Origin of the sequence: Kribbella sp. NPDC058245, assembly GCF_042882005.1 — a bacterium.
Classification (GTDB): Bacteria; Actinomycetota; Actinomycetes; order Propionibacteriales; family Kribbellaceae; genus Kribbella.
Genome location: NZ_JBHVWY010000012.1, coordinates 1 through 54,865, shown reverse-complemented (window position 1 = coordinate 54,865; position 54,865 = coordinate 1). Strand labels below are relative to the sequence as shown.

Sequence of the window (54,865 nt, the reverse complement as noted above, 5' to 3'; positions counted from 1 at the left end):
TCCGTCCAGGTGTACTTCTCCAGCCCGCTCGGTTCGTGCCCGTTCATGCCGTCAGTATGCGGCGAACTGTCCTACCTGGCTGGGAATATCTGGGGATGGAGCGGATGGTGGATGTCGGCGAGGTTCAACTCTTCGTGCGGGAGCTGGGAGAACGGAGCGACGAGCCTTCGTTGGTGGTGATCCACGGCGGACCGGATGTGGGGCACGGGTATTTGGTGCCGGGGTTCGCCGACGTCGACCGGCATGTGGTGCTGTTCGACTTCCGCGGCTGCGGGCGGAGCACACGCGGTCTGCCTCCGGAGCGGCTCCAACCCGAGTACGTCGTGGAGGACACTCGTCGGTTGATCGAGGAGCTCGGGCTCGGACAGGTGGATCTGCTCGGGTTCTCGACCGGTGGGCGGGCCGCGATGCAGTTCGTGGACAAACACCCCGAGCTGGTACGGCGGTTGGTGCTGGCGTCGACGACCGCGTACGACGGTCGTGCGGCGGAAGAGTATTTGGCCGGCTGGGACGAGTACCAGCGGCGCGAACGTGCTGCGAAACCCGAGGAACGGAACTCGACGATCTTCGTGTGGGACCTCGCGAAGGCCCCGGCGTACCTGGAACTTCTGGAGAGCCTCGGCGACGAAGGCGACTGGAGCTGGGAGCGCGCGATGGCCGGCCTCTACCACCCCTGGTGCCCGGGCGACCCCGAAACGATCCTGCGCGACTTCGCGAAACCGATCCTGATCCTGCACGGGGAGAAGGACATGGGCTTCCCCGTCCAACTCTCCGAGCGCCTACACGCCGCCGTACCGAACACTCAACTAGCCGTCATCCCCGACACCGCCCACATGTGCCACTTCGAGCGCCCCGACCTCTGGTCCGCGCAGCTCAACACCTTCCTCGGCTGAGATCCGGACCGCCGGCTCGACCGTGTTGGTGATGGTGCGGAGGAATATCTTCGACACCGGAGGCGCTGCGGCAAGCGACGCTACCGATGGAGGCGAACGTGATGGAGTTCCTCGTCGAGATGACGACGCAGGTCCCGGCCGGCACGACCGAGGCGGCGGTGGACGACATCCGCACCCGCGAAGCCGCCCGCGCCCGCGAACTGATTGCTGACGGCAACCTTCTCCGGCTCTGGCGCCCGCCACTGGTTCCTGGCGAGTGGCGCACCTTCGGCCTCTTCGCCGCCCCGGACGAGGCGGCGCTTCAGGAAGCATTGACCTCAATGCCGCTCCACATCTGGCGTACCGACAAGGTCACCCCGCTGGGCCCGCACGTGAACAACCCAGCCGCTCACGGCTGAGCTCACTCCACCCCGAGGGCGGCCCGCCCCTCCGCGAGTTGCCGCTCCGCATCCGCCAGCGCCTGCCGTTTCCGGCGGTACCGCACCTTGCGGATAAGTTCCCCCTCGTCACCGGCCTCGCGGACCCATAAGGTCCATCCGCCCCAGAACACCACCAGGTGCACCACCAAGTTCACCGACCACGCCACCGATAGGAGAGCCAGGTCGATCAACCCATCGCCACCGCCGAAGTTGCTCCAGTCGACAAGCCCAGTACGCCGTAGGTCGACCTCTACCAGGTCGTCGCGCGCGATCGGGTTCTCCACCAGACCATCATCCGCGACACTGAGGGCCATGGACATCAAGCACCGCATGATCGTCTTCGACGCCGCCGACCTCGACGCCGAAAGCACCTTCTGGGCGTCCTTCCTCGACGGCACCGTCGAGAAGTGGGGCGACACCTGGCACGCCATCTGGGTCGACGGCGGCTGGGCCCTCGGCGTCCAGCACTCCCCCAACCACCAGCCACCCACCTGGCCGGACAGCACCCAGCCCCAGCAGATCCACCTAGACCTCTACTTCGAAGGCCAAACCGCCCACACCGAGGCCCACACCAAAGCCCTCACCCTGGGCGCCCGCCTCCTCAAGTCCGGCGACCTCACCGCACCCCGCGGTACCAACGTCTACGCCGACCCCGCCGGCCACCCCTTCTGCCTCTGCTGGGTTCCCCAACCCACCCCCTGAGGCGCCCGAATGCGTACCGAAGAACGGGTAGTACTCCGCAAAACGAGCATCCGCCCCGCGTAACGCCCCTCCGAAAACGCCCTCACCAGCGACGACTACCCGTTCGTCGGTACGCCTTAGGAGACGTCTGGGCGGGTCATCAGTGGTGATCGGAGGAGGCGTTCGAGGTTGGGGCCGGTCATGGGTACGCCGTTCCAGGTGGCGACCGCGGTTCCGGTGCCGGCGTCGAGGTGCAGGCGGACGTGGTGTGGGGTGGGGATGACGTAGAGCTTGGCGACGAAGGTTTTGTCTTGCCAGGCGCCACTTGCGACGACGGGGCGGCCCAGCGGCGCGCTTTCCCGCCAATCGCCGTGGCCGACCTCGAACGCCGGCCACGCGCCAAGCTCCAGCAGCCAGCCACCGTCGACGGCTTCCACGACTACCGCCGTACCGTCAGGCAGCGCCGAGTCCTCGGCGGAGGCGTCGATTGTTGCCATGGCGGAGCGCCCGTGAGCACCTGACACCGGCACGATCGAGAGTTGCCGCAACCGCGCAGCGAGGAGCTCGTCGTACTCGGGTGTTGCCTCGTCCAGGCCGGGCAGAAGGCAGTCCCAGAAGATGCCGGGGATCGGCTGGCGCTCGTCGAGGGCGGAGGTGACGGCGATGACCAGCTCGTGCTCCGGTACGACGATGCATTGCTGGCCGAAGGCGCCGTTCCCGAAGTAGCCGTGCCGCGACCGCCAGAACTGGTAGCCGTACCCGCAGAGAAAGTCAGCGGTGGCCCACGCGTCCTCGACCGGCAGCGTCTCGATGTGCCGGCTGGTCGCGAGCTCAACCCAGTCCCGCGGGACGAGCCGGCGGTCGCCCCATCGGCCGCCGCGCAGCAGCAGTTCGCCGAAAGCTGCGACAGCCTCCGTCGTGAGGTGCAGACCGTGGAACCCGAACGCGAGTCCGCTCGCCACCCGGTCCCATTCGGCGTGCTCGATACCCATCGGCCGGAACAACCGCTCGTCGAGAAACTCCGGCAGCCCGCGGCCGGTGACGCGCTCCACCATCCGCGCCAGGATGAACGTGGTCGCGTTGTCGTAGATATGCCGACTGCCCTCGGGCTCGGCGAACGGCACACGCAGGAAGCCCTTCACGAGGTCGTCCGGCTCCAGCTCCCACGCCGGACCGAGGCTGTCCTCGGCATGCCCAACCGTCATCGACAGCAGGTGATGGACCGTGATGCGGCGACCCTGCTCCGAGACATCGTCCGGGACGTGGTCGGGCAGCACGTCCACGACGCGATCATCCAGCGAGAGCACCCCGTCGTCGATCGCGAGCCCCACAGCGATCGACGTGAACGACTTGGTCAGCGAATACAGCAGGTGCGGGCGCTCAGCCGAGTACGGCGCCCACCAGCCTTCCGCGACGACATGTCCGTGGCGCACGACCATGAGCGAGTGCAGCTCGACCGACTCCGCCTCCAGTTGGTCCAGCAGTGCGATGATCGAGCGGGAAGACATCCCCACAGCGGACGGCGTCGATCGCGGCAGCAGGGCGGGCATCCCAGGACCGTAACCGCTCCTACGCCTTCACGCACACCAAATTAACGCCACTGAACGACATGACCTCGAAGCCCGCGTCGGTCAGTTCCGCGCGGAGGGCCGACGGCGTGAGATGGCGGCGATACGGCAGTTCGCCGCGATAGCAGATCCCCGTGACCGCGTCGTACCGGAACTCCTCGCCGTACCCGCGACCCACGTCGTACAGGGCCGTCGAGATCAAGTACCGCCCACCCGGGGCCAGCCGATCCCGCACCCCGCGGTACACCGCCGCGCGATCCTCGTCCAGCACGATGTTCTGCAAGCAGTAGCTGTCGACAACAACGTCGTACCGAACCGCAGCCTCCGGCCACCGACAAACATCCTGTACGGCGAAGTTGACCGCGACACCGAGCTCCCCCGCGAACCGCTTCGCGAGCGCAATAGCCTCCGCGCTCACATCAACCGCATCAACCCGAAACCCCCGACCCGCGAGAAAACAAGCCGCCGGCCCGGTCCCACACCCATACTCCAAAACCGCCCCGCCCACCGGCAGCTCCGGCACCATCCCCTCCAGGAACCCCTTGTTAGGAAAGTCCCCAAACCCCTTCCCTACCTCAAAAACATCGTTCCACTGCGTTTTCCCCTCCCCCACCACCCGCCGATAAACCTCCCGCGGCTCCACCTCGTAATAACGCATTTTCCCAGCGTAGACACGATTCCTGTGACAGGCTTGCGAATATGAGTGGAACCAGGCTCGACCACGTCCGCGCCAACGTCGCCGATCTCGAGGCCGCCGTCCAGTGGTACACCACGGTGCTGGGCTTCGAGGTCGAGTCCTACTGGCCGCCCGAGGCACCTAACTACGCTCACTTTCGCACGCAGTCGGGTGCGACCTTCGCGGTCATGGAAGCCGAAGGCCGAGGCGGCCGCTTCAACTTCACCGTCGACGACCCCGACGCTCTCTGGGCCGACCTCAAGGACCAGGCCACGATCGTCGAGCCCCTCTTCGACACCCCCTACGGCGCCCGCAAGTTCACCATCGCCGACCCCGACGGCAACGAACTCGGCTTCGTCCGCAACGGCTGACCGTGCGCATCGACATCACGGCCGCCGATCCGGCGCGGTTCGAGGCGGCGGTCGCCAAGTTCATGGGCAGCAAGCTCGACCCCGGCTATCTGAGCGCACCAGGCACCCTGGCCTTCGTCGCCGGCGCCGAACCCCTCGGCTGGTGCTGGGGCTATCACCTCCCCCGCCCCGACGGCACCTCCATGCTCTACCTCCACCAACTGGCAGTAGACGAGAACCACCGGCGCCAAGGCATCGGCAAGGCCCTCCTCCAAGCCTTCATGACCGCAGGCGTCCACGCCGGTGCCACCAAAATGTTCCTCACCACCGCCGCCGACAATCACCCCGCGCGCACCCTCTACGACGCCCTCGGCGGAGGCCTCGCCTCCCAAGGCCCCACCGTCAACTACTGGTTCCTCCTCGACCGGGTGAGCTCATGAGATACGTCCGGGTGGAGTTCAATCGGGGCGGCACCTACTCCGATCCCGGTGCCTACCTGGAGCGGTTGCCGTCGATCGCCGCCGCTCTCCCCGTCGGTGCGCGCGCCTTCGCCACCGATCCGGAGCACTACAACTTCAGGGGCCGACGCTGCATCAAGGACCTCAAACCCCAATACCTCCAACCGGTCGCCGGCGGCCTCGAGCTACAGCTCAAGCACAACTGCTGGAAGCACGAAGAAGATCTGACCATCCGGTACGCCGGTATCCAGAGCGTGACGCTGAATCCACCGAATGACGGCGACGTCGCCCGCCTGTACGACGTCATGCTCGACGAGATCCTGCCGACGGACCACGGATGCACGCACGAGTTCACCTGCTTGTCCGGCTCACTCGTCATCGCCTGCGAAGACCTGACAGCAACCTGGGCGGACTCAAACTGCCCGGAGTTAGGTGCATCGCCAGATCACTGAGGCGTCGTTAGTTGGTAGGAATTGGGTGCTAGGTGACGATTTCTTACCAAATAGCGAGGCGAACTGTGTTCAACCACGAACCCCCGGACTACGCGTGCCCGTTGTGTCTGGTTGTCGGTGGTGGTGAGGACGATCTGACCAGCCAGGAGGACGTCGTACTGCGGACTGAGCGGGCGACGGCGTTCGTGTCGTCTCGGTGGTGGCCGAACAACGTCGGCCACGTGCTCGTCGTACCGAATGCTCATCACGAAAACCTGTACGACCTCCCGCCGGCCGACGGTCATGCGGTGCACGATGCCGTGCGCGAGATCGCCATCGCGATCCGTACCACCTACGGCTGTGAAGGCGTCTCCACCCGCCAGCACAACGAGCCGGCCGGCTACCAGGACGCCTGGCACCACCACGTGCACGTCTTCCCGCGCTACCCCGGCGACAACCTCTACAACACCCGCCACCTCACCACCCCCGCCCCCCAATCCGCCCGCCACCCCTACGCCCAAAGACTCCGCTCCTACTTCGAGGAGCGTGGCTCCTGTTAGCAAACACAGCGCTGCCATACTCACCAGGTGAGTACGAGGTTGTGCTGTGATGCGGTTCGTTGGGTGAGCGACGAGCCGATCCCCGGCTGGGTCGAGGTGACCTTCACTGATGCGGACGGTCACGTGTGGTCGGTCTTCGACAAGCCGCCTGTATTCGCCAACATGGATGACCTGACGCGCGATTCACCGTTCCCAGTGGCAGTCGAGCTGGACTGCGAGATCCTGAGCGTCGACCGTCGTCCCGATCAGACTCTGGTCACCATCTCGACGATCACCCCTTGGGGAGTATCAGCCGACGACGGCCGTTCGACGTTCACAGTGCTCGCCGAGCAGTTGAGGTACGGCGATCAGCCAGGCTGAGGACTGTTCAGGCTTGGTGGGCGCGAACGGTTTCACGGTCTGGGCTGGTTGCTGACGGGGTGGTGCGGGGCCAGGTCCAGGCGTAGCGGAGGATGAGGGCGAGAAGGATCAGTTCCAGGGCGATGCCGAGGCCGTAGAAGAACAGCCAGGATTCGCCCAGGGCGTTGAATGCCGTGACGGGGACGTAGAGCGCGGCCACGATGAGGTTCGCGATGCGGTTCGGCCGGGCGGGCAGCGTCGTCGACAGGACGATCATGAGGATCGGGATGGCCATCAGGGTCAGTGCCGTGGTCGAGAAGGTCTGGGAGAGGTCGAACTCGAAGACCTTGCCGTTGAGGATGTCTTGGATGGCGCCGGGCGTGAAGAAGTTGAGAATGTCCACGTAGGCGTACAGGAGCATGAAGCTTGTCCACGCGGCGGCGAGCTTGACTCGCACCGGGACCGGCTGGTCGTCCAGTGTGGCGGGTTGGCGTGTACTCATCCTGGGCTCCGTTGTCGTGGTGCGGATCGGTAGGTCCACGATCGCTGAGCACGGCGGCGGGCACCTCGGCCCAGAAGCCGGAGTTCGCCTGGCCGATGGCATGGTTTGTGTCTCGTGCTTTCGGCTGAGGAGACCACCCTGACGATGACGACCCCGGTGCCGGCACTTGCTAGCAAAAGCGTTGGCAGAACCGGCCGGACATGACAGAACCCCTAGGTCAGAAGCGCTCTGACCTGGGGGTTCTTGTGGCTCCCCCACCAGGTTTCGATCCTGGTCTTCGAGATTCAAAGTCTCGCGGGCTGCCGATTACCCCACGGGGGATCGTGGTGTCGCCGAAACAGTGTGCCATGCGTGGGGTCGGCCACGAGCTGAGGGGTTCCTTACCTACGGGTCCGTAGGTTACGGTTGCGTAGGTAAGCAGACCTCCGACCGAGGGAATACACCGATGACTCCACCCGCCGTTGCCGCGCCGGAGGCGCCGAGCCGCACTGTCCAGGATGACGCTCTCGATGTCGACACTGGCACGCTCGGGGGTGAGCAGAAGCAGGTGTGGGAGCAGGTCGCGCTGGCGCTGTTCATCGGGATTCCGTTCCTGGCGGTGCTGGCCGCGGTTCCGATTGCGTGGGGCGGGTTCCTGGGGTGGCACGACATCGTGATCGCGGCGGTGTTCTACACGGTCGCCGGTCACGGGATCTCGATCGGTTTCCACCGGTTGTTCACGCACAAGTCGTTCAAGCCGAACCGGCCGATGAAGTACGCACTGGCGATCGCCGGTTCGCTTGCCATCGAGGGTCCGGTGATCCGGTGGGTGGCCGATCACCGCAAGCACCACAAGTTCTCCGACCGTGATGGTGACCCGCACAGCCCGTGGAAGTACGGGAACTCGATCGGTGCGCTGACCAAGGGTTTCTTCCACGCCCACGTGGGCTGGTTGTTCGACACCGAGCAGACTCCGCAGCGGCAGTACGCGCCGGATCTGCTGAAGGACAAGGACATCATCCGGGTGTCGCGGATGTTCCCGCTGCTGGTGACGATCTCGTTGCTGCTGCCGGCCGTGATCGGTGGCCTGTGGTCGATGTCGTGGCAGGGCGCGTTCACCGCGTTCTTCTGGGCCAGCCTGGTCCGGATCGCGCTGCTGCACCACGTGACCTGGTCGATCAACTCGATCTGTCACACGATCGGCGACCGGCCGTTCAAGAGCCGGGACAAGTCCGGCAACGTGTGGTGGCTGGCGATCCTGAGCCAGGGCGAGTCGTGGCACAACCTGCACCACTCGGACCCGACCTGCGCGCGGCACGGGGTGCTCAAGGGACAGCTCGACACCTCCGCCCGGACCATCTGGTTCTTCGAGAAGATGGGCTGGGTCAGCGACGTGCGCTGGCCGGTCAAGGAACGTCTGGAAGCCCGCCGCGTGGACGACGCACGCCGTACCTTGAAAGCGGCCTGACCGTAAAACTCCCACGGGCAACACCCGAAGTACGGCATGATGCTGACGTGATCTCGACGTGACGGAACCCAAACCGCGGCGGTCCGGCCGGATCCGGATGACCAGTGCCGAGCGTCGCGAGCAGCTCATCACGGTCGCCCGCGGCCTGTTCGCCCAGCGCGGCTACGAGGCGACCTCGGTGGAGGAGATCGCGGCACGCTCCGAGGTCTCCAAGCCGGTCGTGTACGAACACTTCGGCGGCAAGGAAGGCCTGTACGCCGTGGTCGTGGACCGCGAGGTCCGCGCCTTGCTCGACGGTGTCACCGGCGCGCTGACCGCGGGCCGCGCGCACGAGCTGGTCGAGCAGGCGGCGCTGGCGTTGCTGGACTACATCGAGCACAACGCCGACGGCTTCCGGATCCTGGTCCGCGACTCGCCGGTCGGGTCGTCCACGGGGTCGTTCATCTCGATCCTGAGCGACGTCGGGACCCGGGTCGAGCACATCCTCGCCGAGAACTTCAAGCGGCACGGTCTCGACCCGAAGAACGCCCCGATGTACGCCCAGATGCTGGTCGGCATGGTCGCGCTCACCGGCCAGTGGTGGCTCGACGCCCGCCGCCCGCGCAAGCAGGACGTCGCCGCGCACCTGGTCAACCTGGCCTGGAACGGCCTTGCGGGACTCGAGGCCAAGCCGGTCCTGTCGACCCGCCCGCACAAGTAGCGGACCGCCCCCACTCACCAACCCTGGGAAAAGGGCCCCGGTCAGCCCACGCTGAGCGTGCGCCAGCTCCCTCCGGAGAAGTTGGTGAGTGTCTGAGGTCCGCCGACCACGGTCGTACGGCGACATCCGACCGCAGGTTGACCCCTGGGCAGACGCTGCGCCGTACGCTGGCCCGCATGACGGGGTTTCTGACCGCGCGGCCGCTGCCTGCGCGCAGCAAGGCGTTCGACCTGATGTTCGCGGGCGCCCTGTTCGTGTCGGCCGGTTTCCTGGGTCTCGCGCAGGCCAAGCTCGGCGGCATCATCGGGCTGGCGATGATCGGCCCGCTGATCTGGCGCCGCACCCACCCCGAGGCGGTCTTCTTCGCCGTCTCCGGCCTCGCCGTTCTGCAGTGGCTGGCCGCAGTAGAGCTCCAGCCCGGCAACATCGGCCTGCTCGTCGCTCTCTACGCGATCTCCGTGTACGGCGACGTCCGCCTCAGCCGGATCGCGCTCGGCATCGGCGGTCTCGGCGTACTGATGGCGACCTCCCGCTACTGGGCGAATGACGACTGGCGCCAGCAGGTGACCATGATGGTCGCCCTCGGCGCGCTCGTCTTCGGCGTCTGGGCCCTCGGCGAGCGCCGCCGGACCAGAGGCCTGTACGTCGCTCAACTCGAGGAACGTGCTGTCCAGGCCGAGCGTGATCGCGACCGCGAGTCCAAGCTCGCCGTCTCGGCCGAGCGGACCCGGATCGCCCGCGAGATCCACGACGTCGTCGCCCACGGTCTGTCGATCATGATCGTCCAGGCCGACGGAGGCCTGTACGCCGCCGACCAGTCCCCCGAGGCGGCCAAGAAGGCGCTCGCCACGATCGGCGATACAGGCCGCGCGAGCCTGACCGAGATGCGCAAGATGCTCGGCCTGCTCAAAGCCGACGAGCAGCACGAACTCGACCCGAACCAGCCGCGCCCCCAGCCCGGCGTCTCCAGCCTGCCCGAGCTGATCGAGAACGTCCGCGAGGCCGGCCTGTCGGTCGCGTACCAGGTCACCGGCACTCCCCGCGATCTCCCCGCGCTGCTCGGACTGACGGCGTACCGGATCGTGCAGGAGGGCCTGACCAACACGCTGAAACACGCCGGGCCGGGTGCGAGCACCTCCGTCAGCCTGGACTTCGGGCGCGACGTACTGACCGTGGTGGTCACCGACGACGGCCGCGGTGGCGGCGTTGCCCCGAGCACCGAACCGGGCCACGGTCTGGTGGGGATGCGTCAACGCGCCTCGGTCTCGGGCGGTACGGTGAGCGCGGGACCGAAGGCGGGCGGCGGTTACGAGGTGATCGCCAAGCTCCCGTACCACCTGCCCAACGGAGGAGTGGCGTGAACGAGGTCAACGAAGATGTGATCCGGGTGTTCCTGGTGGACGACCAGGAGCTGGTCCGGGCCGGCTTCACGATGCTCGTGGATTCCCAGCCCGACATGCGGGTGGTCGGGCAGGCGGGTGACGGCGGCGAGGCGGTCGAGAAGATCTCGGTGACCGCGTGCGACGTCGTGCTGATGGACGTCCGGATGCCCCGCCTGGACGGCGTACAGGCCACCAACCAGCTGCAGTCGTTGCCGAAGGCACCGAAGGTGATCGTGCTGACCACCTTCGACCTGGACGAGTACGCCTTCGCCGCGATCAAGGCGGGCGCCGCAGGCTTCCTGCTCAAGAACACCCCACCGGCCGATCTGCTGTCCGCGATCCGCCAGGTGCACTCCGGTGACGCCGTCGTCTCCCCCAGTACGACGCGGCGGTTGCTCGAGCATTTCGCCGGATCCCTGCCTGATCAAGGAGTTGAGCGGCCCGACCTGGCCGCCCTGACCGCTCGCGAACGCGAGGTACTGGTCGAGGTCGCCCGCGGTCTGTCGAACACCGAGATCGCCAAGCTGTTCACGCTGTCCGAGGCCACGGTGAAGACGCACATCGGCCGCATCCTGGCCAAGACCGGCCTGCGGGACCGGGTCGCGCTCGTCGTTCTCGGGTACGAGACGGGACTCGTTCGCGCGACCAAGTAATACCCAGGTACTACACGGAATACGTTCCGTGGGACGACGTACCGGACAGCGGTTCTCACTAACTTGGTGAGCATGACAGGGCGGGCCTGTCGTGGAACCAGGGAGTGACATGATTTTGCAGACCGGTGAGCTTGCGGCAGGGCGGCTGCCGCAGGACGGGATGCCCCGGACGGCGATCCGCGCACACGAACTGCGCAAGGTGTACGGCCAGGGCGACACCGCCGTGGCCGCGCTGGACGGTGTGTCGGTCGACTTCGCGGTCGGCAACTTCACCGCGATCATGGGCCCGTCCGGCTCCGGCAAGTCGACGCTGATGCACTGCCTGGCCGGCCTGGACACGCCGACCGGCGGTCAGGTCCTGCTCGGCGAGACCGAGCTGACCCAGCTGCCCGACTCGGAGCTGACCAAGATCCGCCGGGACCGGATCGGCTTCGTCTTCCAGTCCTTCAACCTGCTGCCGATGCTGTCCGCCAAGGACAACATCCTGCTCCCGCTCGAGCTCGGCAGCCGCAAGCCCGATCAGCAGTGGCTGGCCACGCTGGTCGACGTACTGGGGCTGCAGGACCGTCTCACCCACCGCCCGTCGGAGCTGTCCGGTGGTCAGCAGCAGCGCGTCGCCGTGGCGCGCGCGCTGGTCGGGCGGCCTGAGGTCGTGTTCGCCGACGAGCCGACCGGCAACCTGGACTCGCGTTCCGGCGCCGAGGTCCTCGGCTTCCTGCGCCGCAGTGTCCGCGAGTTCGGTCAGACCGTGGTGATGGTGACCCACGATCCGCTGGCCGCGTCGTACGCCGACCGCGTCGTGATGCTTGCCGATGGCAAGCTTGCCGGCGAACTGTATGACCCGAAGCCGGAGACCGTTCTCGACGCGCTGCGCCAGCTGGGGGCCTGACGTGCGACGTTCTCTGCTCTCCTCGTTGCGCGCCCATCTGGGCCGCCTGGTCGCCGCGTGTCTGGCGATCGTGCTGGGGGTCGGCTTCGGCACCCTGGCGATGACCGCGCACTCGTCGGCGTCCCATGGCATCGACGAGACGATCGGCGCGCAGTACAAGGGCGTCGACGCCTACGCCAGCCCGCAGAACGGCGAACTCACCCCGGCCGCGCTGGCCAAGGTGAAGGCGCTTCCGCAGGTCGCTGAGGCCGTGCCGACATCGATCGCCTACTTGGACACCACCTTCCCAGGCCTCGTCCGGCCGGTGTCGCTGCCGATCGAGGCCCTGCACAACACCACGCAGATCGCCGGCCCCAGTACGACGGCCGGTCGGTTGCCGACCGCAACCAACGAGATCGCGCTGCCGAACAAGCTGGCCGACAAGAACAAAGTGACCGTCGGCCAGTCGCTGCGGATCACGTCGTACGAGAAGAAGTCCTGGACCGTGAAGGTCGTCGGCCTGATCGACGACAAGAGCGCGTTCGGCCAGGGGGCGGCGATCGCCACCGCGGCGGCGGTGAAGATCTACGAGCCGAACGGCTTCATCCAGGCCTTCGAGGTCGCGGGCAAGAGCGGTACCAGCCAGCAGGCGGTGGCTGATGCCGTGCGGTCCGTGGTCGGCGCCGGCATCGAGGTCTACACCGGCAAGGCGTGGATCGAGCACGAGATCGAGGGCTACACCAACGGCATCGACGTTCTTGGCGGCGTGTTCGGCATGTTCGCCGTCATCGCGCTCTTCGTCGCCTGTCTGGTGATCGGCAACACCTTCACGATCGTGATCGCCCAGCGGACCCGCGAGATGGCGCTGCTGCGCTGCGTCGGCGCATCCAAGCGCCAGGTGTTCTCTTCAGTGCTCGCCGAGGCGACCGTGGTCGGTGTGATCGCCTCTGCGATCGGCGTCGTCTTCGGTGTTGCCCTCTCGGCGCTGGCCCTCGCGCTGTCCCGAGAGTTCGACTGGGGAATCCCGCCGGTCCCGCTGCACCTGGGGATGGCCTCGATCTTCCTGCCGTTGCTGCTCGGGAGCATCGCGACGATCGCGGCGGCCGTCGTACCGGCTCGTCGGGCGACCAAGGTCGCGCCGTTGGCTGCGCTGCGGCCCGAGGCCGCGCCGGTCGCCGCCTCCAAGCGTGGCATCGTCCGGATCATCTTCGGCTTCCTGCTCCTCGCCGGTGGCGGTGCGATGCTCGCCGGAGCGGCGAGCGGTCACGACGTGATCCTCGGCGTCGGTGGTGGCGTGGTCTCGTTCCTCGGGGTGCTGGCGCTCGGGACGCTGCTGATCCCGGCGCTGATCCGGGTACTCGGCGCGCTGCCGGCGCGGACCGGCGTACCGTCGCGGATCGCCGTCGCGAACGCGGTCCGGAACCCGAAGCGTACGGCGGCCACGACCGCGGCCCTGCTCATCGGCGTGACGCTGATCAGCCTGACTTGTGTCGGCATCGCGTCGGTGCGCAAGACCTTCGACGTGTCGATGGACGGGCAGTACCCGGTCGACCTGATGGTCTCGACATACAACCAGAAGATGCCCGCCGGGGCGGCCGACCAGCTCAAGTCGATCAAGGGCATCACGCAGGTCGTTCCGGTCAAGCAGGTCACGATCAAGTCCAAGGGCGAGGAGTTCCAGGTCACCGGGATCGACCAGGCGACCGCCGGGACCGTCATCCACAACCCGGCGCTGGTGAACGACCTCCAGCCCGGTACGGCGCTCGTCGACTACGGCACGCTGTCCCGGCTGAACCTCGAAGAGGGCGCGAAGGTCGCGATCGTCTCCGGCAAGAACACGCTCACCGTCACACTCAAGCGTGGGCTCGGCCTGGAGCCGTTCAACCTGACCGCGACCGACCTCGCCAAGCTGGCACCGAATGCACCCGTCACCAGCTTCTGGCTGGCGTCGGATCCGAAAGCGGACGGCGCCAAGATCATCGACTCGGTGAGCCAGTCGCTGCCGTCGGTGAAGGAGCTCGGGGTCAGCGGCGGGCTGGCGAAGCGGACGGCATACACGAAGATCTTCGATGTCCTGCTGGCCGTCGGACTCGGGCTGCTCGGCGTCTCGGTCCTGATCGCGCTGGTCGGCGTCGGGAACACGCTCAGCCTGTCGGTCCTGGAACGAACCCGGGAGAACGCGTTGCTGCGGGCAATGGGTCTGACCCGGCGCCAGCTGCGCAGCATGCTCGCGATCGAATCGTTGCTGATGGCACTGGTTGCCGCCGGCCTCGGGATCGTGCTCGGGCTGATCTACGGCTGGACCGGTACCAGCGCCCTGATGGGTGGTCAGACGATCGACGGGAAGGTCCAGTACGCCGTACCGGTCGGACTCCTGGTCGCGGTCGCGGCGATCGCCGCCGTGGCTGGTCTGCTCGCCTCGGTCCTGCCCGCTCGCCGGGCCGCCAAGGTCGCACCGGCCGGAGCGCTCGCGACGGAGTAATGAGCTAGCGGCTCGCCCGGCTTGAGGGGGCTGGGCGAGCCGCTGTTATCAGACGAATTCGATCCGGTTCCCGTGGCCGTCGGCGGTGTGAAAACGCCTTCGGCCCGGGATCGTTTCGTTGTCCCAGGCAACTGGATAACCGCTCGCCTCGAGTTGCGCGGCCAGGCCGTCCAGGTCGTCGACTTGCAGTGCTGGATGGGCTTTCCGCGCCGGCCGGAAGTCCTGCTCGACGCCGATGTGGATCTCGGCGTCACCTTGGCGGAACCAGCAACCGCCGCGAGCTTTGAGGAGCTCGGGCTTCTCGACGTCGGTCATCCCGAGGGCGTCGCGGTAGAACGCGCGGGCGACATCCTCGCCGCCGGGCGGGCAGGAGACCTGCACGTGGTCGAGCTTCATGACTTGCGCGCTACTGCGAAGATCCGGCGGAACGGGAGCAGCGTGCCGTAGTCGCGCTGCGGATAGGCCTCGGCCAGGCGAGCGCCGTACTCGGCCTCGAAGTCCTTGCGCAGCTCGTCGGGCAGCGACTGCAGCACCGGCCGCGCGCCCGTGCCCTTCACCCACTCCAGTACGGCGTTGTCGCCTTGCAGCAGGTGGAAGTAGGTCGTCTCCCATGCATCCACGGCACAACCCTCAGCACTCAGTACGTCGACATAGTCGGCCGGGCCAGGAACGTCGGGGCGCAACGAACGATCGCGCGCGAACTCGGCGTACGGGTCCTTGGCGGCGATCTCCCGAAGGATCGCGTGCGAAGGCGCGTTACCGTTGCCGGGGATCTGGATCGCGAGCCAGCCACCGGGGCGGAGCGCCTTGACGAAGCCGGGCAGCAGGTCGAGCTGCTCGGGAACCCACTGCAGGGTCGCGTTGGTGACGATCACGTCGAGGCTGCCCTCGGGTGCCGCCCACTCCCGTACGTCGGCCAACTCGAAGCTGAGGTGGTCATCGGCGTACTGCTCAGCGGCCTCGAGCATCTGCGGCGAGCTGTCCAGCCCGACAATGGTTGCCGACGGCCACGTTTCGCGCAGGGTCGCGGTGAGCGCGCCCGGGCCGCAGCCGAGGTCGACCACGCTCTTCACATCGTCGGCCCGGACACGGCGGACGAGGTCGGCGAAGGGGCGGCCGCGCTCGTCGGCGTACGTGCCGTACTGCTCGGGGCTCCAGACGGGGGACGTGCGCATCCTTGGCACCTTCTCTGCTCTGCGGGGATTTATCTTGACGTCGAGATATCTTAGGCATCGGAGGTCTCTTGATGTCAAGAGTCTTGATGGCGTACGCTCACAGGCATGGAAGACGAGGTCGACCGGCTGCTCGAAGCCTGGCGCCGGGAGCGTCCGGACCTCGACGTGACCCCGATGGAGGTCCTGTCGCGGGTGAGCCGGCTCGCGCGGCACCTGGACCGGGCGCGCAGTCAGGCGTTCGAGACCCACGGACTCGAGTCGTGGGAGTTCGACGTACTGGCGGCGTTGCGGCGCGCGGGTTCGCCGTACCAGCTGTCTCCCGGGAAGCTCCTGAAGGAGACGCTCGTGACGTCGGGGACGATGACGAACCGGGTCGATCGGCTCACCGCTCGCGGTCTGGTCGAGCGCCTTCCGGATCCGGCCGACCGGCGCGGCGTGCTGGTCCAGCTGACCGACGCCGGACGGGACGCGGTAGATGCGGCCATGGCCGATTTACTGGCGCACGAGCGGACGTTGCTCGGCGCGATCAGCGTCCGCGACCAGGCGCGGATCGCCCAGTTGTTGCGCGAACTCGTCCGGCCGTTCGATCTGGAAAAGCACTGACGGTGTTTGGCTACACATTCTGAAGAATTCCGCCGCAATTCTGCGAAACCACAGACCGTCACTTCGCATCTCCCGAATCGTTGCTAGTTGCAACGAGATCGAGAGACTGCTGTAGCGGACCGCTATCGACACTGAGTGACCGAGGCCACTAGGGTCCTTACTGTCGGTGGTGAATCGACTACAAAACGTTAACGACACGGTGACTTCGGCGGCTAGAGGTGGCTCGCCGAAAGCGATCGCGTGGTGTCCGGGGCTCGGGGCCCGGACAACGCCGGTCGGCACGGGGCCCGCTCACCCAAGGTGGCGCGCCCTCCGAATCACAGGGGATCGGAGGGCGCGCCGCCTCATTTCCGAGGTTTGATCAGCACAGTGGATTTGATCAGATCGGAATTGTTTATTCGGCCCGTTCGGCAGCGTCGAACCACTGCGTTTCAAGTTCGGCGCGCTCGTCGCCGAGTTTGCGGAGATCGGCATCCAGCTCGGCCAGCCGCTCGTAGTTGCTCGCGTTCGCGGCGATCTGGTCGTGCAGCTTCGCCTCGGACTCGGTGAGCTTCGCGATCTGCCGCTCGATCCGGTTCAGCTCCTTCTTCGCCGCCCGCACCACCGCCGCGTCGACCGGCTGCTCTGCTGGTGTGTTGTCGACGGCCTCGACCGGCTTGCCCTCGGTACGGCGAGTGGCCCCGCCCGCATCGAGGTCCTCGATGTACTGGTCGACGCCACGCGGCAGATGCCGGACCCGGCCGTCGCCCATGATCGCGTAGACCATGTCGCTGACCCGCTCCAGGAAGTACCGGTCGTGAGTGACCGTGACGACGACGCCCGGCCAGCTGTCGAGGAAGTCCTCCAGCACGGTCAGCGTCTCGACGTCCAGATCGTTGGTCGGCTCGTCGAGGATCAGCACGTTCGGCTCGTCCAGCAGGATCCGCAGCAGCTGCAACCGCCGCCGCTCACCACCGCTCAGATCCGAGATCCGCGTGGTCAGCCGATCCCCGGTGAACCCGAACCGCTCCAGCAACTGCGAGCTCGTCATCTCACCGCCGTGACCGGCGAGCGCCGCCGTGTTCTTGATGGCGCTGATGTGATCGAGGACCGTCACCGACCCGTCGATCTCTTCGAGATGCTGCGACAGGTTGGCCACCCGGACCGTCTTGCCCTGCTTGACCACGCCGTGGTCCAGCGGCAGCAAGCCGGTCAGCACCTTGAGGAACGTCGTCTTGCCGGCACCGTTCGGCCCCAGCAGCCCGATCCGGTCCGCCGGGCCGAGCCGGAACGTCACGTGATCGAGCATGACGCGATCGCCGAACTTCAGGCTCACGTCCTCCGCGTCGAACACGTCCTTGCCCAGGCGCGCGGTCGCCAGCTTCGACAACGCCAGCTTGTCGCGAGGCTCAGGCTCGTTCGCGATCAACTCGTTCGCGGCGTCGATCCGGAACTTCGGCTTGCTGGTCCGCGCGGGTGCACCGCGCCGCAGCCAGGCCAGCTCCTTCTTCAGGAGGTTCTGCCGCTTGACCTCACTGACCTGAGCGCTCCGCGTCCGCTCCGCCTTCGCCAGCACATAAGCGGCGTACCCGCCCTCGTACGACGAGATGTCGCCGCCCTGCACCTCCCACGTGTTGGTACACACCGCGTCGAGGAACCACCGGTCGTGTGTCACCACGACGAGCGCGCCGGCCCGGTCCACCACATGCTGAGCCAGCCAGTTGACCGCCTCGATGTCCAGGTGGTTCGTCGGCTCGTCCAGCACCAGCAGGTCGACCTCGATCATCAGCAGCTTCGCCAACGAAGTCCGCCGCCGCTCCCCACCGCTGAGCGTGCCCACCTTGGCCTCAAGGTCGACCTCACCCAGCAAGTGCTCCATCACCGAGCGTGCCCGCGGATCAGCCGCCCACGTATAGGTCTCGACATCCCCGAGCACCGCGTGCAGCACCGTCTCGTCCGGGTCCAGCTCATCCGTCTGCCCCAGAAACCCCAACCGCAGATCGCGGTTGTGCGTGATCCGCCCACTGTCAGGCTCCTCACGCCGCGCCAGCACCTGCAGCAACGTCGACTTCCCGTCCCCGTTGCGCCCCACCACGCCAATCCGGTCGCCCCGTCCCACCCCCAGGCTGACGGCATCCAGCAATACACGAGTCCCGAAGCCCTTGGACACAGCTTCCAGGTTGACCAAATTAGCGGCAGCCATAACCGCCCCACCTTATCCGACCCCCACACCCCGCCGTACCGAAGCACGGGTAGTGGTCCCCCACCCAGCCCACCCCCGCCGTACGAAGCACGTGTAGTGGTCCCCCACCGAGCCCACCCCGCCGTACCGAAGCACGGGTAGTGGTCCCCCACCGAGCCCACCCCGCCGCCTACCGCCCCACCCGATCCCCCACCACTACCCGTCCGCCGGTACGCCTCGATCAGCCGAACCACGTCCCGCAAGCCCACCCTGTACGCCCGCGACCTCCACGCATCTGCTGGGTTAACCCATGAGGTTGTGGGTTCTGGACCCTCATGCGAGTACGGAACCCACAACCTGATGGGGGAACCCATCAGCTGGCGGTGGACTCCCCTGCAGCCAACCCCCTGAGCACCCCTCAACGCGCCATGAACTTTGAGCACCCACCGATCACTTTGAGCCCACGGACCCGGTTGGTAGGTGCACAAGGCACCCGGCCCCCACTCGCCTCGCCTTCCCGTACCGCTCCGCCAGCCTCGACCGATGCCACACCACCGGCAGAGCTCACCGAATCTCCCCATCAGGTTGCCCTGGGCATCCATCGGTACGACGGACGCGCCGTACCGGCTGAACTTTGTGATCTGGCTGTGATCCAACCAAACGCGAGATGGCGGCGTCTATCTGTGCGGCGGGCTCACTGGGAGCCCTTGCATACGAGGGGAAATCACTATCATGCGCGTTCGTTCTCAGTTGGTTCGCCGGGTCGCTGCCACCGCCGCGGGCCTCGGCCTCGCCGCCGGCGCGGTTGTCGGGATCGTGGGCGCCACGTCCGCCAGCGCCGACGTCAAGACCACCACCGTCGCCGCCTCCACCGCCGCGGTCAAGAAGACCGTCACCATCGACGGCACCGACTGGATCGTCCCCGCCGGCTCCAAGGTCCGCTACTTCGGCAAGACCACCGGCATCGCCAAGAACACCAAGGTCCAGGTCCAGCGCCTCGACGGCAAGAAGTGGGTCAACTTCCCCGCGACCACCAAGGTCACCTCGAAGGGCACCTACTCGGTCTATGTCCAGACCTCCCGCGTCGGCAAGAACTACTTCCGCGTCGCCGTCGCCGGCCTCGTCACCAAGCAGCAGTACCTCGAGATCACCAAGAAGTGATCCCACCCGCAGCGCCCGCCGTCCCCCACAGACGCCGGGCGCTGCTTGCGTTCACGGGACAACCGTCTCGTGATCCCAGGTATCCGCCAGAACCCTGGCCAGCAATGGATCTGGCGATTCAGTCAGGTACGGCGTCTGGTCCGGGTCACGCACTGTCGCAGTCACCGGTACGCCGAACAGCCCCGTAGCCAGCCCCGATGCGAATCCACGGTGACAGCTTCCTGAAGTGCACGCTAATTGGTGATTTTTAGGGACCCAGTGACGAAAATCCACCAACTAACGGCCTGGCGGCATCAGGATTCCGACGAATCGGGGCAGCTACTCACGGTGTCCACCGAAGCGGGAGGGACGGTCCAGCTTCATCTGGCTCCGTTCAGGTGGGTTAGGTATTCGTTCTCGTTCAGGGGGTTGCCGTCGGTGCGGGGGCGTACTGGGTGGGGCGTTGGAGTGGGGGCGTGAGTGGTGGAGGTGGTGGTCAGGAGGGCTTCGCCGTGGGTTTGGGTGGGGAGGTGGGACTCGAAGGTGTGGGTGGTGGCGGCGGGGAGGGTGCCTTGGAGGTGGGCTGAGGTGGGGGTGAGGGCGGTGGAGGTGAGGGTGCCGTGGTTTTCGGCGAGGAGGGCCAGGACTCGGGAGAGGGAGTCGGGTGGGATGTCCAGGTCGAAGTGGTTGATGGGTTCTAGGACTGTGGTGCCGGCCGCGGCGATCGCCTGGAGGAGCAGGGGTGGGGTTAGGCGGCGGAAGTCGGCGGCTGTGGTGACGGGGCTGAAGTAGGCGGTGTGGGTGAGGTCTACGCGGATGTTGGGGATCTCCCAGCCGTAGAGGCCCTGGGCGAGGGTTTGGCGGACTGTTTCCTCGATGGCGGTGTGGAAGGCGCGTGGGAGGCCGCCGAGTTCGACGGCCAGGCGGTAGTCGACGCCTTCGTCGTGAGGTGCGACGCGGAAGCCGAGGCCTGCGGCCCAGTGGTTGCCGGGGGCACTGATGTCGCGGTGGGAGGTGCCGGTGCCGTTGAGGCGTTCGATGTAGATGGGGCTGGTCTGGCTGAAGGTCACGTCGAGGTCGTACTCGGTCTCCAGCAGCGACGCGATGACCTCCTTCTGGACCTCGCCGTACAGGCGGACGGTGATGTCCGCGGCCTGGTGGCCCTGGATGAGCGGGTCCTGCTCGGCGAGTTGAGTGAGGGCCTGGAAGAGTTTGACGCGGTCGCGGGCGGTGACGACGGTCTCCAGAGTGGGGCGGGCAAAGAGGTTGCCCACAGCATCAGCCGGTACGCCGAGTTGGTCGCCGATCCGGATGTCCTTCAGACCGCGCAGCGCCACGATCTGGCCAGCTTCCGCTGACGAGACGGTACGACGGGAGCCATCGTCGTACAGGTCGATCGCGCTCGGACGGACCTGGTACGGCGGCCCGTCGGCGGGGTGGACGTCGACAGACGAACGGGCGGTGAGGGTGCCGCCGAAGATGCGGGCCGAGGCAAGCTTCTGGCCGGCGGGACCGCGTTCGACCTTGAAAACCTTGGCCTGCAAGGGTTTCACGGGTGAGTCAGTTGCTACGGGCAACCAGGATTGAATACCCGAGACGAGTTCCGGCATACCGATGCCGGTCATCGCGGAACCGAAGTAGACCGGGTGGGCGCAGCCCAACGCGACCTGGCGACGGAGTTCGTGCGAGTAGTCGGTGGACTGAAGATCGTCCTCCAGATAGCGCCGCAGAAAGATGTCGTTGCGCTCAGCAAGGAATTCGCCGAGGTCGGAGGGGAGAGCGTCAACAGCGGCGGCCCTGGTGCCCAGGTCGCGAATCGTGCTCATCGGTAGGGCGTTCGGGGTGAGTAGTCGGTGGATGTCAGCGAGGAGGGAGTCGTAGCGGGCGCCGACACGGTCGACCTTATTCACGAACAGTAGCGTCGGGATGCGCAGGCGCGTCAACGTGCGCATCAGTAGGCGGGTCTGGGCCTGGACGCCCTCGACCGCGGACAGCACCAGTACGGCGCCGTCCAGCACGGAGAGCGCCCGTTCGACCTCGGCGATGAAGTCGGAGTGGCCGGGGGTGTCGATCAGGTTGACCGGGAGGTCGCCCAGGGTGAACGAGACCACGGCGGAGCGGATCGTGATGCCGCGGCGGCGTTCCAGGTCCATGGAGTCGGTCTGGGTGTTGCCGTCGTCGACCCGGCCGACGTGGTCGATGATGCCGGCGGCATACAGGAGCCGCTCGGTCAGGCTGGTCTTACCGGCGTCGACATGCGCCACGATACCCATCGTCAAAGAGTTCAACGGTCCTCGCGAATGCTTCGAAGTGAACTGTCCTGGTCAGGCAGATCACTGAGCACCGCATGCCGTTCCCCTTCTCCATCCGATAGGTCCTTCGGAACGTAACACCACGGCCGACTCGAGAGCGACCGATTTTCCAGTCAGGCCTTCAGCACCGGTACGTCGTATTGCTGGATGAAGCCGTCGCGCGTCACCAGCGTCAGCCGCTCGGTCAGCGCTTGCGCGATCAGCATCCTGTCGAATGGATCCCGGTGGATCGCCGGCAGCCGACCGGCGAGCTCCGCATGCCCCATGCTGATCGGCAGGTCACTCAAGCCGCCACGCGCGATCCAGTCCCGCAGATCGTCGGGCAGCGTCAGCTTGCCGGAGGCCGATTTGATCGACAGCTCCCACATCGTTGCCGCACTGACGTAGACCTCGAGTTCGGTGTCGATGCGATCCATCAGCTCATCAGACAGTTCGGGGCTGTCCTCGAGCCACCACAGCAGGACATGGGTATCCAGCAAGAGTCTCGTTTGGTTCACGACAGCATGCCGAAGTCGTCGGCAATCTCGTCGTTCGTCTCAGGCGAGTCCCAGTCGGCGGAGCGAGGCATCCGGCCGGCCAACGATCCACGTCCTGAACGCCGATGTACCCTCGGCAAGGGAACCACCTGGGCCACCGGATGACCGGCGCGGCTGATGATGACGGTTTCGCCATGCTCGACTCGGTCAATGATTCGCGACAGCTGAGTCTTCGCCTCGTGAATGTTGAACTGCGTTGCAGGTTCACCCATCTCCAACACCTCCTTAGCTAGGTTAGCTAAGTGTACTACCGGGAGACGGAGGCGGGGAGGATTCGGGCGCCGGGGACGGGGGCTTCGGCTTGGCGGACCATGCGGCAGAGGCCGGACTCGGAGAGTTCGACGGCCAGGTCGACGGCGGAGCGGGAGTCGGCGGCGAGGAAGAGGCAGGTGGGGCCGGAGCCGGAGATCATGGCGGCCAGCGCGCCTTGGTCGAGGCCGAACTGGAGGGTTTCCCCCAGCTCGGGACGCAGCGAGAGGGCCGCTGCCTGCAGGTCGTTGCTGAGGGCAATGGCTAGCGCCTCGGGACGGCCGGAGAGCAGGGCGGACATCAGCTCGGGGCGGACCTGCGGGGGTTCGACTCGGCGGAGCGGGCGAAGGCGGTCGAGCTCCTGATAGACCGCAGGCGTTGAGAGGCCGCCGTCGGCGATCGCGAAGACCCAGTGGAAGACGCCGCGCGACATGACCTCGGTGACCTGCTCGCCGCGGCCGCGGCCGAGGGCGGTGTGGCCGACGAGGCAGAACGGTACGTCGCTGCCCAGCTCAGCGGCGTGTCCCTGCAACTCGGTCTGGGAGAGCTGCAGCCCCCACAGGCGGTTGCACGCGACCAGCGTTGCCGCAGCGTCGGTCGAGCCGCCGGCCATCCCACCGGCGACCGGGATGGTCTTCCGGATGGTGAGGTCGACGCCTTCTTCGACGTCGTACTCGGCCTGCAGCAGGCGGGCCGCCCGGACCGCGAGGTTGGTGTCGTCGGTCGGGACCTCGGCCGCGAAGTCACCGACGACCTCGACCGAGATCGCGGAGTCGTCGTCCCGCAGTACGGCGGTCACGTCGTCGTACAGGGCGACGGCCTGGTAGACCGTGGCCACCGGGTGGAAGCCGTCCGGCAACGGCGGACCGACCGACAGACCCAGGTTGATCTTGGCCGGCGCCCGCACCGTCACCTCAGCAGAAGGAGACACGGGCACAGGCTAGTGCCTTAGGTAGGTGATACGGAGTGAGCTGCGCCAGCCAGGGCGGCGAACTCGGCGATTCCCAGCATCTCGCCACGCAGTCCCGGGTCGATGCCTGTGATGCGGAACACCTCGTCGAGCTGAGCGCGGTCCGGCATCCAGCGGGCGAGCGCCGAGCGGACAGTCTTGCGGCGCTGCGAGAACGCTCCCTCGATGACGGCGAACACCTCTTCCCGTGATGCCTCCGTGGCCGGAGGCTCGTGCCGGGAGAAGGCGACGAGCCCGGAGTCGACGTTCGGAGCCGGCCAGAACACGTTCCGCCCGACCGGTCCGGCGCGTCGGACATCGGCGTACCAGGCGGCTTTGGCGGACGGTACGCCGTACGTACGCGAACCGGGCCCGGCCGCCAGCCGGTCGGCGACCTCGGACTGGACCATCACCAGCCCGTGCTGCAGCGACGGCGAGACGCGCAGGAGGTGCAGCAGGACCGGTACGGCGACGTTGTACGGAAGGTTCGCCACACAAGCCGTCGGCTCGCCGATCTGGTCGGCAGTGACCGTCATCGCGTCCGCCTCGACCACCGTGAACGCGGCCGCCTGATCAGGCGCGTACGTCGCGATCGTGTCCGGGAGCGCGGTCGCCAGCACGTGGTCGATCTCGACCGCGGTGACTCGGTGGCCCTCGGCAAGCAGTGCCAGCGTCAGCGACCCGAGCCCCGGGCCGACCTCCAGCACTGTCTCGCCGTCGGCGGCCAGCTCCGCCGTCCGAACGATCCGGCGGACAGTGTTCGGGTCGATCACGAAGTTCTGGCCGCGCTGCTTGGTCGGGCGGACGCCGAGCGCGGCGGCCAGTGAACGCACTTCAGCCGGACCGAGCAGTCTCGGTCCGGCTGAGGTGGATGAATCAGACGAGGTCACCTCGTCAGTCTTGCAGACAACAACCGTCAGGCCTTCTTGCCACAGACCGGCCAGTCACCGTAGCTACCGCCGCGCGCTGCGCGGACCTTCTCGGCGATCGCGATCTGCTGGGCCTTGCTCGCCTGGTGGGCGTTCTCGGCATACGCCGTGCCACCGAAGGCGGCCCAGGTGCCGTGGCTGAACTGCAGGCCACCGTAGTACCCGTTGCCGGTGTTCGACTGCCAGTTGCCACCGGACTCACAGGCGGCGATCCGGTCCCAGGCGCCGGCGTTACCGCTCGCGGGCGGCGCCGGGGCCTCAGGCTTCGGCTTGGTGCCGACAGTGACCGCTTCGTCGACAGCCTCGGTGAGCACCTTGCTGGTCACGACCTTGGTGGCGCTGAGCTTGCCGTCCAGGTACGTGTACAGGTAGGTGACGCTCTTGGAACCGCTCTTGCCCGGGGCGGTGACCTTCTTGGTGCCCTCGAGCATCGTCGCCGACTCGGTCTTGTCGCTGCCGAAGGCAACCTTCTCCGTGCGGGTGACCTGCTTGAGGTCGACCTTGACGAAGCCGATCGTGTTCACGGCGCCCTGCTTCAGCACGGTGGCCGGAGCCGGGGTGATCTTGTCGTCCTTGTCCCACGCGATCTTCGCGGCGGTCAGGGCCTCACCGACGGTCGAGACCATCAGCTTGGAGGTGACGGCCTTGCCCTGCCGGACGATCGAGACGGTCTTCGGGGTCTTCACGACCAGGTCCAGCCCCTCGCGCCCGAGCGGCGCGCTGCGGCTGGTGGAGAAGAAGGCCGAGCTGTCGTAGCGCAGACCCAGATCGGCGAGTGCCTCGGAGACGGTGTCGGCCGTCGTCCAGAAGGCCTTCTTGACGCCGTCGGCGTTCACGGTCAGCTGGCGGCCGTACTGCACCGCGATCTCCTGACCGTCCTGCAGCTTCGAGTCCAGGGACGGCGCGACCACGTCGTGGTCACCGACCTGAACTTTTTCGGCCTTGAGGGCGTCGGAGACGGTGGAGCCGAAGGTGTGGACCTTCTGCACCTGGCCGTCGATGGAGAGGCTGACCGTCTTGCTCTTCGTGGCGTAGGCCACGGAACCACCGACGACGGCGATCGCGGCTGTCAGACCGACAGCAACGATGATCGACTTACGCACTAAAGCTCCCAGGTAGGGCTACCCGGGCACGAGGTGGGACAGCACAGGCACCGGTCACAGACTCCGGACTGGTGGTCCGGCGACCTTGATCGACGCCGAGGGGCGTGCTGTCCGGCATCTTCCCCGATCCCGGCCAACATCACGGGACCATAACGAAGAAGTCGCGACAATGCCAATCCTCTGGTCGGCGAGTCGGCAAAAGGTGTAATGAGCCAACTACACGCCGTGTTGACCCCAGTGCCCGCGGTGCACCACTTCGGCCGTCGTACGGCGCCCTCTTGTGAGCGACGGCGACCGCTTGTCCGGGGCCCGGTAGCCGACCGACATCAGGCCCACCATCTCGAACCCGGCCGGTACGCCGAACTCGGTCAGCAGAGCCGCGACTTTATCCGCCGGAGGGCCGAAAAAGCAGGCTCCCAAGCCTTCGTCGACCACTGTCTGCAGCATCAGCAGGGACGCCATCCCGGTATCGACATACCAGTACGGCGCGGTCCAGTGGGCCTCGTCGCGGTCGGTCCAGCCCTTGTCCGATTCGGTGTACCGATCGAGGTACGCGTCCTTGTGCGCGAAGGCCAGAATCAGCAGCGGCGCCCGGCGCAGCCCTGTGATCCATTCCACATACTTCTCGTCGGGGTCCGCGGCCGCGATCTTCCAGTACCGCTCCCGGTCGTCACCCTCCAGTGTGAGGAACGCCCAGCCCTGGGTGAACCCGCCGGAAGGGGCCCGGAGACCGTTTTCCAGGATCCGCTCGCGAATTTCGTCCGGGACCGGCCGGTCGGCGTCGTAGTTGCGCACCATCCGGCGCCGCCGGACCACCTCACTGAACTCCATCTACCAGGTCCCCCCGAACGCACGGTCGGCGTTCTTGTTGAGTGCCTCGCACAGCTCGGCGACCGAGATGTTCAGGGTGCCGGCCATCTTCCGGACCGTGTGCGGGATCAGGTACGACGCGTTCGGCTGCCCGCGATGCGGCGACGGCGTCAGGTACGGCGCGTCCGTCTCGACGAGGACGCGGTCGAGCGGCGTCACGGCCAGCGCGTTGCGCAGCGAGTTGGCGTTCTTGAAGGTGATCACGCCGGCGAAACTCAGGAACGCACCACGGTTCACGCACTCGCGCGCGAACTCGGTATCCCCCGAAAAACAGTGCATCACAAGGCGATCCGGGACCCCTTCGCGGTCGAGGATCTTCAGGATGTCGTCGTGCGCGTCGCGGTCGTGGATCATCAGCGTCTTGTCGAGCCGCTTGGCCAGCTCGATGTGCGCGGCGAACGATTCGTGCTGCGCGTCGCGCCCGTCCTCGCCGGTCCGGAAGTAGTCGAGACCGGTCTCACCGATCACCCGCACCTTCGGTGAACTCTGCGCCAGCCGCTCGATCTCGGCGAGCGCGCTGTCGAGCTCACCGGCCGCCTTGAGCTTCGGGGCCTCGTTCGGGTGCAGCGAGACGCCGGCGATCAGATTCGGGTACTGAGTCGCCGCCTCGACCGCCCACGCGGACCCAGGCAGGTCGCACCCGACCTGGACGATCCGGTTCACGCCGACCGACGCCGCCAGCTTGATCGCCTCGGCCGGGCTCAGCCAGGCCCCGTCCTCGCCGTCGGCGATATCCAGATGGCAGTGGGCGTCGACCACACTCATCGGCAACGGATCCGGTACTGCCGGCCTGGTCCGGTCCCGCGACCGCCCGTCCTCACCGATCGCCGCCCGCTCCCGCGTCGGCCGTTCGACCTCCACACCATCTGAACCCATGGCCTCTAGATTACTTCGGCGGCTGCCTTTACTTTGCCGAGCAGTTCGGTCCACATGCCGGTGGAGTGTTCGGCTTCTTCGGCGCTGGCGTTGTTGTCCTGGGTCAGCGTCAGGTGCGTCGAGTCGGTCAGGGTCCAGGTCAGCGTGTGGTAGTTCTCCGGTACGTCGTCCTGCCCGGTCAGCGGGCTGAAGTGCGTGAACCGGAGCAGCCGGGGCGGATCGATCTCGAGGATCTCCCCCTTGTCCTGGTACGGCTTGCCCTCCCACTCCCCGTTCCAGGTGATCGGGCTCCCCTTGGACCAGTCCGTCTCCACGGCAGCCCCGAACCACAACTCCTTCAGCTGCCCGGGGTCGGTCAGCACCTCCCAGACCTGGTCCGGAGTCGCCTTGATGTCGATCTCGGCACGCGCCAGATAGTCAGTCATGCCCCGACCGTACGACGGCCGGCCGGGTCGCGCTTGTACAAACGCGTCAACTGATCTGCGGAAGGACAGGACGTATACGCCCACGACAGCGCCCGCGAGGTAGATCCCCGCGGGCGCCGCTCGCTATGCAGACATCTACATCCTGCCCTTAGAGCAACCGCGCCAGCTCCTCGTCGACGACCGACGGGGCGAGCTTCGTGAAGATCGGGGTGGGCGTGGCGACCGGCGTACCGGCGACGATCGGCACCGAGGCCCAGCGGGGCTGGGCGGTGTAGTCGCCGGTGATGATCGGGTACGCCGGTCCGCCGTCCAGGTCGTCGACCTCGCGGATCTCGGGAGCCGGAGCGAATCTCCCCGTACCGCCCAGCGCCGAGTGGACTTTCTCAGCCGAGTGCGGAAGGAAGGGTGCCAGCAGGCGGTTCGTGTCCGCGACGACCTGCGCCGCGACGTGCAGCACTGTGCCGCGACGAGACAGGTCCGATTCCTTCCACGGCGCCTGCTGCGAGAGGTACTGATTGGCGTCGGCCGCGTTCCCCATCGCCGTCCCCAGGGCCTGCTTGATCCGATGCTGCCGCAGCAGGTCCCCAACCACCCCGAACGCCTGGTTGCTCTTGGCAAGCAACTCCTGGTCGGCAACCGTCAGCTCCCCAGCCGCCGGAATGGCACCGAACCCACGAGCGATCATCGAGGCCGTCCGATTGACCAGGTTCCCCCAGGTCCCGACCAGCTCGTCGTTGTTCCGCCGAACGAACTCGGACCAGGTGAAGTCCGTGTCCTGAGTCTCCGGCCCCGCAATCGACAGGAAGTACCGCAACGGATCAGGCCCATACCGCTCCAACACATCCCGGACGTAGATCACCACCGAACGCGACGACGAGAACTTCCGCCCCTCCTGCGTGAGGAACTCACTACTCACCACCTCGGAGGGCAGATTCAGTACGCCGTACGAACCCGGCGCGGCGTTGTGAGCGAGCAGCTCGGCCGGCCAGATCTGGGCGTGGAAGGTGATGTTGTCCTTGCCCATGAAGTAGTAGGACTCCGCCGACGGATCGCACCACCAGCGCCGCCACGCATCCGGATCACCGGTACGCCGGGCCCACTCGATGCTGGCCGACAGGTACCCGATGACCGCGTCGAACCAGACGTACAACCGCTTGCCGTCCCACCCGGGCAGCGGGACCGGGATCCCCCAGTCGATATCGCGAGTCATCGCCCGCGGCCGGACATCGTCCAGCAGGTTCAGCGCGAACTTGAGCACATTCGGCCGCCAACCGGTCCGGCCCTGCAGCCAACCACCGAGCTGATCGGCCAGCGCCGGCAGATCCAGGAACAGGTGCTCGGTCTCGACGAACAGCGGCGTCTCGCCGTTGATCCGGCTCCGCGGGTTGCGCAGGTCGATCGCATCCAGCTGGTTGCCGCAGTTGTCGCACTGGTCACCCCGCGCGCCGTCGTACCCGCAGATCGGGCACGTGCCCTCGATATAGCGGTCCGGCAGCGTGCGTCCGGTGGACGGCGAGATCGCGCCCTGCGTGGTGCGCGGGACGAGATATCCGTTGCGGTGAACGACTTTGAAGAGTTCCTGGGCAACGGCGTAGTGGTTCCGGGTGGTGGTCCGGGTGAACAGGTCGTAGGACAACCCGAGCCCGTGCAGGTCCTCGACGATGACCCGGTTGTACCGGTCCGCGAGCTCGCGCGGGCTGACACCTTCCTGCTCGGCCTGCACAAGGATCGGCGTACCGTGCTCGTCCGTCCCGGACACCATCAGCACGTCATGACCGGCCATCCGCGAGTACCGGCTGAACACATCGGAGGGCACACCGAACCCGGAGACATGGCCGATATGCCGAGGGCCGTTGGCATACGGCCAGGCAACAGCAGACAGAAGAGAGGTCATGCGGCCGACTGTAAGACGTCTGATCGCCACGAGCGACGGGATTTCACCAGGCCGCCAGCAGTTCCTCCGGCCCGAACGTGGCCTGGAGCCCCTCGCAGGAGCCCCGGCACCCGAATACTTCCAGCCAAGATAGTACCAACAGAGATACTATCTCCGTTGGCACTATTCTCGGCCGAAGAGGGCCTACGGCTGGACGATCAGTTTGCCCTGGGCGTGGCCGTCCTCGCTGATGTCCTGCGCCTTGCCCGCGCCGGCGAGCCCGAAGGTCTCCGCCACTCGCACCGTGAGCTTGCCCTCGGCCGCCGCGGCGAGCTGGGCGTCGAGACCGGCGCGCACCTGGACCGGGTCCGGGTCAGCACCAGTGGAGACAGCGACACCAAGCTCAGCGGCGCCGAAGTCGGCGATCGTGGCGATCCGCTCGGGGCCACCGATGAGCTCGATCGACTCCTTCAGTCCGCCCTTGCCGGCGGTGTCGAAGGCCGCGTCGACACCCTGCGGAGCCGCGGCGCGAACGCGGTCGACCAGACCGTCGCCGTACTCGACCGGCGTCGCACCGAGCGAGCGGACAAACTCGTGGTTACCGACCGACGCCGTACCGATGACAGTCAGGCCCGCAGCGACGGCAAGCTGTACGGCGACCGAGCCGACGGCACCCGCGGCACCGTGGATCAGGATCGTCTCGCCGGACTTCACGCCGAGCAGGTCGAGCACGCGCTGCGAGGTCTCACCGGCGACCGGCAGTCCGACGGCCTGCTCCCAGCTCACGCCCGCGGGCTTCCGCGTCACATTGCCGGCGACCGCATACTCGGCGTACGAGCCTGTGGCGGCCCAGCCGACCACCTCGTCGCCGACCGCGAAGTCGGCGCCCTCGCCGGCCTGGTCGACCACGCCTGCGACCTCGACACCCGGTGTCGCCGGGAAGGCCACGTCCATGAAACCGACCAGGTAACCCCGGCGAATCTTCCAGTCCATCGGGTTCACGCCGGCCGCGTGGACCTTGATCCGTACCTGACCGGCGCCCGCCTGCGGCTCCGGTACGTCGCTGACCGTCAGTACCTCGGGTCCGCCGAACTCCTCGAAAACAACCGCCCGCATGAGAACCTCCGCTGGAGATAAGTTGATGCTTCAAGTTTGTGGTACTTGAAGCATCAACCGTCCCCCCAGGGGAGGTATTCCCACCGGAGCGAAGAACTTTTACGCGTCGGCCTCAGTCAGCCGCGGGAAGAGCGCGTCACCCTTCACCAGTACGGCGCCCGCCGGCAACTGGCCCCAGGTACCGCTGTCCTGGATGCGCTGGTCGGCGAGTGAACCGAGCTTGGCCTCGGCGCCGAGCAGCTCCCAGAGCTTCACGGCGGCCTTCGGCATCGTCGGGTGGTGCAGTACGGCGACCGCCCGCAGCACCTCGGCGGCGGAGTACAGGATCGTGGCGAGGCGCTCCCGCTGGGACTCGTCCTTCGCCACCTTCCACGGCTCCTGCTCGGAGACGTACCCGTTCACGGCGCCGACGAGGTCGTTGATCGCGGCCAGCGCGTCGTGGAACGCGAGGGTCTCGATCGCCTGCTCCGCCGTGGCGACCGTCTGGGCGAGCTTGTCGGCCAGTGCCTGCTCAGCGGGGCCGTGGTCCGTGGCCTCGGGGAGAGCACCGTCGAAGTACTTGCCGACCATCGCCGCGATCCGGCTGGCCAGGTTGCCCAGGCCGTTCGCGAGCTCGGAGGTGTAGACCGCGCTCAGGTGCTCCCACGAGAACGAGCCGTCCGAACCGAACTGGATCGTGCGCAGGAAGTAGTACCGGAAGGCGTCCGAGCCGAAGTGGTCGGTGATCTCGTGCGGCGCGATCGCGGTCAGCTTCGACTTGCTCATCTTCTCGCCACCGACCAGCAGCCACCCGTGCGCGAAGACCTGCTTCGGCGTCGCGAGCTCGGCCGCCATCAGCATGGCCGGCCAGATCACCGCGTGGAACCGGAGGATGTCCTTGCCGACCAGGTGCACGTCGACCGGCCACAGCTCCTCGAACCGCTCCGGGTCGGTGCCATAACCCGCGGCGGTCACGTAGTTCAGCAGCGCGTCGATCCAGACATAGAGGACGTGGTCCTCGTCCCACGGGACCTGAATACCCCAGTCGAAGGTCGACCGGGTGATCGACAGGTCCTGCAGACCCTGCTTGACGAACGCGATCACCTCGTTGCGCGCACTCGCCGGCGCCACGAAGTCGGGCTGCGACTCGTACAGCTCGAGCAGTTTGTCGCCGTACGCCGAGAGCCGGAAGAAGTAGTTGGTCTCCGAGACCGTCTCCAGCTCGGTGCCGTGGATCATGCACCGCTGGGTGCCGTCCTCGTCGGTGCGGATGTCGGTCGGCAGTTTGAACTCCTCGCAGCCGACGCAGTACAGGCCCTCGTACTCACCCTTGTAGACGTCGCCCTTGTCGTAGAGCTTCTGCCAGAACTCGCGGACCCGCTCGGTGTGCCGCTGCTCGGTGGTCCGGATGAAATCGTCGTACGCGATGTCGACATCGACCCACGCCGGCTTCCAGGACTCCTCGACCAGCTTGTCCGTCCACGCCTGCGGTGACATGCCCTGCGCCTCAGCGCTGCGCATCACCTTCTCGCCGTGCTCGTCGGTACCCGTCAGGTACCACTTCTGCTCACCGCGCTGCGCGTGCCAGCGAGTCAGGACATCCCCGGCCACCGTCGTGTAGGCGCTGCCGATGTGCGGCGGCGCCGTGACGTAGTAGATCGGGGTCGTGACGTAATAGGCCTTCTCGGACATAGGTCAAGGGTAGTGCCGCAGCTCAGTGCTATTTACCGGGGTCTCGGGCAGCCAGTACGGCGTCGTACACGGTCCGTTTCGGCACGTTGAAGCGTTTGGCCACGTCGGAGATCGCCTGTTTGCGGGGCGTACCCGCCTCCTCGTCGGTGGCGACCTCCCGCGCGAGGTCCTCGGCGGTCATGACGCGATCAGGGTTCGCACCGGCCACGACAAGCGTGATCTCACCCCGTACGCCGTCCTTGGACCAGGCGACGAGGTCCGCGACCGGACCACGCTTGACCTCTTCATAGGTCTTCGTGAGTTCCCGGCAGACCGCCGTACGACGATCTGCGCCGAACGCCTCGACCATCGCCTCCAGGGACTGGGTCAGCCGGTGCGGCGCCTCGAAGAACACCATCGTCCGCGGCTCGTCCGCCAGCTCGCTCAGCCGTTTGGAGCGCTCACCCTGCTTCCGCGGCAGGAACCCCTCGAAGGTGAACCGGTCCACCGGCAGCCCGCTCAGCGCCAGCGCCGTCAGCACCGCCGACGGCCCCGGTACGGCGGTCACGTCGACCTCGGCCTCGATCGCGGCCGCGACCAGCCGGTACCCGGGATCCGAAACACTCGGCATCCCCGCGTCCGTCACCACGACCACCGTCTGCCCGGCGAGCAGCGCCGCGAGCAGCTCCGGCGTCCGCTCCCGCTCGTTCCCCTCGAAGTAGCTGACCACCCGCCCACTCAGCGTGATCGCCAGATCGGTCGTCAACCGCCGCAGCCGCCGCGTGTCCTCCGCGGCCACCACGTCCGCCGTACCGAGCACTCTCGCCAACCGCGGCGAGGCATCCGAGAAGTCCCCAATAGGCGTCCCCGCCAACACCAATCGCCCGGTCACACGGCCCATCATCGCAGCCCGGACCGCTCTTCACAGTCAGGGTGTGTACCGACCAGCGGGTAGTGCCCGGCAACCCCGGGAGTAGTTACAGCGTATTCACGCTTGCGGGCACTGGCCGGCCGGAAGGACTACCCGTCGGCCGGTACGCCGCTGCCCGGTGACTGACTTCCACCGACAGATCCGAACCACGCGGGGGGCCAGGGGCGCTCCTCGCGCGCTTCCAGCCGACGCCGGAGCCGCTGGAAGTCCCGAAGCACGTCAGCTGCAACCTCGTCCGGGAGCGAGTCGATCAGCGCATGCATCTCGTCCTTGGGCGTGCTCATGCGACTGAGTCTAAGATCTCGGCGGATGAAATCCCGGGTGTCCACGGGGCAATCGTTCGAGGGGAGGAGGCGGTGTGACTCCGGGCTCCGTACCATGGCGGGCGTGACTGCCTTGATCGAGGACGGGACCGAGACTGCCGAGGAGCGCGAGGCGCTGGGCAGGGACGTGCTCGGACGGCGGTTGCCGTCGTTGCCGGAGCGGCTCTACCCGGCGATGCCGAAGGACTTCGAGGGCGGGTGGATCGCGACGCTGGCGATCACCGTGCTGGCCGGGTTCCTGCGGTTCTGGAACCTGAGCAACCCGGTGAAGTTCGTCTTCGACGAGACGTACTACGCCAAGGACGCGTACAGCCTGCTCAAGTTCGGGTACGCGCGGCAGTTCATCGACAACCCGGAGGGGGCCGCCGACAAGGCGATCCTGGCCGGGAACCTGGACGTCTTCAAGGACACCCCGAGCCTGACCGTGCACCCCGAGGTCGGCAAGTGGATGATCGCGGCCGGTGAGCAGCTCTTCGGGATGACGCCGTTCGGCTGGCGGTTCATGCCGGCGCTCTTCGGCACGCTGACGGTCCTTCTCGTGATCCGGGTGGTACGGCGGATGTCCCGCTCGACGCTGATCGGTGGGATCGCCGGGCTGCTGCTCGCGGTCGACGGTCTGCACTTCGTGATGTCGCGGGTCGCGCTGCTCGACGTGTTCCTCGCGTTCTGGCTGGTCGCGGCGGTCTCCTGCCTGGTCTGCGACCGGGACTGGACCCGCCGCCGGCACGCCGACGCCGTGACGACCGACGCGACCCCCAGGTTCGGCCGCTGGCTGCTGATCCGGCCGTGGCGCATCCTGGCCGGGATCTGCTTCGGCCTCGCCCTCGGTACCAAGTGGTCGGCGGTCTGGGTGCTGGCCGCGTTCGGCATCCTGGCGTTCGCCTGGGACTTCGGCGCCCGCCGGGCGCTCGGCGCGCGGTTCGCGTTCGTGAAGTCGGTGCTGATCGACGGCATCCCGGCGTTCGTCAGCATCGTGCTCGTCGCCGGTATCACCTACACCGCGACCTGGACCGGCTGGCTGCTGCACGACAACGCCTACGACCACGACTACGCGTCGAAGAACCCGGCCACCGGCATCATGAAGGTGGTCCCGGACGACTTCCGGTCGCTGCTGCACTACCACCAGGAAGTCTACGAGTTCCACACCGGCGACTACATCAAGAAGGCGACCCACCCGTACGCTTCGAACCCGGCCGGCTGGCCGATCATCGCCCGCCCGATCGGCTTCGACGCCGTCAACGACATCCAGCCTGGCACCCCCGGCTGCAACCCACCGGCCGGTACGAAGTGCCTCTCGGTGATCTCCGCCGTCGGTACGCCGATCCTGTGGTGGGCCGGGGCTCTGGCCCTGCTCGCCGCGCTGGTGCTCTGGATCGGCCAGCGGGACTGGCGGTTCGGCATCCCGGTGATCGGGTTCGTCACCTGCTGGGTGCCGTGGTTCGCCTACGACGACAGACCGATCTTCTTCTTCTACGCCGTCACGATGATCCCCTTCACCGTGATGGCGGTGGCCCTGGTCCTCGGCAAGATCCTCGGACCGGCCAGAACCCTCGAGGGTACGGCGGCTCCCCGTCGCCTGATCGGGAGTGCGGTGGTCGGCGCCTTCGTCGTACTGGTCGTGCTCAACTTCGCCTACATCTGGCCGATCCTCACCGACAAGGTCCTCCCGCACCCCGACTGGCTCAGCCGGATGTGGTTCAAGACCTGGATCTGACCCCCGGCCAACCGGCCGTCGCTCCGACGCCCTAGTGGCCGAGTTGGCCGTGTCCCTTGAAGCGCTTCTTGTGGCGCTTGGCTGACGACTGGCCGCCGACCCCGCCGAAGAGGGCGAGGCCCTTCAGTACGACGACCGGGGCGTCGGGGTGTTCGGTGTCGCTGCCCTGGGTGGCGAAGGCGCCGAAGATGCCGACGCCTTCATTGCGAACCGTCACGCCCTCGGGGACCGTGATGTCCACGCCGCCGAAGACGGCGAACGTCCAGATCGTGACTTCCTTGCCCTCGAAGACCGCGTCGGTCATGTCGAGGTCCTGGCCGCCGAAGACCGCGAAGGCGTTGGTACGGCGCTTCACCCGCCAGCGGCCCTTGCGCTCCACTCCACCGAAGATCGCGACCATCGTGGTGAAGCTGTCGTCGGGATTGGCCGGGTACTCGATCGGGACCGGGCTGTTCGAGGCGACCTGTGCCGGAACCATCGGTGCGCTCGGTGCCACCGGGTGCTGAAGCAGGTCGCTGGTGATCGGCTCGAGCTCGCCCAGCGTGCGTGCCTGCAGGGTCTGCTCGAGCCGCTCCGCATGCTCGTCCTGGGTCAACCGGCCCGTCATCAGCGCGTCCCGCAGGACGTCGACGACCTGGTCGCGGTCGATGTCGGACGCGCGGAGATGCGCGTGCGGGTTCGGGCGGTCGGGCAGATTCTCCATAAGACGGAACGATATATCGCCTATCGGCGCACGCGCAGTGCACAAAGCACCGCAACCAGGGTGATCGAGGCAAAAGTCAGGGCCGTGCCGGGGTAACCACCGAGGCCGAGACCCAGACCGCCGAGGGCAGCCCCGAGGAACGTCCCCAGACTCATCCCGGCCGCGTTCACGCTGAGCGCCGATCCGCGCAGGTCGCCACTTCGCCGTACCAGCAAGGTCGTGACGCACGCGGCGACGGTCGCGTGGCTGGCGCCCATCAACGCGGTCAGCAGCAGCGTCAGCGGGATGGTCGGTGAGAAGTAAAACGCCGAGATGCTGACGAGCGCGATCCCGAGACCGAGGAGCAGCATCCGCTCCGGCCCGATCCACGGCCGGTCCATCGCGAGGTAGCGCCCGGACAGCAGGTTGCCGAGGAAGAATGACGCCCCACTCAGCGACCACACCAGCGCGAACCAGCCCGGCGCGAGGTCGAACTTCTCGTCGTAGAACGCGGCCAGGTAGGCGAGGTAGCCCATGAACGCAGCCGTCCGCAGCATCGCAACCACCAGCAGCGGTACGGCGCCCGGGATCCGACCGAGCGCGCGGTACGTCGCGAGGTAGCTCATCCGCTCAGCACGCAACGGAGCCTTCCGACCACGACCGCGACAAAAGAACGCAGCCGACAACGCGAGCGAGATCGCAGCAGCACCGATCAGGTTGCCGCGCCAACCCCACAACATTCCCGGTACGGCGAGCACCGGCGCGGCCAGCATCGCCATCGCCGACGTGGTCGCGGACACCAACGTCGCCGCCCGCCCGGCTGCGGCTGGCGTGTTGAACCGGTCGGCCGCGGCAGCACCGATCGACGGGCCAAGGATCGACGTGGACGCACCGATCAGCAGGCAGAACACGGCGAGGGCCCAAACGTTGCCAATGGCACCTAATAGCGCGGAGACCCCCAGCAACGCCAACCCAACAGCGGCCACCAGCTCACGCGCCAACCGATCGATCAACGGTGCGAGCGCGAAACCCACCACCAACGCAGCCAGACCACCGAGCCCCCGCAGCCCGCCAATCTCCGCCACCTTCCCGTTCGCCGCAGCAGCGATCGGCACCAAGTACATCCCGAACACCGTGAACGGAATCAGACTCACGGTGGATGCAAGGAGGAACGGCCAAAGCCGCCGAGCCATCCGCCAGTCACTCGGCACTTCTTCAACTCGCTTGGGGAGCGCTCCGCCCCCTGGAGACAAAACGGGGGCTGCGGGCAAGGAATTTGAGGTGGTCATTCGGTGGTCCTGTAGCGATAGAGGGACGTGGGACGGGCGGAGAACTGGGAGAAGGGGAAGGGTTCGGCGGAGAGGGCGGTGACGCCGAAACCGAGGAAGGCGCGGGCGACGGCGCTTCCGGTTTGAGCATAGATGGCGAGAGGCTTTGCTTGCTCACGGCAACGAGCTAGCAGGGTGTCGAAGGATCCGTTCGACAAGGTCATGCCAGTGGCAACGACCGCATCGGCTGCGTCGACTACCTCGCGCATGTCTTGGGAGACGGCGATTCCGGAGGCGGTTTCGCGGAGGTTGAAATCGCACGGTAGGCAGATCCCGCCGCGTTCGGTGATCGCGTCGACGAGAGGGTTGACCACACCGATCAGCGCAACCTTGGTGCCCTCGGCAACATCCAGCAGTCCGGCGACGGCGGCATCACGTGCGCGGGCGCGGGCGTCCGGCGTACCGGCGGGAAGGATGACCTCTTCCGCGCCGGTGGTGTGATGTGGTTCGACGGCGGCCAGGTAGGCGTCCAGGGCAGCGATGCGGACCGGCAAGGGATCGTCGGACCGCAGTACGTCGGACAGCGTGCGGCCGGAGGTGTCCGCGCAGTACGACGGGTCGAGCTCGCCGGACTCGAATGAGCACGCGCCGAAGACCTCGCCGACCCTGAGCAGCACGTAGTAGTTGCGATAGGTGACGTCGGCACCCGGAAGACGCGTGGTGTGGTGCAACCAGAACGCGCTGGTGACAGAGAGAGCGGACGGATCGGGGCCGTGGGCGCCATCAAGGACGGCTTGGGTCAGGTCGGCGACGGTCATGGCAGGGCGGCCAGCCTTTCGGGGTCGTAAGTGAGGGCGGACAACTCGGGACGTCCAGCAGGCTGGAAGCAGTAGAGCAACGAACGACGGTCGGACGCGGTGCGATTGGGTGCCGACCGATGGACCATCAGCCCCGGGAACATCAGCACCGAACCAGCCGGCGCCTCGACCGTGACCGCTCGGCCGACATCGACGGCGGTTGGGTCGACCAGCAACCCCGTCGGCTCGCGCGGATCCCGTCGTACGGGTCCCTCCGACGGGCTGCCCGGGATGAGCGTCATGGCGCCGTTCCCGACGGTGTTGTCGTCGAGCATGACGATCGCGGTGGCGATGTCGTAGGCCGCGTCGCCGGCACAGCAGTACCAGTACGGGAAATCCTGATGCCAGGCGAACTCCGACCCGACACCAGCCCGCTTGAAGTTCAGCTTCGCCACGAACCGCCCGGCCGGCGCCACGATCAGCGAGCTCATCGGATCGACCAAGCGCGACTCGTCCCACAGGGCGTCCAGCGCCGGATGCAGTTGCGAGACCGGCGACAGGCTGCGGACCGCCTTGCCGACCGCATCCGGTTCCCAGTGGATCGTCGTACCGCGGACCTCCTCCAGTCGGTGCCCGTCCGGCCACACCGTCACGTCGGTTTCACCAGCCTCGGCCGCGGCAACGACCTCGGCATGGACCTGCTCGGCCACCGCCCGCAGGCGCTCCACTTCGGTGGCCGTGAACAACGATTCCAGCAGTACATACCCCGTCACCCCACCTAAGTTAATGCGACGGGGTCGCGGATGGAAACTCTTCGCGCCGACACGCGGCCGGTTCGCGGCGATCCCAGGACATCGCCGACCACGGCACCGCGAGCTCGTCCAGTGAATCGACCTCGCGCGGCCGCATCGCCGCCATCGGGAGCGCCTCGGCATGACGGGAAAAAGCAGACTCGACGTACCGGGTCCCGGTGTCGGCGGCCAGGAAGACGTGCGTGCGCGAACTGTCACAGGTGTGTTCCCACAAGGCGGTCAGGTACGCCGCCCCCGCCGACAGCCCGGCGAACACCCCGGAGGTCCGCAGGAGGTCCACCGCCGCCGACATCGCGTAGTCGAACGACACCCAGTGCAAGCGGTCGTACAACTCGTGCCGCACATTCCGGAACTCGATCGAACTGCCGATCCCGGCGATGATCATCTCCGGATCCTTGGTGTGACCGGCCCCGAACGTGATGCTCCCGAACGGCTGCACGCCGACCAGGTTCACGTCCCGGCCGCGGTTGCGCAGGTACTCGGCGATCGCTCCGGTCGACGCTCCGGTCCCGACCCCGCCGACCAGGCAGAGCGGTCCTTCCGGCACGAGCTCAGCGACGAGATCCGCGACTGCGCCGTACCCGAGGTAGTGGATGTCGTCGTGATACTGCTGCATCCAGTGGTACGACGGATTGTCGCGCAGGATCTCGGCGATCCGGCGTACTCGAAGGTTCTGATCCAGGTGCAGGTTGTTGGACGACGGGACCTGTTCGATGGTCGCACCGAGGATCTCCAACTGGATCTTCAGCGTCCGGTCGACCGTGGTCGAGCCGACGATGTGACATCGCATCCCGTACCGGTGACAGGCCAGCGCGAGCGCATGCGCGTAGATCCCGCTCGAACTGTCGATCAACGTGTCCCCCGGCCGGACCACGCCGGTCTCCAGCAGATGCCGGACGGCGCCGAGCGCGGAGTACACCTTCATCGTCTCGAACCGCAGGCAGATCAGGTCGTCGCCGACTCTGATCGGGTCCGGGTCCTTGATCGCCTCCGCCAAATGGTCGTGCAGTCGCGCAGACTTCATCGCCGCGGTTCGCTCCTCGTGTCAGCAGTGGGCAACTCGGGCGGAGCTTCGGGCCGACCCAGCAGGGCTGCGCTCACCAGCCGCCGGGTCAGTTCATGGTGCGGTTCGGTCATCACGGTCGCGGGTGGGCCCTGCTCGACGATCCGGCCGTCGTCGATCACCAGCACGTGATCGGTGACCGCCGCGACCAGACCGAGGTCGTGGCCGATCCAGACCAGCGCCGTACCGCGGGTCTTCAATTCCGCGAGCAGGTCGACGACAAGCGCCGTACCGGCGTCGTCGAGGGCAGTGGTGATCTCGTCGCAGATCAGTACGTCGGGCTCGGCGAGGACTGCTCTCGCCAGGGCAGCGCGTTGGAGTTCGCCACCGGAGAGGCGGCTGGGTGGTCGGGCCGCGGTGATCGCGGCGACGCCGAGCCGCGCGAGCGTCGCGACGGCTTCAGCGTGCGCACGGTCGGGGGCGAGGCCGCGGAGGCGTTGCGCGGTGCGGGCGACTTGCTGGTCGACCGGGCGGCGTTCATCGAAAGAGCCGCGGACTTCCTGCCAGACGTATTGCACGCGACGGTTCTGCTCGCGGGTGCGCTTACGCAGTACGGGGAGAGGTTCGCCATCGAGTCGTAGCTGACCTGTGCTGCGCTCATGCAGGCCGGCCAGGCAGCGAGCGAGGGTCGTCTTGCCGCTGCCTGATCGGCCGACGATGCCGATGCTTCTCCCTGACTCGACAGTCAGATCGATATCGTGCAGCACCGGGATGCGGCCCCGGGGACGGATCGACGCGGACAGGTTCATTGCCTGGAGCAACGGTTGACCGGAGTAGGTGGTTCCCGTCTCCTGTGGTTCCCAGCTGGGTGGGAGGACCTCGGTGTCGCCGGCGGCGATCACCTGGCCGGCATTCAGTACGACGACGTGTGTGGCGAGCTCGCGGACCAGCCCGAGATCGTGACTCAGCAACAAGATCCCAAGCCCGGCGGCTGCCAGTTCTTTCAACTCCCCAGCAAGCTGAAGCCGCGTGATCGAGTCCAGGCCGGTGCTCGGTTCGTCCAGTACCAACACCTTCGGCCGGCACGTCAACGCCTGCGCCAACGCAACCCGCTGCCGCTGCCCACCCGAGAACTGATGCGGAAACCGTCTGAGCGTCGCCCGATCCCCCGGCACCTGAGCGCCGCGCAGAGCCTCCTGCACCACCGCCTGCCCGGGATGATGCAACCGCTCGAGTTCCTTCAGCGTCACCCCAATACGTCGTGCCGGATTGAGCGCACTCCCCGGATGCTGAGGCATGTAAGCCACCACCCGCCCCCTCAGGTCGGTGGCGGCGGCAGTCACCCCGTTGCCATCCACAACGGTCACGCCCTCGACAACCACCTCTCCCTCAAGCCGCACCCCACTCCCGCTTTCTCCCAACAACGCAAGAGCAGAAGTCGTCTTGCCCGACCCCGAAGCACCAACCAATGCGGTCACCTGACCGGCAAACACCTCAAACGACACCCCATCCACCAGTACGGCGGGGCCGGCTGTCGCACTCAACCGAGTGACCTTCGCGAGCGCGGTCATGCGGCGCTCGTTACTAGGCGGCGGGTGCGGTGGACCAGGCGGTCGGCGAGGAGGTTGAAGCCAAGAGTGAAGGAGACGAGGAGGAGGGCGGGGGCGAGAACCGACCACGGTTGGAGGAGTAGACCCTCGCGGTTGCGGGAGACGCTGACGGCCCAGTCCGCGGCGGTTGGGCTTAGGCCGAGGCCGAGAAAGTTGACTGAGGCGACCAGGAAGACGGCCAGGGTGATGCGGGTACCGAGGTCAGCGGCGACCGGGCCGATGACCGCGCGACCGACGTACCCGAGCTGGATGGTCGCCCAGGACTCGCGCTGCATGCGGAGCGCCTCGACCACCGGCGAGCTTGCCGCATCCAGCGCCGCTGCCCGGACCAGGCGCGCGACGGTCGGAACGTTGACCATGGCAACAGCCAGCGTGATCGCGAGCGCCGACGCGCGCCAGCCGACCGCGACCACGCTGATCACGAGCAAGGACGGCAATGGCAGCAGGACGTCGAGCGGCCGGATCAGCAGCTCGTCCAACCACCGGTGCCGGGTGGACGCCGCCACCAACCCGATCAGCCCACCCAGCAGGTATGCGATCACGACTGCGCCGAACGCCATCCCAAGAGCGGTCCGCCCGCCGACCAGCAACAGGCCAAGGACATCCCGCCCCAATCCGTCAGTCCCCAACACCCCGTCAGGCGCGTAGGGCAGACCCGGTTGTGCCCGATATCGGATGAGCGGCCCGAACACAGCGACCAGCAGTGGAAGCGCCACGAGCAGCACCGAGACCCCGACGGGGATCCGCGCCGCAACTGCGGTGAGCCGGGAGCGCGCCCTCATCGGAGGAGCTCCGTTCTCGGGACCAGGCGGTTGCAGACCAGGTCAGCACCCAGGTTGATCAACAGCGCCGCGACCGCGAGGACCAGTGTGAGACCTTGGACCGTTGGGATGTCACGGGTCTCGACTCCATCCACCAACGCCGTCGCGAACCCGGGGATGGCGAAGATCGCCTCCACCACGAGGACTCCACCGAGGAGGGTGTCGCCGGTCCGCGCCAACTCCTGCACACCCGGTACGGCGGCATTCGGCAACACGTGGCGCAGCAACAACCGCCGGCGCGGGATACCGAGTCGGCGCGCCTGGACGACGTACTCGGCATTCAAGGCAGTGATGGTGCCAGCGCGAACCTGGCGGGAGAGCAGGCAGACCGTGCGACCGAGCAGCACGGTCACCGGGAGCACCAGCAGCACAGGTGAGGTGAGCAGCGAGCTCCCGATCCACGTGGCCGGTAGCCAACCGAGTTTCAGTGAGAACACCGCCACCAGCACGACCGCGATCACGAAGTCCGGGATCGCGCTCAACGCCAGCGTCACCGAGGTGATCACCCGATCGAGGCGGCCGTTCTCTCGCGTACCCATCAAGATGCCCAGGGCAACAGCCAACGGCACCACGACAGCGAGCGTCGCCAACGTCAGCACCAACGTCGCGCCCACCGAATGCCGCACGATCGAACTCACCGGCCCGCCACTGATCAGCGACGTACCGAGATCACCCGACAACACCCCACCGAACCAGTGCACGAAACGTTCCGCAGCCGGCTGATCTAGACCAAGCTGTTCGCGCAACCGCGAGACTTGATCAGGGGTCAGCGTCTCGGTGAAGCGCAGGTCAGCCGCATCCCCGGGCAGCAGCGACGTGAGCACGAAGACCAGCACGGACAGCACCGCAAGCTGGAGGACGGCGAGTGCGGCCCGCCCAGCGGCGTACGACCGCATTCAGGCCAGCCACACCTTGTCGAACCGGCCGAAGTCCACGGTGTTCGGCGGCACCGCCTGCACCCCCTGCACCTTCGGCGCGACCGCGACCAGGTAGTCCGGCAGACCCCAAGCCAAGATCCCGCCGTCATCCCGCAGCGTCCGCTGCAGTGCGCCGTACTTGGCCGACCTCGCGGCCTCGTCGGTCTGCACCTGCGCCGCCGCGAACGCCGCATCGAAGGCAGGCTTCCGCCAATGCGTCACGTTGAACGGCGACTTCGTGAGCAGGCGGTCAACCATGTACTGCGGAATCGGCATCGCGCCCGACCGGTGGTTGCCAATAGCCCCCTTAGTCAGCAGATCCTTCGCATAGGTCTGCGGACTCCCGGTCGTCACCTTGAGCTTCACGCCGGCCTCCGCGACCTGCTCAGCAAACAACGTCGCCGCCTCGACAAACCCGGCGGACGCGTCGGCCGTGAAGATCTCGATCTCCTTGCCCACCAATCCAGCCTTCTTCAGCAAAGACTTGGCCTGGTCGACATCCCGCTCCCGCTGCGGCAAGTCCTCTGGGTAGTACTGGAATCCCTTACCGAACAGGTCATTCCCGACCGTCCCGCGCCCAGCCAGTACGACGTCGACCAGCCGCTGCCGATCCGCCAGCAACTTGAACGCCAGCCGCACCTCCGGATTGTCGAACGGCGCCTGATCCACCTTCATCACGAACGCCTGCATCGTGCTCGCCTTCGCGGCCACGATCCGCACCGACTTCCCCGCCTCGGCAGTCCGCGCGAACGTCGCGGTCATGTCGTTCGCATACTCCGCCTGACCACCCTGTACGGCGTTCGCCCGCGCCTCCGCATCGGCCGACAACACCTGCAGTTCCTCGATCCGCGCCGCGCCGTCCCAGTACCCGTCGTACCGACTGGCGACCATCGACCGCCCAGCCTCGAACGAGACGAACTTGAACGCCCCGGTCCCGACCGGCTTGGCCGGATCCTTGAACCCGTCCCGCACGATCTGCGTCCCGATCCCGGCCAACAGCGTCGGGAACTCCGCATTCGGCGCAGCCAGGGTTAGCTCGACCGTCCGCGGATCAACCGCCTTGCACCGCCGCAGATCGAGCGACGCGAGCGACGACTGCGCCACCCGCTCCGGTACGGCGGGATCCGCGATCCGGGCCAGACTGAACAGCACATCATCGGCCGTCAGCTTCGCCCCGTCATGGAAGGTCGCGTCCCGCAGCGAGAACCGCCAGGTGAGCGCCTTGCCGTCGTGCTCCCACTTCTCCGCGAGCCGCGGCACCGGCTTCAGATCCGGCCCGAGCTCAACCAGCTTCTCGTACATCGCCTTATGCCGCGCGATGTCCACGAACAAGCTCTGGACGTGCGGATCCAGCACCTCCTTCGCCCCACCACCGGCGTACACGGCCCGCAAACGACCACCCGCCGTCGGCCCCGCAGACGCGGAACCGCCGCCCCCACACCCACTGAGCGCCGCCACCCCCAACGCGCCGGCCAACCCCAGAAATCCACGTCGATTCAGCGCATCGGACACGCGACCATCCTCACGTTAGTGAAAACGATTGTCAATTCAGCGCGCATCTGAACGGGACGCCCTCATTCTTTCCGCCCCACCCCCCGACTGCTCTCCGTAACGGCGTGTCCCGCGACCACCCCCACCGACCACTCCCCGTCACCACCCTCCCGCGCCCCACCGCTAATTGGTGATTTTTAGGCGCCATATGACGAAAAATCACCAATTAGCGACTCGGCCGACAACGCTTGTTGGTGGCTGGTCGCCGCACCGGCCGATTAAAGACGGGGGCTGAGCCAGGCGTGTGGCTGAGGGGGATGGTGCGCTCCGCGACCGGCTTCCCGTTGTCTACGGCTGACGGGCTTCGGTTGCCGTCCCTGGCACTGAAGCATGCAACCTGACCCGCCCCTGTGGCGACTGCCGCATCAGGTGCCGAGCGTGTTCCCGACTGCACTGGGGAGCAAAACCAACCCAAATCGGCAGGAAAAACTCCCCAGCCCCGCGGTCGACCGCCCGACGGGGCCCGCCCGGCCGTCCGGGCCCACCTTCCCCCACCGGCAATTTGAACGGATACCCCTCGAGGTTGTCCCTTCTCTGCTGAAAATTCGAGGGGAGAAGGGACAACTTCAGGGGAGATCCCCTCAAATGTTCGCGGGGGAGGGAGAAGCGGAGGGGAGGGGGAGGGCGACCGGGGGAAACAGAAGGCCCCGGCGACCGGGGAAAGGAAAGGCCCGGCGACCGGGGTGGTTACCGGGGCCTGGAAGCACAGTGGGTTAGAAGTCGCCGCCGCCCTTGTCGACGGCAACCGAGGCCCGTCAGCCATAGACAACGGGGAAGCCGATCGCCAACCGAACCATCCCCCTCAGCCCCGCGCCCACCTCCGCCACCCACCTCTGTAAATCGGCCGCAGCGGCGATCAGCCACCGCGTTCGCAACCGGCCGGTCCGGTGCGGCGAAGCACCCGCCTTCCCAACCCCAGCCAGCTCGCCCACCGGCCCCCGGCCCCCGGCCACAACTAGCGGCCGGAGCGGGATGGGGAGCAGGTCAGGCGAGGGGGTGCGGACTGCGGCGAGGGCGCTCGCCCCAACCGGCCCCGGCCACAACTGGTGGCCGGGGCGGGAGGGCGTTCAGATCAAACGGCGACGGGGGTGCGGACCGTGGCGAGGGCGTTGGACCAGCTGATGACCTGGTCGAGGGTGGCGTCGAGGGCCGGTTCCTGGTGCGGGAGCGGGGTGAACTTCGAGTAGTTCTCGAAGTCGGTGGCCAGCGGCAGGGTGACCTGGGCGCGGACCGTGGCGACCTTGAGCTCGGCCATCACCAGGCGCAGGTGTTCGACCGCGCGGGCACCGCCGACGGAGCCGTAGCTGACGAAGCCGGCGGCCTTGTCGTTCCACTCCGCGAAGAGGAAGTCGATCGCGTTCTTGAGCGCGCCCGAGGTGGAGTGGTTGTACTCCGGGGTGACGAAGACGAAGCCGTCGAACGACGCGATCTTCTCGGCCCAGGCCAAGGTGTGCGGCTGGGTGTACTGCCCCATCGCGGGCGGGAAGGCCTCGTCGAGGTGCGGCAGCTGGTACTCGGCGATGTCGACCAGCTCGAACTCGGCGTCGCTGCGCTGCTTGGCGCGGTCCAGCACCCAGTGGGCGACGGCTTCGCCGTTCCGGCCCGGGCGGGTGCTGCCGAGGATGATCGCGATCTTGGGCATGAGGTGTTCCTTCACAGGGGATCGACATGTTTTGGTGACGCATCACCAAAGTACTCGGTCGAGATGACATGTCAACTCAGATGTGATGGAGCTCTCCCCTCGGCGGGGGCGAGGTGGGTTATTCGGTGCAGTCGACGGCGGGGTCGTCACACTCGGCGGCCGGGCAGGCCGCGGAGGGGATTCCGCCGAGAACGCGCTCGAACAGGGCGGTGAGTTGCTGCTGCTCCGCCGCGCTGAGGTGGTCGAAGAAGTACGTGCGGACGGCGTCGACGTGGTCAGGGGCGGCCGCTTCGACAGCCTTGCGGCCGAGGTCGGTCAGCCGGACCATCGAGCCACGTGCGTCGGCGGCGCAGTCCTCGCGGGAAACGAGTCCACGCTTCTCCATCCGGCTGACCTGATGCGACAGCCGGCTCCGCTCCCATCCGACCGAACGGCCGAGATCGCGGGTCCGCAGGACGCCGTCCTCGGCGATGGAGAGCGGGTGCAGCAGTGCGTAATCGGCTCCGGACAGACCGGAGTTGCTGATCAGACGAGCCTCGAGGACCCGGGTCAACTCACGCTGCGTGTCACGGTACGCCTGCCACAGATGCGCTTCGCGCGCGTCCAGCCAGCGTGGTTCCGTCATCAGGCCAGTGTACGGACATCTGTTGACATATCACCGACTCCGCGCGTCAGGGCACTATGGGGTTCGCGACAGGGCGACCGCGAGACCGACCGTGGCTGCCATGATCACCAGTTCTCCGGCCGCCAAACGCCGGAAGGCCGCTGGGTCGCCGGCGACGAGCTTCGGAAGGGTCGCTTGGCGATGCCGGTAGCCGATGAACACCAGTACGGCGAAGGCGACCGCCTTGGCGAACACGAGAGCGCCGTACGGGGTGGTCACCCACTGCGTGATCAGGCCCCAGCCGCCGTCGCGACCGTCGAGGTGGATCTCGGCGGTGATCAGGCCGGTGAGGCCGATCGCGATCGCGCAGCCGAGGGCGAGGGTGCTGAAGCGTTCGACGGCGATGCGGTCGCGGGCGTAACGCAGTACGCCGAGGAGGCCGCCGATCCACGCGGTTGCGGCGAAGACGTGGATGACTAGAGAGGTGGTCGCGGTGATCGACCAGAAGTTCGGGCGCTCGATTGCTTGATGGCCGGTGAGGAGTGGAGGGATCAACGCGAGCGCAGCCAATCCTGTCGCGATCCGTGCGCCGCGGGTGGTTCGGACGCCGCTCAACACGACGGCCAGTACGGCGGTCAGTACGACGGTGACCGCGAGCGCTCGTACCTGAGTCAGGTCACCGGCTATCGATGCGTGCTCGGCCAGGTGTGACAACGGGATCCCGAGGATGACGGCCGCCGAGGTGATCAGCCCGGCAACACTCGCCAGCGCCCACACTCCAGCCGCGATCGCAGCATCCTGAGCCGCTCGCAAACCACTTGCCGGAAGCAACCAACCCGCCACGAGCAGCCCGCCGCCGACAACAATCGCACCCCCATCAGCGATCAATCGGAGGACCGGAACCGCCCAAGACAAAGGCAGTCCAGCCCCAATCAACCCCTCAGGCTGCTTCTGCGGCGCCCCTCCCCCAAGTACCAAAGCAACCACCAGTACGACGACCGCCGCCGCGATCCCCCCGACAACCAGCCGCTTGTTCATCTGGTGGTGGGGCGACGGCGCACTATGACGATGGCCAGGGCTACTACGACCAGCATGATGAGGAACATGGCGACGATCGTCACGATGTTGGAGTTGTCTGCTGGTTGGGGAGTGGTGGGGTCAACCGGGGGTGCGCCGGGGGCGTGGCCGGCGTGGGTGATGGTGAAGGCGCTGGTGACGGTGATGGGGTGGCCGTCGGCGGAGACTATGCGGGCTTCTACTTGGTAGCGGCCGGTTTCGATCATGGCGCCGACCGGTTGGGTGACGGTGTTGTCGAGGACCTGAGGGTTGCCGGTGGCAACGTTGACGCCGGCCGGGGACTTCACCTGGATCTGGGTGCCGTTGCTGCCCACGGGTTCGTTGAAAGTCAGGACGACCTTGCTGGGTGGGGCGGGCATGGTGGAACCGTCAGCGGGAGTCATCGACTCGAGTTTGGCGTGTGCCGCCGCCGGCCCGGTGGTGAGCACCAGGGCCAGCAGCGACACAACGACGAGAGCAAGAAGGCGACGCACGATTACGACTGCACCTTCGCAGCCGGCTTGCGGAGGCCGAGGCCCAGCCCGATCAGACCGAGCAGCAGACCGGCACCACCGAGAATGCGGGCCAGCGAATCAGACGAATCCTTGTCCTCATTGGTGGTTGCAGCGACCGGAACGATTGCGGCGGCCAGCTTCAAAGTAGGAGCAGGGTGCTCCGGCTCCTCACCGCCGGAGGCCGGCGGGGCCGCGTCCCACTTGACGACCTCGCCGTCGCTGTAGGTCTGGACGGCCGGGAAGCTGAGCGAATCCACCTTGTCCGGCAACCGCCCGACCGACAGCGCGAACTCGTCGAAGTCGTTCGCCGGGATCCCGCCCTTCAAGGCGGTCCACGTCACCGAGGTGATCGCCTCGGACAGGGTGACATCGCCGACCTTCACCGGGGCGGCGAGTTTCTCGGTGGTCTTCTCGACCTTCCAGCCGTCCTTGACCTGCGCACCGACGTGCGCGAACGGAGTGTCCTTGGGCAGCGAGACGACGAGCTTGGTGGTCAACGTGTCGTCGGACTCGGTCGGCACCCGGAAGATGAGCTTCGCGTACCCACCGGGCTTGGCGTCGGGCGAAGACACCGTGACATGGGCGGAGGCGGATCCGGCCGCACCGGCCAGCACGAGCGTGGACGCGGCGGCAATCGCGCCGGCTCGCAGGAAGAGCTTCTTGGACATGACAGTGAGAACCTTTCGCGGTCACACGGGATGGAACCCGACCGCGATGCGACGCGGCCGGTCAGAGCAGCACTGGGTCCACTCCCACGAACGGCGGTCCCCGCCTGGACACGTTCGACCCGACCCACCGCCGTACGATCCGCGGCGCAGCCTCGACAGCAACCAGTACGGCGCTCAGCGGCCGAACGACCGTGATCGACGGAACCACCGGCCACAGCCGCGCGAGGATCCCGGCGACCCGCCGGCCCCACTCGTGCGCACGCCCAACCGCCAGCACCCCAAGACCCAGTGCGGCCAAGTGTGTGAACGTCATCAGCACACTGGCGCCGACCCCGGACGACATCGCCATCGAGTGATCAGCGTGAGCCGCGTCGAGCGTCACATGCACGAACAGCTGCACACCGGCCAGCACCAAGACGACCAGCACCGGCTCATCCGCCAGGTACTCACCGAGCAACCAGCAGACGCCCATCAGCCCGAGCAGCGGCGCAACCAGCACCAGCGGAACCGGACCGCCACCCGCAAGCACATGCCCGACTGCCGCGACGACGACGCTCAGCGCCGCGACCGCGGACGTCGTACCGGCTTCCGCGCGCACGTGTCCTCCTCACTGGACTATCGCAACAACTCTACGATTCAGCCAGGTGATGCGGTTCCCCTCAGTGCGTGGCGGCGAATTTGAGCACCGCGTCGCGGAAGACCTCAGGCTCCTCGATGTGACCGAAGTGCCCACTCTGCTCGAGGACGACGAGCTCGGCGCCGGGGATCCCCGCGGCCAGTTCACGCGCCGAGTTCTCCGGGCAGATGAAGTCCGCGACGCCGACGATCACCAGCGTCGGTACGGCGATCTCGCCCAACCGGGGGCGGACGTCCCACAGGTCGCCCTTGCGCTCCGGATCGACCGTGATGTCGACCAGCTTCTTCCACTCGGTGATCGACGGATCGATCGCCTCGAAGTCCTTGAAGTAGACCGGAAGCAGCCGCCCGAGCATGTCGAGCTCCTCGTCATGCCCTTCCGGCGACGAGCTCCAGGCGGCCAGCACCTGGGCGGCCAGCGGATCGCCTTCCGGCCGGGAGGCGACGTACTTCTCGATGTTGGCGAACGCCTGCGCGCCGAGCTCCGGCCCGTTGTAGGCCATCGAGTCGTAGACGATCACCCCGCGCAGCCGGTCGGGGAAGTCCAGCGCGGTCTGCAGCGCGACGAACCCGCCGTGCGAATGCCCGAGCACGAACACCTTCGGCTCCCCGAGGTGCTCGGCCAGCTTGTCGACGAAGGACGCGTAGACCTCCATCGAGTAGTCGCCACCCGGCAGGAGATCGGAGCTCCCGGTCCCGACCGGCTCGATGTACACCATCGTCAGCCGGTCCTCGAGCCACGGCATCCGCAGGTACGGCCAGTGGATCCCAGGTCCGCCCGAATGGGCAATACAGACTGGTCCAGACCCGAAAACGTGGTAGTTGACCCGGACGCCGTCGACCATGAAAAGAGCCACGAAAGAAAGTGTGCCGCATCGTGCAACCGGGGACCGCGGCCACCACGTTCAGTGCTGTATGGGTGGGGAGACCTGGGGATGAAACAGGCCGACGAACAGGATTACGTCGATTTCGTGACTCACCAAGCTAACGCTCTGTGCCGAACCGCGTACCTACTGTGTGGAGATTGGCGGCGGGCCGAGGACGCGACCCAGGAGGCACTGATCCGGTTGTACCGGATCTGGAGCCGGATCCAGCGCAAGGGCAGCGTCGGCGCCTACGCCCGCAAGGTGGTCGTCTCGACCACCATGGACGGTCTGCGGCGCAAATCCAGTCAGGAGGTGGTCGGTGGTGAAACCTACTTCGCAGGTGAACAGGACAGCTCCGACCCACTCGCCGTTCTGGAGGACCGGCTCGTGATCACCCAGGCCCTCGCCACCCTCCCGGCACGCCAGCGAGCGTGCGTCGTCCTGCGGTACTTCGACGAACTGTCCGTCGAAGAGACCGCCCTGGCCCTCGACTGTCGTCCCGGAACAGTCAAGAGCCAGACCATGCGTGCACTGGAAAAGCTGCGCGCCAATCCCGCTCTGGCCCATTTCTCCGAACTCGCCGGGGTTGGGAGGCTGACATGACCAATGAACTCAAGGCCCTGATGGAGCGGGAGAGCGATCGCCCCGACCACTACTTCGCCCCCGACCCGGCCGCGATCCTGACCGCCGGCCGCCGCCGCAGCCGCGTCCGCAACCTCACCGCCGGTACGACGGTGCTGACCGCGCTCGTCGTACTGGTGGCCGGCGCGATCGTCGTCCTGCCGAAGCACCAGGACGCTCCGGTCGCCGGCCTGCCGACGCGATCACAGGACTCCTACAAGCAGTGCGACACGTCACAGGGCCGGCGGCTCGGCAAGAACTCGTGGACCTGGCCCGAGATCGTCACGCTGATGGACGCCAACGGCTCTGCCTCGTTGCGCCGCGACCCGGCCGACCCGGGCCAGGTCGCCTTCTGCGTGACGCAGCGGGAGAAGCCCACCGGCGATCTCGCGCTCGGCCAGAACAACGGGATGGTCGTCCGGGTGACCCCGGTCAACCAGCAGAGCAGCGTGGTCACGGTGTTCGGCCGGACCTATGGTGACGACGGCCGGACCGTCCTGGTTGCCGTCGGCAACGACAGCGGCAGCGCGCTCCCGCAGAACATCCACGCCCTCGACAACCTCGCAGCGGTGAGCCCCGCGAGCGAAGCCAAGATCGTCGGGACGTACTACGCCGTCCGGGTGATCCAACCGTCACCGTGGCCCGGCGACCGGCCCCAGGTCTCCACCGCCGGGTTCGACCCGAACGGCTATCGGATCAACTTCGCTCAGTGGTGATGCGCCGTTGGCGGACTGCTTCGTAGACGGTGATGGCTGCGCTGACTCCGACGTTGAGTGAGTCGACGCGGCCGTACATCGGGAGCTTGGCGGTCCGGTCCGCCCCGTCCAGAAGCTCGGCCGAGAGTCCCTCGTGCTCGGCCCCGACCAGGATCGCGGTCGGTCCGGACAGGTCCAGGTCGGTGACGTAGTCGGTGGCGGCGGGTGTGGTCGCCACCACCGACAGTTCGTTGGACCGCGCCCAGGCGAGGAATTCCGCCGTACTGGCTGAGGCGACGGGGACCGAGAACAAGGCCCCTTTGCTCGCCCGGATGATGTTGGGATTGCCCCAGTCGGTGACGGGGTCGACCGAGACGACGGCCGTCGCTCCGGCGGCGTCCGCGGTGCGCAGGATCGAACCGAGATTGCCGGGCTTCTCCACACTTCCGCAGACGATGACGAGCGGGTTCGGCCCCAACTCGAGGTCCTCGAGGGCGGACTCGACGCCCGGTGCCAGCGCTAACCAACCATCAGGCCCAGTGCGGTAGGCAGCCTTCTCGAAGGCGGGCTGGCTGAGGTGGAAGACGGGCGCGATCGCAGCCAGCCGGGCCGCGAGGTCGAGCGGGTCGTCCTCGATCAGGGCCGGGCAGAGGTAGACCTCCTGCGGTACGACGCCGGCGGCGACCGCGTGGCTGAGTTCGTCGTACCCCTCGATCAGGCAGACATCTTCGGCATCCCTGGTCCGACGGCGCCGCAGCGCGACGAGATGCTTGACCCGCGCGTTCGTCACGCTCGTGATGACGTCCGGGGCAGCTGTACTCACGGCGCGCATTCTACGCTCCGCGCCGTGGTGCTGATCGCGTCAGACATCCGATGTCATGGATGATGTCGGCATGCATGTGCCGGTTCTGGAGGTCGGGGGAAGTCACGTCACCGCGGCGGTGGTCGCGCCGGACGGGTGGCAGGTCGAGGTGGTGGAGCGGATCGATCTGGCGTCGCAGCAGGCCGCCGAAGCGGTGGTCAGGCAGCTCGCCGACGCCGCCCGGAAGCTGCCGACTGTCGAGGGGCTGGCGATCGCGATCCCCGGGCCGTTCGACTACGCCACCGGCGTCGGCTGGTACCAGGGCCAGACCAAGTTCGATGCGCTCTACGGCTACCCGCTCGGCGAGGCATTGCGCACCGAACTCGGCCTCACCCGGCTCGTGTTCGTGAACGACGCCGAGGCCTTCGCCGTCGGTGAGTGGACCGCTGGGCTGACGCGCGACGTCGAACGCTCCGTCGGGGTGACCGTCGGAACCGGCATCGGTACGGCGTTCCTCGCCGACGGCCATGTGGTGCGCGAGGGCGGGACCGTGCCGCCGGGTGGTGAGCTCTACCTGACCGAGTACGACGGTCGCCCGCTGGAGGACTCGATCTCCGGCAGGGCCTTGCTGCAGCGCTACCTCGCCCGGACCGGCTCGGACGAGCCCGGCATCGGCGTGAAGGAGATCGCCGACCGCGCCCGCAGCGGTGAGCGGGCTGCATCCGAGTCCCTCCGCGCCGGCTTCGCCGTACTCGCTGAGGCTCTCACTCCCTGGATCGACCGCTTCCAAGTCACCCGCACGGTTCTCGGCGGTTCCATCTCCGCCGCCTTCGACCTCGTCCACGACGTCTTCCCCTTCGAAGTAGCCGCCACCGCCGACACCGAGCACGCAGCCCTGATCGGCGCCGCCGCCCACTCCCTCCGCACCCCCTGACCCCACCCGCCCGCACCCTCTGACCCGACCCGCCGGCCCCTGACGCCACTCGCCCGCCCCCATTTGATGGGCTGACCCATCCCGCTGTGGGAGGGCTAGCCGCATGCGGTTGACCCACCCACAAGCTGATGGGCCCACCCATCAAATGGAGTTCGGCTGTCGGTGGGGCCCGATAGCTTTCTTTCATGGTTTCTCGGAAGATCGCCGTTCCTCGGTTGCGTGCTCAGCTGGACTCCGCTCTGCCTGAAGAGATTGAGGACGAGACGCGGCTGCTTGATCTGGCGCTCGACGAGGTGGATCTGAGCGATCTGGAGGCGGAGCACCTGGAGATCAGTGGGTGCCGGCTGACGCGGAGCAAGCTGGCCGGTTCGGACCTGGAGAAGCTGATCCTGGTCGACACCGCGCTGCTGAACTGCGATGTGGCCAATGCCCGGTGGTCCGACGCGGCGGTGACCCGGGTGGCGATCGTCTCGTCGCGGATGACCGGGTTCGCGGGACCGGGGATCAGCCTGCAGCACACGACCGTGCAGGACAGCCTGCTCGACTACGCGTCGTTCCGGTTCGCGAAGTTCCAGAAGGTCGAGTTCAGCGACTGCCGGTTGCAGAACGCGGACTTCGTCTCGGCGGATCTGTCCGGGGCAGTCTTCCAGCGGTGTGATCTAAGCGGGGCGGAGTTCTCCCAGGTCAAGGCCGCCGGCGCGCTCTTCGTGGACTGCACCTGGGACGGGACGAAGGGCCTGTCCGCCCTGACCGGCGCCACCGTTGCCGCCTCCTCCCCCATCGACACCCTGACTTTCGCCACCGCGGTCACCCAAGCGGCCGGAATCAAGCTCACCCACCCCGATGAGCTGGCTCTGTAAATTCCTGACCCCCACCCCACCACCTCGGTCACGGAGTGAGCCTCCCCACGTGACGCCGGGCCCGGCCTAGCCTCGATGTTTCGTCTGTTCGGTTGATGAGTGGTGCGGCGTTGTCGCGGGTGGTTGGTGTTGTTGGGCCGTGGTGGGTCGCCGGCGCTGTG

Annotated in this window: 60 protein-coding genes and 1 tRNA gene (1 of these 61 cut by a window edge); 21 read left to right on the top strand and 40 right to left on the bottom strand. The window is 67.2% G+C overall.

Going from position 1 to position 54,865, the window contains the following annotated elements:
- Positions 1–47, bottom strand: the 5' end (the start) of a protein-coding gene (locus ACFVWG_RS26345) for a hypothetical protein (RefSeq protein WP_391546079.1). 436 nt of this gene lie to the left of the window's left edge; 47 of the gene's 483 nt are visible here — the first part of the coding sequence; its start codon is at positions 45–47; its stop codon lies beyond the left edge, outside the window.
- 48 nt (positions 48–95) lie between these two features.
- Here ACFVWG_RS26345 and ACFVWG_RS26340 point away from each other — a divergent pair, with 48 nt between their 5' ends.
- The gene (locus ACFVWG_RS26340) at positions 96–893 is read left to right on the top strand and encodes an alpha/beta fold hydrolase (protein ID WP_391546078.1); all 798 of its coding nucleotides are present in this window, start codon (positions 96–98) and stop codon (positions 891–893) included.
- An 86-nt stretch (positions 894–979) separates the two neighbouring features.
- Positions 980–1,291 carry a muconolactone Delta-isomerase family protein gene (locus ACFVWG_RS26335; RefSeq protein ID WP_391546077.1) on the top strand — a complete coding sequence of 104 codons (312 nt, stop codon included), beginning with the start codon at positions 980–982 and terminating at the stop codon, positions 1,289–1,291.
- A 2-nt stretch (positions 1,292–1,293) separates the two neighbouring features.
- On the opposite strand, the gene ACFVWG_RS26330 is transcribed toward ACFVWG_RS26335, so the two are convergent.
- Entirely contained in the window at positions 1,294–1,626 is a 333-nt protein-coding gene (locus ACFVWG_RS26330) for a hypothetical protein (protein WP_391546076.1), read from the bottom strand.
- On the opposite strand from ACFVWG_RS26330, the gene ACFVWG_RS26325 reads away from it, so the two are divergent.
- The gene (locus ACFVWG_RS26325; RefSeq protein WP_391546075.1) at positions 1,625–2,014 is read left to right on the top strand and encodes a VOC family protein; all 390 of its coding nucleotides are present in this window, start codon (positions 1,625–1,627) and stop codon (positions 2,012–2,014) included. The two genes, ACFVWG_RS26330 and ACFVWG_RS26325, sit on opposite strands and share 2 nt — an antisense overlap.
- Before the next feature lie 116 nt (positions 2,015–2,130).
- Here ACFVWG_RS26325 and ACFVWG_RS26320 read toward each other — a convergent pair whose 3' ends face one another.
- Positions 2,131–3,543 (bottom strand): serine hydrolase domain-containing protein, encoded by a 1,413-nt coding sequence (locus ACFVWG_RS26320; RefSeq protein ID WP_391546074.1) that lies wholly within the window; start codon positions 3,541–3,543, stop codon positions 2,131–2,133.
- A gap of 19 nt (positions 3,544–3,562) precedes the next feature.
- Positions 3,563–4,087 carry a class I SAM-dependent methyltransferase gene (locus ACFVWG_RS26315; RefSeq protein WP_391546073.1) on the bottom strand — a complete coding sequence of 175 codons (525 nt, stop codon included), beginning with the start codon at positions 4,085–4,087 and terminating at the stop codon, positions 3,563–3,565.
- Between the two features lie 173 nt (positions 4,088–4,260).
- Between ACFVWG_RS26315 and ACFVWG_RS26310 the strand changes: the two genes are divergently transcribed.
- The 5 genes from ACFVWG_RS26310 (at position 4,261) to ACFVWG_RS26290 (ending at position 6,396) form a co-directional block, all read left to right on the top strand.
- Positions 4,261–4,608 (top strand): VOC family protein, encoded by a 348-nt coding sequence (locus tag ACFVWG_RS26310; protein WP_391546072.1) that lies wholly within the window; start codon positions 4,261–4,263, stop codon positions 4,606–4,608.
- A 2-nt stretch (positions 4,609–4,610) separates the two neighbouring features.
- The gene (locus ACFVWG_RS26305; protein ID WP_391546071.1) at positions 4,611–5,027 is read left to right on the top strand and encodes a GNAT family N-acetyltransferase; all 417 of its coding nucleotides are present in this window, start codon (positions 4,611–4,613) and stop codon (positions 5,025–5,027) included.
- On the top strand, positions 5,024–5,497 hold the full coding sequence (locus tag ACFVWG_RS26300; protein ID WP_391546070.1) for a hypothetical protein: 474 nt from the start codon (positions 5,024–5,026) through the stop codon (positions 5,495–5,497). Before ACFVWG_RS26305 ends, ACFVWG_RS26300 begins: the two co-directional genes overlap by 4 nt.
- Positions 5,498–5,562: 65 nt before the next feature.
- Positions 5,563–6,036 (top strand): HIT family protein, encoded by a 474-nt coding sequence (locus ACFVWG_RS26295; protein WP_391546069.1) that lies wholly within the window; start codon positions 5,563–5,565, stop codon positions 6,034–6,036.
- Positions 6,037–6,099: 63 nt separating this feature from the next.
- Positions 6,100–6,396, top strand: coding sequence for a hypothetical protein (locus tag ACFVWG_RS26290; RefSeq protein WP_391546068.1), 297 nt, complete (start codon positions 6,100–6,102; stop codon positions 6,394–6,396).
- A gap of 7 nt (positions 6,397–6,403) precedes the next feature.
- Here the strand turns inward: ACFVWG_RS26290 and ACFVWG_RS26285 are convergent, their stop codons facing one another.
- Together ACFVWG_RS26285 and ACFVWG_RS26280 are read right to left on the bottom strand one after the other, a co-directional pair.
- Complete coding sequence (locus tag ACFVWG_RS26285) at positions 6,404–6,877, bottom strand: DUF6326 family protein (protein WP_391546067.1); 474 nt, start codon at positions 6,875–6,877, stop codon at positions 6,404–6,406.
- A gap of 246 nt (positions 6,878–7,123) precedes the next feature.
- Positions 7,124–7,198, bottom strand: a tRNA-Gln gene (locus tag ACFVWG_RS26280).
- A 124-nt stretch (positions 7,199–7,322) separates the two neighbouring features.
- Here ACFVWG_RS26280 and ACFVWG_RS26275 point away from each other — a divergent pair.
- The 6 genes from ACFVWG_RS26275 (at position 7,323) to ACFVWG_RS26250 (ending at position 14,409) form a co-directional block, all read left to right on the top strand.
- On the top strand, positions 7,323–8,324 hold the full coding sequence (locus ACFVWG_RS26275) for an acyl-CoA desaturase (protein ID WP_391546066.1): 1,002 nt from the start codon (positions 7,323–7,325) through the stop codon (positions 8,322–8,324).
- A gap of 58 nt (positions 8,325–8,382) precedes the next feature.
- Positions 8,383–9,024: a TetR/AcrR family transcriptional regulator gene (locus ACFVWG_RS26270; RefSeq protein WP_391546065.1), complete on the top strand. Its 642-nt coding sequence runs from the start codon at positions 8,383–8,385 to the stop codon at positions 9,022–9,024.
- 176 nt (positions 9,025–9,200) lie between these two features.
- Entirely contained in the window at positions 9,201–10,385 is a 1,185-nt protein-coding gene (locus tag ACFVWG_RS26265; protein WP_391546064.1) for a sensor histidine kinase, read from the top strand.
- Positions 10,382–11,059: a response regulator transcription factor gene (locus ACFVWG_RS26260; RefSeq protein WP_391546063.1), complete on the top strand. Its 678-nt coding sequence runs from the start codon at positions 10,382–10,384 to the stop codon at positions 11,057–11,059. Before ACFVWG_RS26265 ends, ACFVWG_RS26260 begins: the two co-directional genes overlap by 4 nt.
- 160 nt (positions 11,060–11,219) lie before the next feature.
- Entirely contained in the window at positions 11,220–11,948 is a 729-nt protein-coding gene (locus ACFVWG_RS26255) for an ABC transporter ATP-binding protein (protein WP_391546335.1), read from the top strand.
- 1 nt (position 11,949) lies between these two features.
- Positions 11,950–14,409, top strand: coding sequence for an ABC transporter permease (locus ACFVWG_RS26250; RefSeq protein WP_391546062.1), 2,460 nt, complete (start codon positions 11,950–11,952; stop codon positions 14,407–14,409).
- A 48-nt stretch (positions 14,410–14,457) separates the two neighbouring features.
- On the opposite strand, the gene ACFVWG_RS26245 is transcribed toward ACFVWG_RS26250, so the two are convergent.
- Both ACFVWG_RS26245 and ACFVWG_RS26240 read right to left on the bottom strand, forming a co-directional pair.
- A complete protein-coding gene (locus ACFVWG_RS26245; RefSeq protein ID WP_391546061.1) occupies positions 14,458–14,805 on the bottom strand; it encodes a VOC family protein in 348 nt (115 codons plus the stop codon).
- The gene (locus ACFVWG_RS26240; protein ID WP_391546060.1) at positions 14,802–15,584 is read right to left on the bottom strand and encodes a methyltransferase domain-containing protein; all 783 of its coding nucleotides are present in this window, start codon (positions 15,582–15,584) and stop codon (positions 14,802–14,804) included. The genes ACFVWG_RS26245 and ACFVWG_RS26240 overlap by 4 nt, the downstream gene beginning before the upstream one ends.
- Positions 15,585–15,689: 105 nt before the next feature.
- Between ACFVWG_RS26240 and ACFVWG_RS26235 the strand changes: the two genes are divergently transcribed.
- Positions 15,690–16,187, top strand: coding sequence for a MarR family winged helix-turn-helix transcriptional regulator (locus tag ACFVWG_RS26235; RefSeq protein ID WP_391546059.1), 498 nt, complete (start codon positions 15,690–15,692; stop codon positions 16,185–16,187).
- Between the two features lie 394 nt (positions 16,188–16,581).
- Here ACFVWG_RS26235 and ACFVWG_RS26230 read toward each other — a convergent pair whose 3' ends face one another.
- Positions 16,582–18,369, bottom strand: a complete 1,788-nt coding sequence (locus tag ACFVWG_RS26230; RefSeq protein ID WP_391546058.1) for an ABC-F family ATP-binding cassette domain-containing protein — start codon at positions 18,367–18,369, stop codon at positions 16,582–16,584.
- Positions 18,370–19,080: 711 nt separating this feature from the next.
- Here ACFVWG_RS26230 and ACFVWG_RS26225 point away from each other — a divergent pair.
- Positions 19,081–19,509 carry a hypothetical protein gene (locus ACFVWG_RS26225; RefSeq protein ID WP_391546057.1) on the top strand — a complete coding sequence of 143 codons (429 nt, stop codon included), beginning with the start codon at positions 19,081–19,083 and terminating at the stop codon, positions 19,507–19,509.
- 359 nt (positions 19,510–19,868) lie between these two features.
- On the opposite strand, the gene ACFVWG_RS26220 is transcribed toward ACFVWG_RS26225, so the two are convergent.
- The 14 genes from ACFVWG_RS26220 to ACFVWG_RS26155 all read right to left on the bottom strand — a co-directional run bounded on the left by ACFVWG_RS26220 (position 19,869) and on the right by ACFVWG_RS26155 (position 33,591).
- Entirely contained in the window at positions 19,869–21,761 is a 1,893-nt protein-coding gene (locus tag ACFVWG_RS26220; RefSeq protein ID WP_391546056.1) for a GTP-binding protein, read from the bottom strand.
- 152 nt (positions 21,762–21,913) lie between these two features.
- Positions 21,914–22,297: a type II toxin-antitoxin system VapC family toxin gene (locus ACFVWG_RS26215; RefSeq protein ID WP_391546055.1), complete on the bottom strand. Its 384-nt coding sequence runs from the start codon at positions 22,295–22,297 to the stop codon at positions 21,914–21,916.
- A complete protein-coding gene (locus ACFVWG_RS26210; protein ID WP_391546054.1) occupies positions 22,294–22,548 on the bottom strand; it encodes a type II toxin-antitoxin system Phd/YefM family antitoxin in 255 nt (84 codons plus the stop codon). The genes ACFVWG_RS26215 and ACFVWG_RS26210 overlap by 4 nt, the downstream gene beginning before the upstream one ends.
- A gap of 35 nt (positions 22,549–22,583) precedes the next feature.
- Positions 22,584–23,522 (bottom strand): 4-(cytidine 5'-diphospho)-2-C-methyl-D-erythritol kinase, encoded by a 939-nt coding sequence (locus ACFVWG_RS26205; RefSeq protein WP_391546053.1) that lies wholly within the window; start codon positions 23,520–23,522, stop codon positions 22,584–22,586.
- 11 nt (positions 23,523–23,533) lie between these two features.
- Entirely contained in the window at positions 23,534–24,424 is an 891-nt protein-coding gene (rsmA, locus tag ACFVWG_RS26200) for a 16S rRNA (adenine(1518)-N(6)/adenine(1519)-N(6))-dimethyltransferase RsmA (RefSeq protein WP_391546052.1), read from the bottom strand.
- Positions 24,425–24,450: 26 nt separating this feature from the next.
- Positions 24,451–25,566 carry a ubiquitin-like domain-containing protein gene (locus ACFVWG_RS26195; RefSeq protein ID WP_391546051.1) on the bottom strand — a complete coding sequence of 372 codons (1,116 nt, stop codon included), beginning with the start codon at positions 25,564–25,566 and terminating at the stop codon, positions 24,451–24,453.
- 216 nt (positions 25,567–25,782) lie between these two features.
- A complete protein-coding gene (locus ACFVWG_RS26190; RefSeq protein WP_391546050.1) occupies positions 25,783–26,397 on the bottom strand; it encodes a nitroreductase family protein in 615 nt (204 codons plus the stop codon).
- Positions 26,398–27,312, bottom strand: coding sequence for a TatD family hydrolase (locus tag ACFVWG_RS26185; RefSeq protein WP_391546049.1), 915 nt, complete (start codon positions 27,310–27,312; stop codon positions 26,398–26,400).
- 5 nt (positions 27,313–27,317) lie between these two features.
- Positions 27,318–27,737, bottom strand: coding sequence for an SRPBCC domain-containing protein (locus ACFVWG_RS26180; protein WP_391546048.1), 420 nt, complete (start codon positions 27,735–27,737; stop codon positions 27,318–27,320).
- 148 nt (positions 27,738–27,885) lie between these two features.
- The gene (gene metG / locus ACFVWG_RS26175; protein WP_391546047.1) at positions 27,886–29,631 is read right to left on the bottom strand and encodes a methionine--tRNA ligase; all 1,746 of its coding nucleotides are present in this window, start codon (positions 29,629–29,631) and stop codon (positions 27,886–27,888) included.
- A gap of 183 nt (positions 29,632–29,814) precedes the next feature.
- Positions 29,815–30,726 (bottom strand): NADP-dependent oxidoreductase, encoded by a 912-nt coding sequence (locus tag ACFVWG_RS26170; RefSeq protein WP_391546046.1) that lies wholly within the window; start codon positions 30,724–30,726, stop codon positions 29,815–29,817.
- 99 nt (positions 30,727–30,825) lie between these two features.
- Positions 30,826–32,397, bottom strand: a complete 1,572-nt coding sequence (gene metG / locus ACFVWG_RS26165; RefSeq protein ID WP_391546045.1) for a methionine--tRNA ligase — start codon at positions 32,395–32,397, stop codon at positions 30,826–30,828.
- 28 nt (positions 32,398–32,425) lie between these two features.
- A complete protein-coding gene (rsmI, locus tag ACFVWG_RS26160; protein ID WP_391546044.1) occupies positions 32,426–33,277 on the bottom strand; it encodes a 16S rRNA (cytidine(1402)-2'-O)-methyltransferase in 852 nt (283 codons plus the stop codon).
- 119 nt (positions 33,278–33,396) lie between these two features.
- Positions 33,397–33,591, bottom strand: coding sequence for a hypothetical protein (locus ACFVWG_RS26155; protein WP_391546043.1), 195 nt, complete (start codon positions 33,589–33,591; stop codon positions 33,397–33,399).
- Between the two features lie 214 nt (positions 33,592–33,805).
- On the opposite strand from ACFVWG_RS26155, the gene ACFVWG_RS26150 reads away from it, so the two are divergent.
- Positions 33,806–35,344: a dolichyl-phosphate-mannose--protein mannosyltransferase gene (locus ACFVWG_RS26150; RefSeq protein WP_391546334.1), complete on the top strand. Its 1,539-nt coding sequence runs from the start codon at positions 33,806–33,808 to the stop codon at positions 35,342–35,344.
- Between the two features lie 31 nt (positions 35,345–35,375).
- Here the strand turns inward: ACFVWG_RS26150 and ACFVWG_RS26145 are convergent, their stop codons facing one another.
- From ACFVWG_RS26145 to ACFVWG_RS26070, 16 genes are all read right to left on the bottom strand, one after another.
- On the bottom strand, positions 35,376–36,047 hold the full coding sequence (locus ACFVWG_RS26145) for a DUF1707 domain-containing protein (RefSeq protein WP_391546042.1): 672 nt from the start codon (positions 36,045–36,047) through the stop codon (positions 35,376–35,378).
- A 20-nt stretch (positions 36,048–36,067) separates the two neighbouring features.
- A complete protein-coding gene (locus ACFVWG_RS26140; protein ID WP_391546041.1) occupies positions 36,068–37,219 on the bottom strand; it encodes an MFS transporter in 1,152 nt (383 codons plus the stop codon).
- A 92-nt stretch (positions 37,220–37,311) separates the two neighbouring features.
- Positions 37,312–38,112: a Rossmann-like domain-containing protein gene (locus tag ACFVWG_RS26135; RefSeq protein ID WP_391546040.1), complete on the bottom strand. Its 801-nt coding sequence runs from the start codon at positions 38,110–38,112 to the stop codon at positions 37,312–37,314.
- Positions 38,109–38,864 (bottom strand): phytanoyl-CoA dioxygenase family protein, encoded by a 756-nt coding sequence (locus ACFVWG_RS26130; protein ID WP_391546039.1) that lies wholly within the window; start codon positions 38,862–38,864, stop codon positions 38,109–38,111. The genes ACFVWG_RS26135 and ACFVWG_RS26130 overlap by 4 nt, the downstream gene beginning before the upstream one ends.
- Before the next feature lie 10 nt (positions 38,865–38,874).
- Complete coding sequence (locus ACFVWG_RS26125; RefSeq protein WP_391546038.1) at positions 38,875–39,927, bottom strand: pyridoxal-phosphate dependent enzyme; 1,053 nt, start codon at positions 39,925–39,927, stop codon at positions 38,875–38,877.
- A complete protein-coding gene (locus ACFVWG_RS26120) occupies positions 39,924–41,477 on the bottom strand; it encodes an ABC transporter ATP-binding protein (protein ID WP_391546037.1) in 1,554 nt (517 codons plus the stop codon). Before ACFVWG_RS26120 ends, ACFVWG_RS26125 begins: the two co-directional genes overlap by 4 nt.
- Positions 41,474–42,298 carry an ABC transporter permease gene (locus tag ACFVWG_RS26115; RefSeq protein WP_391546036.1) on the bottom strand — a complete coding sequence of 275 codons (825 nt, stop codon included), beginning with the start codon at positions 42,296–42,298 and terminating at the stop codon, positions 41,474–41,476. Before ACFVWG_RS26115 ends, ACFVWG_RS26120 begins: the two co-directional genes overlap by 4 nt.
- The gene (locus ACFVWG_RS26110) at positions 42,295–43,233 is read right to left on the bottom strand and encodes an ABC transporter permease (RefSeq protein ID WP_391546035.1); all 939 of its coding nucleotides are present in this window, start codon (positions 43,231–43,233) and stop codon (positions 42,295–42,297) included. Before ACFVWG_RS26110 ends, ACFVWG_RS26115 begins: the two co-directional genes overlap by 4 nt.
- Positions 43,234–44,766: an ABC transporter substrate-binding protein gene (locus ACFVWG_RS26105; protein WP_391546034.1), complete on the bottom strand. Its 1,533-nt coding sequence runs from the start codon at positions 44,764–44,766 to the stop codon at positions 43,234–43,236.
- 1,111 nt (positions 44,767–45,877) lie between these two features.
- The gene (locus ACFVWG_RS26100; RefSeq protein WP_391546033.1) at positions 45,878–46,447 is read right to left on the bottom strand and encodes an NADPH-dependent FMN reductase; all 570 of its coding nucleotides are present in this window, start codon (positions 46,445–46,447) and stop codon (positions 45,878–45,880) included.
- A 118-nt stretch (positions 46,448–46,565) separates the two neighbouring features.
- A complete protein-coding gene (locus ACFVWG_RS26095) occupies positions 46,566–47,072 on the bottom strand; it encodes a MarR family winged helix-turn-helix transcriptional regulator (RefSeq protein WP_391546032.1) in 507 nt (168 codons plus the stop codon).
- A gap of 54 nt (positions 47,073–47,126) precedes the next feature.
- Positions 47,127–47,939: a copper resistance D family protein gene (locus tag ACFVWG_RS26090; RefSeq protein ID WP_391546031.1), complete on the bottom strand. Its 813-nt coding sequence runs from the start codon at positions 47,937–47,939 to the stop codon at positions 47,127–47,129.
- A gap of 146 nt (positions 47,940–48,085) precedes the next feature.
- The gene (locus tag ACFVWG_RS26085; protein ID WP_391546030.1) at positions 48,086–48,601 is read right to left on the bottom strand and encodes a copper resistance protein CopC; all 516 of its coding nucleotides are present in this window, start codon (positions 48,599–48,601) and stop codon (positions 48,086–48,088) included.
- Between the two features lie 2 nt (positions 48,602–48,603).
- A complete protein-coding gene (locus ACFVWG_RS26080; protein ID WP_391546029.1) occupies positions 48,604–49,290 on the bottom strand; it encodes a YcnI family protein in 687 nt (228 codons plus the stop codon).
- A 61-nt stretch (positions 49,291–49,351) separates the two neighbouring features.
- Positions 49,352–49,888: a hypothetical protein gene (locus tag ACFVWG_RS26075; protein WP_391546028.1), complete on the bottom strand. Its 537-nt coding sequence runs from the start codon at positions 49,886–49,888 to the stop codon at positions 49,352–49,354.
- A 61-nt stretch (positions 49,889–49,949) separates the two neighbouring features.
- Positions 49,950–50,783 carry an alpha/beta fold hydrolase gene (locus ACFVWG_RS26070; protein ID WP_391546027.1) on the bottom strand — a complete coding sequence of 278 codons (834 nt, stop codon included), beginning with the start codon at positions 50,781–50,783 and terminating at the stop codon, positions 49,950–49,952.
- Positions 50,784–50,861: 78 nt separating this feature from the next.
- Between ACFVWG_RS26070 and ACFVWG_RS26065 the strand changes: the two genes are divergently transcribed.
- Together ACFVWG_RS26065 and ACFVWG_RS26060 are read left to right on the top strand one after the other, a co-directional pair.
- Positions 50,862–51,395: a SigE family RNA polymerase sigma factor gene (locus tag ACFVWG_RS26065; RefSeq protein ID WP_391546026.1), complete on the top strand. Its 534-nt coding sequence runs from the start codon at positions 50,862–50,864 to the stop codon at positions 51,393–51,395.
- Positions 51,392–52,129, top strand: coding sequence for a hypothetical protein (locus ACFVWG_RS26060; RefSeq protein WP_391546025.1), 738 nt, complete (start codon positions 51,392–51,394; stop codon positions 52,127–52,129). Before ACFVWG_RS26065 ends, ACFVWG_RS26060 begins: the two co-directional genes overlap by 4 nt.
- Here the strand turns inward: ACFVWG_RS26060 and ACFVWG_RS26055 are convergent.
- A complete protein-coding gene (locus tag ACFVWG_RS26055; protein WP_391546024.1) occupies positions 52,110–52,931 on the bottom strand; it encodes a TrmH family RNA methyltransferase in 822 nt (273 codons plus the stop codon). The two genes, ACFVWG_RS26060 and ACFVWG_RS26055, sit on opposite strands and share 20 nt — an antisense overlap.
- Positions 52,932–53,001: 70 nt before the next feature.
- Here ACFVWG_RS26055 and ACFVWG_RS26050 point away from each other — a divergent pair, with 70 nt between their 5' ends.
- Both ACFVWG_RS26050 and ACFVWG_RS26045 read left to right on the top strand, forming a co-directional pair.
- The gene (locus ACFVWG_RS26050) at positions 53,002–53,844 is read left to right on the top strand and encodes an ROK family protein (RefSeq protein ID WP_391546023.1); all 843 of its coding nucleotides are present in this window, start codon (positions 53,002–53,004) and stop codon (positions 53,842–53,844) included.
- Positions 53,845–54,029: 185 nt separating this feature from the next.
- Entirely contained in the window at positions 54,030–54,704 is a 675-nt protein-coding gene (locus ACFVWG_RS26045; protein ID WP_391546022.1) for a pentapeptide repeat-containing protein, read from the top strand.
- Positions 54,705–54,865 lie beyond the last annotated feature (161 nt).

What these genes read in the sequence shown, in the direction of transcription:
- ACFVWG_RS26340 (WP_391546078.1), top strand. Translation starts at nt 96, where the DNA reads ATGGAGCGGATGGTGGATGTCGGCGAGGTTCAACTCTTCGTGCGGGAG.
- ACFVWG_RS26155 (WP_391546043.1), bottom strand. Translation starts at nt 33,591, where the DNA reads ATGAGCACGCCCAAGGACGAGATGCATGCGCTGATCGACTCGCTCCCG.
- ACFVWG_RS26080 (WP_391546029.1), bottom strand. Translation starts at nt 49,290, where the DNA reads ATGTCCAAGAAGCTCTTCCTGCGAGCCGGCGCGATTGCCGCCGCGTCC.
- ACFVWG_RS26330 (WP_391546076.1), bottom strand. Translation starts at nt 1,626, where the DNA reads ATGGCCCTCAGTGTCGCGGATGATGGTCTGGTGGAGAACCCGATCGCG.
- ACFVWG_RS26275 (WP_391546066.1), top strand. Translation starts at nt 7,323, where the DNA reads ATGACTCCACCCGCCGTTGCCGCGCCGGAGGCGCCGAGCCGCACTGTC.
- metG (WP_391546047.1), bottom strand. Translation starts at nt 29,631, where the DNA reads ATGACCTCTCTTCTGTCTGCTGTTGCCTGGCCGTATGCCAACGGCCCT.
- ACFVWG_RS26315 (WP_391546073.1), bottom strand. Translation starts at nt 4,087, where the DNA reads ATGGTGCCGGAGCTGCCGGTGGGCGGGGCGGTTTTGGAGTATGGGTGT.
- ACFVWG_RS26140 (WP_391546041.1), bottom strand. Translation starts at nt 37,219, where the DNA reads ATGGCTCGGCGGCTTTGGCCGTTCCTCCTTGCATCCACCGTGAGTCTG.
- ACFVWG_RS26225 (WP_391546057.1), top strand. Translation starts at nt 19,081, where the DNA reads ATGCGCGTTCGTTCTCAGTTGGTTCGCCGGGTCGCTGCCACCGCCGCG.
- ACFVWG_RS26230 (WP_391546058.1), bottom strand. Translation starts at nt 18,369, where the DNA reads ATGGCTGCCGCTAATTTGGTCAACCTGGAAGCTGTGTCCAAGGGCTTC.
- ACFVWG_RS26110 (WP_391546035.1), bottom strand. Translation starts at nt 43,233, where the DNA reads ATGCGGTCGTACGCCGCTGGGCGGGCCGCACTCGCCGTCCTCCAGCTT.
- ACFVWG_RS26335 (WP_391546077.1), top strand. Translation starts at nt 980, where the DNA reads ATGGAGGCGAACGTGATGGAGTTCCTCGTCGAGATGACGACGCAGGTC.
- metG (WP_391546045.1), bottom strand. Translation starts at nt 32,397, where the DNA reads ATGTCCGAGAAGGCCTATTACGTCACGACCCCGATCTACTACGTCACG.
- ACFVWG_RS26125 (WP_391546038.1), bottom strand. Translation starts at nt 39,927, where the DNA reads ATGAAGTCTGCGCGACTGCACGACCATTTGGCGGAGGCGATCAAGGAC.
- ACFVWG_RS26045 (WP_391546022.1), top strand. Translation starts at nt 54,030, where the DNA reads ATGGTTTCTCGGAAGATCGCCGTTCCTCGGTTGCGTGCTCAGCTGGAC.
- ACFVWG_RS26255 (WP_391546335.1), top strand. Translation starts at nt 11,220, where the DNA reads ATGCCCCGGACGGCGATCCGCGCACACGAACTGCGCAAGGTGTACGGC.
- ACFVWG_RS26245 (WP_391546061.1), bottom strand. Translation starts at nt 14,805, where the DNA reads ATGAAGCTCGACCACGTGCAGGTCTCCTGCCCGCCCGGCGGCGAGGAT.
- ACFVWG_RS26115 (WP_391546036.1), bottom strand. Translation starts at nt 42,298, where the DNA reads ATGAGGGCGCGCTCCCGGCTCACCGCAGTTGCGGCGCGGATCCCCGTC.
- ACFVWG_RS26300 (WP_391546070.1), top strand. Translation starts at nt 5,024, where the DNA reads ATGAGATACGTCCGGGTGGAGTTCAATCGGGGCGGCACCTACTCCGAT.
- ACFVWG_RS26265 (WP_391546064.1), top strand. Translation starts at nt 9,201, where the DNA reads ATGACGGGGTTTCTGACCGCGCGGCCGCTGCCTGCGCGCAGCAAGGCG.
- ACFVWG_RS26170 (WP_391546046.1), bottom strand. Translation starts at nt 30,726, where the DNA reads ATGCGGGCGGTTGTTTTCGAGGAGTTCGGCGGACCCGAGGTACTGACG.
- rsmI (WP_391546044.1), bottom strand. Translation starts at nt 33,277, where the DNA reads ATGGGCCGTGTGACCGGGCGATTGGTGTTGGCGGGGACGCCTATTGGG.
- ACFVWG_RS26240 (WP_391546060.1), bottom strand. Translation starts at nt 15,584, where the DNA reads ATGCGCACGTCCCCCGTCTGGAGCCCCGAGCAGTACGGCACGTACGCC.
- ACFVWG_RS26050 (WP_391546023.1), top strand. Translation starts at nt 53,002, where the DNA reads ATGCATGTGCCGGTTCTGGAGGTCGGGGGAAGTCACGTCACCGCGGCG.
- ACFVWG_RS26095 (WP_391546032.1), bottom strand. Translation starts at nt 47,072, where the DNA reads ATGACGGAACCACGCTGGCTGGACGCGCGCGAAGCGCATCTGTGGCAG.
- ACFVWG_RS26150 (WP_391546334.1), top strand. Translation starts at nt 33,806, where the DNA reads ATGCCGAAGGACTTCGAGGGCGGGTGGATCGCGACGCTGGCGATCACC.
- ACFVWG_RS26100 (WP_391546033.1), bottom strand. Translation starts at nt 46,447, where the DNA reads ATGCCCAAGATCGCGATCATCCTCGGCAGCACCCGCCCGGGCCGGAAC.
- ACFVWG_RS26145 (WP_391546042.1), bottom strand. Translation starts at nt 36,047, where the DNA reads ATGGAGAATCTGCCCGACCGCCCGAACCCGCACGCGCATCTCCGCGCG.
- ACFVWG_RS26310 (WP_391546072.1), top strand. Translation starts at nt 4,261, where the DNA reads ATGAGTGGAACCAGGCTCGACCACGTCCGCGCCAACGTCGCCGATCTC.
- ACFVWG_RS26190 (WP_391546050.1), bottom strand. Translation starts at nt 26,397, where the DNA reads ATGGAGTTCAGTGAGGTGGTCCGGCGGCGCCGGATGGTGCGCAACTAC.
- ACFVWG_RS26185 (WP_391546049.1), bottom strand. Translation starts at nt 27,312, where the DNA reads ATGGGTTCAGATGGTGTGGAGGTCGAACGGCCGACGCGGGAGCGGGCG.
- ACFVWG_RS26320 (WP_391546074.1), bottom strand. Translation starts at nt 3,543, where the DNA reads ATGCCCGCCCTGCTGCCGCGATCGACGCCGTCCGCTGTGGGGATGTCT.
- ACFVWG_RS26120 (WP_391546037.1), bottom strand. Translation starts at nt 41,477, where the DNA reads ATGACCGCGCTCGCGAAGGTCACTCGGTTGAGTGCGACAGCCGGCCCC.
- ACFVWG_RS26235 (WP_391546059.1), top strand. Translation starts at nt 15,690, where the DNA reads ATGGAAGACGAGGTCGACCGGCTGCTCGAAGCCTGGCGCCGGGAGCGT.
- ACFVWG_RS26220 (WP_391546056.1), bottom strand. Translation starts at nt 21,761, where the DNA reads ATGGGTATCGTGGCGCATGTCGACGCCGGTAAGACCAGCCTGACCGAG.
- ACFVWG_RS26180 (WP_391546048.1), bottom strand. Translation starts at nt 27,737, where the DNA reads ATGACTGACTATCTGGCGCGTGCCGAGATCGACATCAAGGCGACTCCG.
- ACFVWG_RS26285 (WP_391546067.1), bottom strand. Translation starts at nt 6,877, where the DNA reads ATGAGTACACGCCAACCCGCCACACTGGACGACCAGCCGGTCCCGGTG.
- ACFVWG_RS26325 (WP_391546075.1), top strand. Translation starts at nt 1,625, where the DNA reads ATGGACATCAAGCACCGCATGATCGTCTTCGACGCCGCCGACCTCGAC.
- ACFVWG_RS26135 (WP_391546040.1), bottom strand. Translation starts at nt 38,112, where the DNA reads ATGACCGTCGCCGACCTGACCCAAGCCGTCCTTGATGGCGCCCACGGC.
- ACFVWG_RS26060 (WP_391546025.1), top strand. Translation starts at nt 51,392, where the DNA reads ATGACCAATGAACTCAAGGCCCTGATGGAGCGGGAGAGCGATCGCCCC.
- ACFVWG_RS26065 (WP_391546026.1), top strand. Translation starts at nt 50,862, where the DNA reads ATGAAACAGGCCGACGAACAGGATTACGTCGATTTCGTGACTCACCAA.
- ACFVWG_RS26210 (WP_391546054.1), bottom strand. Translation starts at nt 22,548, where the DNA reads ATGGGTGAACCTGCAACGCAGTTCAACATTCACGAGGCGAAGACTCAG.